A 56,672-nucleotide genomic window follows, 5' to 3' on the forward strand; every position below is an offset into this window, starting at 1 on the left:
ACGTGCCCACAATGGTCCACCCTTCGGCTCGCAGAGCCACCACTACGGCCTCTAAATCCTGAAAGCGGGGGGTGGGAACATGAAACACACTGCCCACCGAAGCGCGAATGACTTTCGGACTGGTTGCGTCGGCACAGTTTTGCCCCATAAACACCGTCGATGCCCCACAAGCGTCAGCCAGTCGAATCAGTGTCCCCGCGTTGCCCGGGTCTTGAGTGGCGGGCAAAATCAAAGCCAGCGTCCCCTCTGGTGAGGCCGACACAGACGGAAAAGCCTCGAAACGAGCCACCGCAATCCACCCTTGTGCAGCATCACTCAAAGCCTTCTCGACCTGGGGGGAAATCACATGAACGTGCAGCCCCCCTGCAGATGCGGTTGACTGCGCGAGATTCAGCAGCTCCGGGCGAGTCTCGGCGCCCGCCTCGGTCACAAATAAATCTGTCACCGCCCCCTGAGGGGCACTATGCAGCAGCTCAGTGACCGCTTGGGGACCTTCCACCCGCGTTAAACCCGAACGCAAACGCGCGGAACGCCGCGAAAGCCCCGCCACCTTCCGGATGCGCTCGCTTCCGGGGTTGTCGAGGATTTCGCGACGTTCCACCATAGAGTTTTCGATTGATAAACGCCGGGCTTTAGGCAGCCGCGGGAGCGTTTACGTCTTTGGGCAGAGCGGCCTGCGCAGCTTTAACCAATTCGTTGAAAGCCGCAATGTCGCTAACTGCCAGTTCGGACAGCATCCGCCGATCGACTTCAATGCCAGCCAAACGCAGACCCTGCATGAAGCGATTGTAGGTCATGCCCTGGGCGCGGCAAGCCGCATTGATACGAGTAATCCACAGCCGACGGAAGTCGCCCTTGCGCGCCTTGCGGTCGCGGTAGTTATACACAAAACTGTGGGTGACCTGTTCCTTAGCTTTGCGGTACAGGCGAGAACGCTGGCCGCGGTAGCCCTCGGCCCGTTCCAGAGTGGTGCGGCGTTTCTTGTGAGCGTTTACTGCGCGCTTGACACGTGCCATGATTTATCTCCTTTTTCCTTTACTTACCCAACAGCTTCTTCATGCGTTTCACGTCAGCGGGAGCCACGACCTGGTCCTGGCTGAGGCGACGAGTCCGCCGAGACGACTTGTGTTCCAGCAAGTGGCGTTTGTTAGTCTGTTCGCGCATCAGCTTTCCGGAGCCTGTAACACGAATCCGCTTTTTAGTCCCAGAATGGGTTTTATTCTTTGGCATATTATTTCTCCTCTTTCTTAAGCGGGGCCTTCTTGGTGGCCGGTTTATCGGTTTTGCCCGCGGTTGTCTTGGGGGCAGCTTTCTTGGTGGTGCCAGTCGTTCTCCGGGCAGGAGCCTTGGCACTGGTGGCAGCAGGTTTATCGGCCGCCGCAGCGGTTTTCGCAGCCGTTTTCCGAGCCGGCGCTTTCCGAGTGTCCGGTTTTGCGTCATCCGGGCTTTGGTCTGTATCAGCCGCAGGGTTCGCCGCTGGTGCCGAGGTTTCCGACGTGGTAGAGCTGGCCGTTTTCTTTCGTGCTGGCGATTTGGCAGCCGGCTTCGCGGCGGGAGGCTCAGGAGCCTGGGAAGCCACGGCGGCCAGGTTGCCCGAACCGAGCTGATCGAAAGTAATCGGCTTCAAAACCGGGGCGTTCGCTTGTTGAGCCACGCGTTGCTGGTTACGCAAAGCCCGTTCCGCCTTGGCGTCACGCTTCGCTTGACGTTCGTCTTCGCGGCGCTTGCGCTGTTGGCTCACGGCATCAGTCTTTTTCTTAACCGGGCCGATTACCATAGTCATGGAACGACCATCCTGCCGGGGGGCGGACTCAACAACACCATCATCTGCGATGTCTTCAGCCAAACGCTCCAAAAGTTTGATGCCCATTTCAGGGCGACTCTGTTCCCGTCCCCGGAACTTAATCATGATTTTAACTTTGTCTCCGCCATCGAGGAAACGCAGAATATGGCCTTTTTTAACCTCGTAGTCGTGGTCGTCAATCTTCAGTCCCAGGCGGATTTCTTTCAGCTGCGTACTGGCCTGATTCCGGCGTTGATCGCGAGCCTTTTGCGCGGCTTCGTACTTGTATTTGCCGTAATCCATCAGTTTGCACACCGGAGGATGCGCTTCGGGGGCGACTTCCACCAGGTCCAGACCGGCGTCATCGGCCAAGGTGATAGCCTTCATGGTGGCCACCACTCCGATTTGTTCGCCGTTAGCACCAATCAGGCGCACTTCTGGCACCCGAATTTGGTCATTAATCCTTACGTCAGTAATGAGGACTCCTTGCTTGTAACTACGCCGCGAGCCAAAGCACACACAAAGTTACCCCACGTCTGTGGTATAAAAAGCACAGCCGAGCGCTTTAGACCGTAACCCAAGACATGCGTCTCCGAAGGAAAACTGCACCGGGTGGAGGTGGGAAAAACTTTCCGCTTGCTTCGGCATACAGCCGAACAGACTAGATTCTAGCGTATCTGCGAGGTTTTCGCACAATTGGCTTTGCACGCCTAGACAGGATTCACTCCACTGCAAGAGAACTCCCGATTCGAATTTTGCCAGATTCAAGCCAGGGGGACGCCGCCGCAGCAACGTCCCCCCGTATAGCAAAAGACCGAAAGGCTGTGCTAAACCTGGAATCCACTCATGTGGCATTCGAGTTCATCTGCGAAGGCTCGCAGTTCCGAAGTCGCCTCTAAAAGGTGCTCCACCGATTCTGAAATTCCTTGTCCTCCCTGAGCCACCGAGGTATGCTGTTGATTTCGTTCGCAATCGAAGCCGCGTCTGCAGTAGAACGGCTCATTTCATTCGTAGTAGCGGTTTGTTCTTCCACCGCGGAGGCAATAGTAGTTTGGAAATCAGAGATTTGAGAGACAATTTCAGATATTTCTTCGATAGCTTCCACTGCGCCGGTAGTATCGGTTTGAATTTGCTCAATACGGCTAGAAATTTCCTCCGTGGCCCTGCCGGTCTCGGCAGCGAGGTCCTTCACTTCACCGGCCACAACCGCGAAACCTTTCCCCGCATCGCCAGCGCGGGCTGCCTCAATCGTGGCGTTCAAAGCCAACAGGTTGGTCTGCTCTGCAATCTTAGTAATGGTTTTTACGACTTCCCCGATTTCCTGTGAAGATTCCCCCAGTTTTGCTACGACCTTGTTCGTATGCTCGGCAACCTGTGTGGCATTGCGAGCAACCGAAGCCGCCTCTGTAGCGTTGGAAGAGATTTCGCGGATAGACGCACCCATCTGTTCCGAACCGGCTGCAATGGTGGACACATTAGAAAAGACATGTTCTGAGCTGCTATCGACTTTCGCAATCAGACTATTGGCCTGGGAGGCGCTGCTCGCGACCTCGTCCAAAGTGTTGGTAACGCGCTGTGAGGGCTCTTTGACCTTGGCAGAAACATTGTAAGTTTCGACAATCAGTCCACGTAGGCTTTCGGTGGCCAGGTTCATATTACGAGCCATGTCGCCAGCCTCATCGTTGCTCTTGATGTCCATGTGGACGGTCAGGTTACCGCCAGCTAAAGCCTCTAGACCGTAAACCCAAAACTCCGTGGCGTAGTTCGGGCCGTCCTGGACAGCATAGGCCATAGGACCCAGATGATTAGCCCGCAGAGTCTTCCACCCTTGATAAGTTTCAACGAATTTCGGGAAGGTGGGAAGGTACTTTGATTCCGGGGATTCACTGATTGCCTGGATGGATTCTTCGATAATGGCATCGTGTTTATCGACTCGTTCCTTATCGCCATCCTTATCTTTAGTCGTCAGTTCCAGCGCTACCCAGTCACTCATCATGCGTACATAAACTTCAGCATGCCAAATTTTTTGAATAGGTTCCTTAAGCGCCGAGGCTTCCATAGTCTCGGCGGTGGCGGCATTGACGGAGCGCAAACCAATCACCCCGACCACAGCAATCAGCGCCATGGCCAGCACCATTACCAGGGTAATCAAAGCCAGCTTCATGGCGATAGCAAAACGTTTCGCCGAGCGAGAGATATTCTTTGCCGTTGTTCCTCCTTGATAAATAGACTTTTTGCCGTCATACGGCGAGAACCTAAACATTCTTTAGCCATATTTCCAAGAAATGTACAGTAGTACGGTTTGTTTTGTATGGAGTTCAGCCATATATTTTTGTTTATTAAACTCTCAAAATTTTGATTATTCTGAATACGTATGCCATCAGCCATTACGCCCCCGACATTAAGTAATAACAATTGGTTGTTAAGGACAATTATGGGACCGCCAGAGCCGGCTTTGTCAGACGTAACCCAAGCTGACCCCTTAGAATCCCCCAAAATACTGAAAATCCCGCCTAAAATTACGGGTGAGGTAGAGACTTATGGAAGCGAGGCTAACCAATGATTCCTAACATAAAGGTCCTGGCTGCAAGCCTGGCGGGGGCACTCCCGCAAACTAGCGCGAGACAAGGCGACGGACCTGGCGGCGGGGAGGCAAACCTGATTCTTCCCGACTTGTCCCTCGCCAACATACACGGCATCCCCGGAACCAGCCTGCTGATTTTCGGCATGGTGGTGTGCATCGCCGGTCTAGTGTTTGGAACAGTGACGTTCTTTAAACTCCGCAGCCTGCCGGTACATAAATCCATGTTGGACGTTGCCGAACTCATTTACTCCACCTGCAAAGCCTACTTGGTGAAACAAGGTAAGTTCCTGCTGTTGCTGTGGGCTTTCATCACGGTCATTATCCTCGTCTATTACAAGGTGTTAGTGGGCTTTAGCTGGGGCAAAGTCGGGATTGTGGTGCTATTCAGCTTGCTGGGGATGGGCGGTTCGTTTGCCGTAGCCTGGTTCGGTATTCGGGTCAACACCTTCGCTAACGCCCGGGCGGCTTTTGCCTCGCTGCGCGGCAAGCCCTACCCCGTTCACCAGATTCCCCTGCAGGCCGGGATGTCCATCGGAACCGTGCTGATTTCCCTCGAACTGTTCATGATGCTGGTTATTCTGGTGTTCCTGCCCGCTGACGTGGCAGGTTCGTGCTTCATCGGTTTTGCTATCGGGGAGTCACTAGGGGCGTCCGCCCTGCGTATCGCGGGGGGTATCTTTACCAAGATTGCCGATATCGGTGCGGACCTCATGAAAATCGTGTTCAAAATTGACGAGGACGACCCGCGTAACCCCGGGGTCATCGCCGACTGCACCGGGGACAATGCTGGAGACTCGGTGGGCCCTTCCGCTGACGGCTTTGAAACCTACGGCGTCACCGGCGTGGCTCTGGTGACTTACGTCATTCTGGCAGTTCCAGACCCCTCCATTCAGGCGCTGCTGCTGGTGTGGATCTTTACGGTACGCGCGGCGATGATTATCGGTGCGGCACTGGCCTACGCCATCAACGCCCTGTGGGTCAAGGGGCGTTACAGGGACGCGAAACGCATGAACTTTGAAACCCCGCTGACAACGTTGGTCTGGTTGACTTCGATTCTGTGCATCGTATTGATTTTCCTGGTGACTTTCTTTGTGGTGGGCGAACAAGGCAACCACCTGTGGCTGAAACTGGCAACCATCGTGACCTGCGGTACTCTCGCGGGAGCCCTGATTCCCGAACTGGTGAAAGTATTTACCTCCACCAAAGCGCGTTTCGTGCGGGAAACCGTGAAATCCTCTCGTGAGGGTGGTGCTTCGCTGAATATTTTGTCCGGGATGGTTTCCGGCAATATGTCCGGATACTGGCTGGGAATCACCATTGTGGGTCTGATGGGAATCGCTTTCCTGATTTCCCTGCTGATACCGGAATCCCTGATGGCAGCTCCGGCAGTATTCGCGTTTGGCCTGGTAGCTTTTGGTTTCCTGGGGATGGGTCCGGTGACCATCGCCGTTGATTCCTACGGTCCGGTCACCGACAACGCTCAATCCGTCTATGAACTGTCGCGTATCGAATCGGTAGAAAACATCGAAGCCGAGTTGATGGCTGACTTCACCATTAAACCCGCTTGGGACACCGCGAAACTCATGCTGGAGGAAAACGACGGGGCCGGTAACACGTTTAAAGCCACGGCAAAGCCTGTGCTGATTGGTACCGCCGTGGTAGGCGCCACCACCATGATTTTCTCTATCATCATGACGCTCACAGATCGTCTGCAAGATGCACAAGCCGTGGGGAATCTTTCACTGCTTCACGCCCCGTTCCTGCTGGGGTTGATTACCGGAGGCGCCGTCATTTACTGGTTCTCTGGGGCCTCTATCCAGGCGGTAACGACCGGGGCAAACCGAGCTGTGGCGTTTATCAAAGAGAATATTCACCTCGATGCCAGCAACGAACGCGCCTCCGAAAAGGACAGCCGCGCGGTCGTCGAGATTTGCACACAATACGCCCAGCAGGGCATGTTGCTTATCTTCCTGGCGGTGTTCTTTGCCACGCTGTCTTTCGCGTTTGTCGAGCCGTTCTTTTTCATCGGCTACCTGATTTCTATCGCTATTTTTGGCCTCTACCAAGCTATATTCATGGCTAACGCCGGCGGGGCTTGGGACAATGCAAAGAAAGTCGTGGAAGTTGATTTGCACATGAAAGGCACCGAACTGCACGATGCGACCATCGTCGGGGATACGGTCGGCGATCCGTTCAAGGACACGTCCTCGGTAGCTTTGAACCCGATTATCAAATTCACCACCCTGTTTGGCCTGCTGGCTGTGGAATTGGCGGTGAGCTTGACGAACCAGGGTCAGGCACGCCTGGTGCATATCCTGGCCGGGGTCTTTTTCGTGGCTTCAGCCTACTTCGTGTGGTGCAGTTTCTATCAGATGCGTATCCGCGGCGCCTCTCGTGACTCCATGCACGATCACGAACCTCCGGTCGACACCGCTTTGAACGGAATCCCCAGCGTGAAAGACCGGGTCACCCGGCCGGCCATGATGATTATGCCCCGTCCCGGCGGTATCGAAGCCCCCATTGACGCGGCCGCGCTGGACGAGATTCTCGACTCTTCACCGACGGAGGCCGGCACCGACCTTTTGAACGAAGTTCCCGACCTGGAACTCACGGAAGAACCATCGCAAAGCAATCCCCCGCAGCCACCCGACCAGGCTGCGGAACGGAAAGGGGAATAACCATGAAACTGGCAATCAAATGGGAAAATGCCCAAGTTGACGAAGCCGGGCGAGTGTCCGGACACTCTGCCGGAGACACCCTGGTGCGACGGATCTTACGGAACTTCCCCGATTCCATCCTCATCGGCGGCTCCGCCCGCCGCGCCGAAAACTTCAGCGTGGCTCCGATTGAGATGCTCGACCCGACTGACACGGCCGTCATCAACATGGACGTCATTGACTCGCCGCGACTGTGGCAAAAAATGCACAACGCGGGGGCGGAAAAACCGCACATCATGAACTTTATGTGGTGGTCTCCACGCGAAATGACTACGATAGAGGGCATTGCCTCGATGGCCCTGTCTTGCGCCCTGTTCCCCACTTTTGCGAACTCGGAACGTACCGCCATGGAAGTCCGGGAGATTGCCGAGAAATGGACCGTGAAACCGCTGCATGAACAGATGCAGCTGGGGTGGGTAAACCTGGGCTTCCGCCTGGCTCACGTCCTACCGCGGGTTGAGACAGAGGTCCCCGTCGTGCTCTACCCCTCGATTTACCTTTCAGCAAAGAAGCGCCCGGATATTTTCTTGGACGTGGTCAACTGGGTACACCGCCAGATTCCGCTGCGGGTCGAGATGCGTTTGCACGAAACCCACCTGGTCAGCGAAGCCGCCATGAAGTTTTCCCATCGCGACTGGATTTGGGTGGGACCTTTGACCGCCACACGTCAGTCCTATTGGGAGGCTCTGGCGCATACGACCGCTTTCCTGGCGACCACCGAGGAAGAATCCTACGGCATCGAGTACGTAGAAGCCTTGGGCGCGGGAGTCATCGGCGTCTTTCCTGACCTCGAATGGGCACACGCCCTGGTGCCGGCAGACTACCCGTTCTTTTATAAGTCAGTGGAAGAAGCCAAGAACATGCTGTGGCAGGTCTTGGTTAAACCCGCGGAGGCTCGAAAGAAAATGGACGCGTCAGCCGGCGGTTCGATTCAACAGTGGATTGGCGAACACCACTCGGACGATGTCTTTGACGAAGCCCTGATTCAACACGTTGTGGACTGGCTGGGGGATATTCCCCACGCCTAGGGTCTTTCACGAGGGTGGTGGCGGCTGGTAGCACTAGCGTCCCGTGTCGGGCTCACAAGCGTTACCGCCGACCTTTCCGATACCGTCACAGTTCCAGGGGCGGGGTGGATAGCAAGGGCGGGCGTCAGCGCACGGGGAGGAGTTGCACGTAAGTGGCGCGTGGGGGGATTTCTGGCGAACGCAACAGGGATCTGTAAAAGCGTTTGACGGCCAGTTTCGCGGCTTCGAGGTCGCCTGAGGTGCGGACTGTGACGACAAGTCCCCCCGCCGGGCCGGCTTCGATGGTCTCGATTTCGGTGCCCGTATGGGCTGAAAGTGAGTTGAGCAGTGCCGCGAGTTCGGCATCATGCCAAGCCGGAAGCCAATCGTCGCCGCTGGCCAGGGCGTTCAAAGCGGGCGGACCCAGCATGATGTTCGGCGCATAGGCGTGAATCCACTCCGGGTCACGCGCCAGCGGCTTGGCCTGAGTAGCGCTACCCAGTACCACCGGGGCATCCAGCCACAAAAATCCTTCGGTAGCCAAGGCCGCCAAGGCGATTCGCGCGGGATTAACCAGCAGCGGCCGGTCTTCCGGATTCCTCAGCTCCGCGAAGCGCGTTGCGCTGGAATACGCCGGCAAGGCCGACCCGTAGGGGGAATATACGCCCGCAAAGGTAGTTGACTCACAGCTTCCCGAGACCGCCACGGGCGCCTCCACGATGAGGCGTTCGCTTTGCAGCGCTGAAAACAGTTCAGTCTGCGCCGCCCCCACGTCCTTGGCCGCAGCCAGTTCCAGGGCGCGCCGGGTCCCGGGCAGTAAATCGCCACGATCAGACGCGTAGGGATTGTTTGCCAAATGTTTCATGAATGTTGCCGCGCTTTCAAACAGAACCCCGCAGTTTCACACCGCCAGACTCGCCAAGGCTTCGGCTACCGTGAAGCGTCGCTCATAGATGGCTTTGCCGACAATAACACCCTCCAGGTTCGGGTGAACCCCCGCCAAGTCCCGCAGGGCGTGCAGATCGCGCAGGGCAGACACACCCCCGCTCGCCACAACTTTTGCCGAACTGGATTGACACACGTGAGCCAGCAACTCCAGGTTCGGCCCAGTCAAGGTGCCATCTTTCGACACATCCGTCACCACGTAGCGGACACACCCCAAGGCATCCAAATCACGCAAAATATCCACCAACAGCGGCCCTTCACTGACCCAGCCGCGCCCATAAACCCGCTCGCCGCGCACGTCCAAACCGATTGCGATACGCTGCCCAAACCGCTCAATGGCCGTGGCGCACCACTGGGGATTTTCGATTGCGGCAGTACCCAGGTTTACCCGCGCCGCCCCGGCATCAAGCATGCGGCACAGCGAGTCATCATCACGCAATCCCCCACTGACCTCAACATTCAAGCCCGGATAGGCTTTCACTAGCGACTCCACTAGGTCGGCATTGGAGCCCCGCCCGAAAGCGGCGTCCAGGTCGACCAGGTGCAGCCAGCGCGCCCCGGCGGCCAGGAACTCCGCGGCAACTTGTACAGGCTCACCATAGACTTTTTCGGTTCCGGCTTTACCTTCGGTCAGCCGAGTTGCCTTTCCGTCAACCAGGTCAATTGCTGGTAACAGCACCATTTGTGTCATTGAGAGTCCTTTCCGGGGTCTTAGCGACCCGCCAACTTTAGAGCATCTCTAACCAGTTTGAGAACACGCGAGCCCCGGCTGGTCCGGACTTTTCCGGATGAAATTGAGTGGCGCACAAGGCTCGGTTTTCCACGGCCGCTACAAAGTCGGCTCCGTAATGTGCCCAAGACACGAGCGGGGGGCGGAGCAGCCGCCGTGATTCCTCATCCATTCCCAAGGCCTCAGCGGGGTCGCTGAGGCAAGCGTAAGAGTGTACGAAATAGAATCTCTGTCCGTCGAGCCCCGCCAACAGCTGCGACTGGGCCGGGACATGCACTTTTGACCAGCCCATATGGGGTAAACGCGCCGCTGGCAGCGCCGTCACCATTCCGGGCCATTGATCCAGCCCGGCGGTGACTTCCCCGTTTTCGTCTCCGGAAGTAAACATGACCTGCAAACCGACGCAAATGCCCAGCACTGGGCGGCCTCCGGCGAGTCGGCGTTCAATCATCTGGGGTGCCCGCGAGGCTTGCAGGGAACGCATTACCGCCGCGAAGGCTCCCACTCCGGGAACGACCAAACCGTCTGCTTGGGCAACTTCCGCCGCGTCAGCCGAGAGCGACACCCGGGCTCCTGCCCGCTCGAGGGCGTGCGCAACGGAAAGCACATTGCCGTACCCGTGATCCAGAACGACAACTTTGGGACCGGTCATGAGGCGTCCCCCCGTCCTTCTGAATCCATGCCCCAGGCCTCGTCGTCACCGGAATCTGCCTGACCCCGTTGGCGCCGGCGTTCCTCGCGGGAATCTTTGATGCCTTTACCCAGCATTCGCAGCGCTTTCCAGCGGGGCATATCGACGGTATCAACCGCCCCGTCCACATCCGCCGGATTAACCCGCCCCAACACTAGGTCCTCAATCACGATAGGCATCTGTGCGATGACCAGTCCGGCCGGCAAATCCACCTCAAAAGCCTGATTGGCCCAGCGTCCCGCCAGGACTTGACCGGTCACTCCGGGTTCCTGTTCGGTGCCGGGAGCCAGCAGGGCAGAAAACACCACCACCGGCATTCGAATAATCTCAGTAAGCGTAGACGCCACCGTATCCAAGTCCGAGTCCAGCTCATTGAGGCTTTCAACCAGCAGTGCCATTCCCCACTGTTCTTCGGTCAGCTCCAGGTTTTGTACCACCAGCGCCCCGGCTTCCGTAGGCACCACCACGGCTGAAATATCACTCAACGCACACAGCGCCCCCAAGGCTTCTGCCGAAGCCACCGGGGTCAGGAAACACGCGGTGGCTCGCCGGTTCATCAGCGGAGGCTCCGACTCTTCGGGCAAATCTAGCGTTTCGTCCGAGCCTGACACCGGGGATTCGGGTTCAAAGTCAACATCTCCCAGTTTGGCGATGAGATTGGCAAACTCGGCATCGTAGGCTTGCTGATCGCCAGGTTTGTCCCCTCTGTCCTCGGGATTTCGGGGTTCTTGCGGTTCACTCATCACTAGCCTTTCCCAATGCTACAGAGTTCCTTTGGTGGAGGGCACGCCCACCACCCGCGGATCGTATTCCACCGCGGCCTTTAACGCCCGCGCCAGAGCCTTGAATTGGGCCTCTACGATGTGGTGCGGGTCCCGGCCCGCCAACAGGCGCAGATGCAGACAAATACCGGCATTCAACGCCAGGGATTCAAACACGTGATAAGTCAGCGAACCGGTGAAGTGTCCGCCGATGAGGTGATACTGCTGGCCTTCCGGTTCTCCTTCGCAAACGACGTAGGGCCGTCCCGCCAAATCCACCACGGCGTGCGCCAAAGCCTCGTCCAATGGCACGCAAGCGTCACCGAAACGGCAGATACCGACCTTGTCCCCCAACGCTTCGCGCAGCGCCTGACCCAACACGATAGCCGTATCCTCCACCGTGTGATGGACATCAATGTCGGTGTCTCCCGAGGCTTCAATGTCCAAATCAATCAGGGAATGACGCGCCAAAGCGGTAAGCATATGGTCATAGAACGGCACCGTGGTGTGAATGTTGGCTTGGCCGGTCCCGTCTAGGTTCACCCGCACCTTTACCCGTGATTCTGACGTTTCCCGCGTGACCTGCGCCACCCGGGGGGTCCGAGTTTCGTTCATTGCAATACCTCCTTCAGGGCGGAAAGAAACACCTCAGTTTCCTCCTCGGTGCCCACGCTGGCTCGCAGCCAGCCATCGGGTCCGACTACGCGAATCAACACGCCGCGGTCAAGCAAATCTTGCCAGACTTTTTGGCGGTCGCTGAACTTTCCAAAGAAAACAAAGTTCGTATCCGATTCTGCCACGCTCAACCCCATTTCTCGCAAGGTTCGCACCATCTGGTCGCGAGTGTGGCGCATTTTGTCCACCTGGGCTTGCAGCAAATCTGACTGGGACAGCGCCGCCAGAGCTGCTGCCTGGGTCAGAGACGACAGGTGATAGGGCAAACGCACCAGCATGAGCTGGGAAATAATCTGGGGGCGAGCTGCCAAGTACCCCAACCGCAAACCGGCCATTGCGAAAGCCTTGGACATGGTTCTGGACACCACCAAGTGCGGGTGCGCCGCCAACAGTTCCAGTGCGGAAGGTACCCCGTCACGGCGAAACTCGCCGTAGGCCTCGTCAATGACCACCACGGTCGCGCTCCCGTGCGGCCCGCTGGAACGGGTAAAACTCAGGATTTCAGCCACGTCCGCGGAGCTCAGGTGGGTTCCCGTGGGATTGTTGGGGGAAGCCAGCACCAGCAGCGCCGGGTGAGCGCGGGCTACAGCTTGCTTCAACGCGGCCACGTCCACGGAAAAATCCTCCCGCCGCGGCACGTCCAACAGCTCGGTCACGGTGTTGCGGGCATATTCGGGATACATCGAGTATGTGGGCGAGGACGATAACGCCGGATGTCCCGGTCCGCCAAAAGCGCTGAACAAATGATGCATGACCTCGTTAGAGCCATTGGCGGCCCACAACCATTCGGGAGCCACCCGCACCCCGGATTCCCGCTCCAGATAATCGCTCAAGGCAAGGCGAAGAGCCGGAAAATCCCGGTCGGGATAACGATTCAAGCTGCCCGCCGCTTCGCGCACCGCCGCGGTAATCGCCTCTACCACGGGAGTCGGGACCGGATAGGGGTTTTCGTTCACATTGATGGATACCGGCACCTGCAGCTGGGGCGCCCCGTAGGGTTCGAGCCCTGCCAAGTCCTCGCGCAAGGGCAGTTGCATGGGACCTTCCGGCGTGACGATGGCGTCGGTTGCGCTCATTTACTTGCCTTCCCGACGTGCCAGCAGGGATGCTCCGTGGCCTTCCAGGTCCTCGGCATGGCTGAATACCACCAGGCGGTCGGTCAGCGCGTCCGCGGCCTGTTGGGTGTATTCAATCTGTTGCACGGACTTCAGGAATGCCATCACGTTCAGGCCCGAAGCGTGGGAGGCGGTGCCTCCGGTGGGCAAGACGTGGTTGGAGCCTGCCAGGTAGTCCCCCAGCGGCACCGGGGTGTAGTCGCCGACAAAAATCGCCCCCGCATTGTGAATTTTTGCTGCCACTTCGCGGGCATCGGCGGTTTGAATTTCGAGGTGTTCAGCTCCGTAAGCGTTAGCCACGGCAATGGATTGTTCGATATCTCGAGTGAGGATAGCGCCCGACTGCGGCCCGGATAGGGCGGTGGCGATGCGTTCGTGATGGTCGCGTTGGGGCACCAGGCGCTCCAGTTCCGCTCTCACCTGGGTCACAAGGTCGGTTGAGTCGGTAATGAGGACCGACGCGGCGGCCGGGTCGTGCTCGGCTTGGCTGATTAAATCCGCGGCGACAAATTTCGGCGTGGCGCTGCTGTCCGCGATGATGGCAATCTCGGTCGTACCGGCTTCCGCGTCGATACCGCAGACACTGGACACCACACGTTTCGCGGCCGCAACATAGATATTGCCCGGACCGGTAACTACGTCCACAGGCTCAACCAAAACCTGGCCGTCGTCTGGCGTTTCGCCCTTTGCCCCGTAAGCAAACGCACCAATCGCTCCGGCCCCGCCCATGGCATAGACTTCGTTCACGCCCAGTAAGGCGCAAGTCGCCAGCACGGTGGGGTGTACCGAGCCATCGAAAGCCTGCTGTGCCGGGGAAGCCAAAGCAATCTGGCTCACCCCCGCCACTTGTGCCGCCACCACGTTCATGATGACCGAGCTGGGATAGACCGCGAGCCCGCCCGGAACGTACAGACCCACACGCCGCACCGGAATCCAGCGTTGCGTAACGGTGCCGCCGGGAATAATTTCGGTAACGACCGATCGAGGCAGCTGCGCCTCGTGACCTTTCCGGTTATTGGCAATAGACGTTTCAATCGCCTCGCGCAGCCCCGGATCCAGTTCCTGTAAAGCTCGCTCAATTTCAGCCGCCGGGACCCGCAACAGGCGCGGTCGCACCCGGTCGAACTGCTCGGCTTGGTCACGCAAGGCCTTAGCACCTTCGCGGCGCACCGCATCTATTAGGGGCGCTACCGCCTCCACAGCCCGCTCGACATTGAGAGCCGCCCGCGGCAGCCGCTCGCGTAGCACCGCGGCATCTACGTTTTCTTTTGAAAAATCCAATACGTTGAACACGGTAACATCTTACAGCTATCCCTTAGTAGCACCTTGGGTTAGGCCAGCTACAATCCACTTACTAGCGAAAGAGAACAATATCATGGTGGGAAAAATCGTCAACACAGCGGCTGCAGACATCGGCCCCCATTCAATGTTAAAACTTGAGATGAAACTGTTCAACGCAGTGGGAATCGTACGTTTAGAATCCGAGTTGATTAGGGTTACAGACAAGAACAGCTCATTCCAAATATTGACAAAGTTGAAGATGAAAGTGGCTGTAATCCCCGGCAACATAACTGGCACGATAATACGCCAAAGAGCGGAGAACCTGTTCAAACCATCAACCATGGCTGCCTCTTCGAGTGAGTCAGGGACGTTGTCGAAGAACCCCCGCAGCATGATCGAGGAGAATGGTATGGTCATGGCGATGTAGATGAGGATGAGACCCGCTCGGGTATCAACCAGCCCCAGGGTAGTGAACATCTGGTAGAGCGGACCAAGAGCGATGAACATCGGTATCATCTGCGTGATGAGAAAGGCGATGAGCACTGCTCCTTTCGATCGAAAAGTAAAACGTGACAGAGTATAACCGCTTAGGAGAGCAATCGACGTTGCTACAATCGAACCCAACAGGGCCACCGTCAATGAGTTGAACATATAGGTGCCGAACTGAGCCTTGGAGAAAAGACTCATGTAGTTTTCTAACGAAAAAACGCGTGGCCAATAGCGGACGGGATATTCCGCGATTTGATTGGCTGGCTTGAAAGACGTGAGGAGAATCCAGTACAGAGGGAACACCGTAATGATAAACCACAGGCTCAAGCCACAGATTTTGATTATCTTAAGATACATCGGGGTTTTATTTAGCATCATTACTCCTCGTCAAGAGCAACAGATACGCTCCGGTAAACACCGTAAGAACGCCGACCACGATGAAGCCCAGTGCGGAGGCCAAGCCATAACTGCCCTGCTGGGTGAACTGAATCATCCAAGTCGTTGCGATGTGTGTCTGGTTTCCGGGTCCTCCCCCGGTCATCGCATAGATAATATCCGGGAAGTTAAAAATCCAGATTATGCGCAGCAAAACCGTGAGTATCAAGGTCGAACGAATCGAAGGAATCATGATACTGAACAGGGTGCGCGTGCGGCTCGCGCCATCAATCGCCGCTGCTTCCAACATATCTTGAGGCACGGATTGCAAGGCTGCCAAAATCATGATTGCGAAGAAAGCCACTCCGTACCAGATATTCGCAATAATCACGGCGACGAAAGCTAACTCCGGTTTCGCTAGCCACGGGACGGGAGAATCCACGATGCCGACCCGCATCAATAAGTCATTGAACACACCGAACTCACTATTGAACATCCACCTGAAGAGGATGCCAATCAAGAACCCTGACACTGCCCAGGGGTAAAAAATAACAGCTTGATACAAACCTCTGAACCTGAAGCGATTGCGCAAGGCCAAAGCTATTAAGAACCCAATTACGAACTGGGGAATGAGAGATGCTACTACCCAGATGAGCGAGTTCACCATGGTGTGTAGAAATAGAGGATTCGAGATGAGTTCATGGAAGTTACCGAGACCAACAAACGGGGTGTCGTTGAGATCCCACAAGTTCCATTTTCGGAAAGCCATCTGGGCGCCACGTAACATTGGATAGTAGGTGAAGATGGCTACAAAGATGAAGGCGGGCGCTAGAAATGCCATTATCGTCAGGGCAGACCTGCTCGAGAATGGGCGACGGCTGTGGGCGCGCCCGCTTTCAGCAGACGCACCCACAGCTTTCTTCCCTGAAAACATCGTAGCTAACCTTGCCACTTTTCTGTCCAGAACTTGTCCCACCCGGAGAGCATCTGGGCGGTGGTCATCTGGTTCAAGAGGACCTTCTGCAAGTCTGCTTCTGAACGCTGCATCCATTCGGTCCACCAGGCAACCCCACGAGGTTCCTCAACGGAAATCCAAGTATCTGGGTTGGACGTCATTTCTACGTAAGCAGCCCAAGGACCAGTCTTGAAGAATTCGTCTTCCCCGGCAGCCTGCAGAATCGGCACCAGAGAGTTTTCCTTCGCGAAAGTGGTGGAAGGATCGCCAGCCAGCCATTTCACTAGCTCTACTGCCTCAGCCTTATGCTTAGAGAACTGCGTCACGCCCCAGCCCGCGGTAGCCATTGGCCATGCGGCCTTCCCCGTCGGTCCAACCGGGTTGGGAGCAACACCCCACTGGTCCTCAGTCAGGGACGACTCTTTCACTGTAGCGATTACCTCAGGATCCTGGAGCAGGAAGGCGGTGGAGCCATTGGTGAAGCCCTGCACCATTTCTGCGTACCCCCAGGAAACAGAGGACTCCGGGGAGCCTGTTTTGTATAGCTCCACATATTTATCTAAGGCAGTTTGAGACTCGGGGGTCGTGAAAATCGTCTTGCCACTCTTAACCTTGTAGGCATTGGCTACGTCAAGGTTGTCTGCGTTGTAGGCTTCGAGAATACTCATCAGCTGCCCTGCAGAGTTGGGGCCTCCACGGAAGGCGTAACCGTAGCGGTTTTGCGCGGGATTCTGAATCTTAGCTGCCTGTTCTACCAAGTCTTCCCACGACTTAGGCGCTCCCTCAAAACCAGCCTGTTTCACCAGGTCAGTCCGGTAGAACAAACTCAGACCGTAGAAACCATAGGGGATAAAGTAGGACTTCCCATCAGCATTGATGGTGAATTTTTGAGCCTGATCGGTGAGCTTAGCGAGGCCATCCCAGTTTTTGAAATCCGGGGCCATATCGTAGAGCCACCCGTTATTGCTGAACGGCCCCACAGTCAGGTCACGAACTTCCAGAACATCAACCCCGGAACCGGACTGAAGCATTTGCTGTATTTTTTGATCCGCTTGCTCTGTTGGCGGAGAAATCAACTCGACCTTGATATTCGGATGTTCTTTCTCGAAATCCTGAAGCAGACCTCGAATCAACTCGGTACGAGCAGGGTTAGTCAAGGACTCCACCATTTGGAGCTTTACAGCTCCTTGTGAGTCAGCTCCACTACTTGAGCTGCAACCAGTTAGCCCAAGTGTCAGGGCAAATGAGGCTGCAATTAACACGGCGATGTGCTTGCGCATTATTCCTCCTAATCTTTGTTGTTCATAATATTGGGTTCAGTTGAAACCTGGCTCGCCCACTGGTGCAGCAGTGGAAGACCTTCGCTGGCGAGATAGTCAAAATCTGATAATGAGTTGTATATGTGGGTTGAAAAGCGAAGAAAACCTTGGCCGTGAAAACTCGTGAAGGATAGCGCTATTCCCGTGGCTTCGATGAGGGGAATACGCAACGCATCACTTTGTTCGCGTGTACGTCCCAAACCGAGAGGCAACCGCACCAAACGTAAGGGGCCAACTTTCTGCCCAACATCTGGGAAAGGATCGTCCATCCACTGACGCAGCGTTACGTCAAGAATCTTCTCTCCCTCGTCAGCCAAACGACTAGACCACTGCCTAACCTTGTCCCAACCAACCATCTTATCGATGAGACTCCAGGCGAAGGGCGCTGTGAGCCACGCCGTGGTGTCCATAGTTCCGGTGTGGTCAAAACGTTTGGGGAACTCAAGTTCCGCACCCCAGGAATCTATTAGAGGGAATAACTCCTGATCAGCTTCACGTGAATACAGCAAAGCTGCACCGCGTGGCGCACAGGCAAACTTGTGCAAGTTACCAACCCAGTAATCTGCGTCGAAGCAGATGGGATTTTCCAAAACGCCAGGGGAATGCGCTCCGTCCACTAAGGTAGTAAACCCTAATTCCCTGGCTTTTTTACAAATCTCGTTCGTCGGGAAACGCCGAGCAGTGGCTGACGTAACCTGATCGATGACAAGCAAGCCGGGTGGGATGCTTTGCATCTTTTCTGTCAGAATATCCACAACTTCCATCGCTGTAGCATTCAAAGGAACAGAAGCCACATTGAAAGTTCCACCAGTACGCTGAGATAAACGCCTGGCTCCCATTGAAACCGCGCCGTAACCGTGATCTGTTACCAGGGTATGGACAGGGCTCCTTGCCATAAACCTTTGGAAAACTACCGATGCGCCTGCCGAAACATTGAAAACAAAAGCCAGGTGTGACGGGTCCACACCCAAAAGCCTCGCCATTTCCTCGCGCGCCCTGCCTACCCGTTCGTGAGCTGCCGAGAACCAACTCACGGGGTTTTGCTCCATTAAAGTACGCAGCCGGTTTTGTTCAGCTTGTACCTCCACCGGTACTGCGCCGAAAGAGCCGTGGTTGAGATGCTTGCATCTTGGATCGAGAGACCAACTAGGTCCTGAGTTATACGAGTAAGCAGCGGAGAACTTCATCGTTCTAACCTCCTTGTCTGGCAATTTTAGCACCTAATGCGGTGAAAGGTAATAATTTGTGCAATTTTTGTTTTATTGTCTGACAATTTATATTCTCGGAGGACTGGAACTATTTCCTTGTAAGGTGGAACTATGCAAGACGCAGTAGAACAAGCCCGCTTGGGGCTATGCAGAATGATTGCCACTGGGGAGCTAAAACCGGGACAGGTGCTCCCCTCTGAAATTGAACTATGCGAACGCTTTAATGTTTCGCGCAGCTCGCTTCGCGAAGCTCAAAAAATGCTGCACGTGGCTGGAGCACTGGATTTACGAAGGAACGCCAGTGCGCGTGTATCCCAACTCACACCGAAAAACGTGGTGGATGCGCTTACCGCTATCGTCCCGCTGCTACCTCTTGATTCTTTTATCGAATTATTCAACTTGAGGGAAATACTGGAAGGCTACTGCGCCGCTCAAGCAGCAGCAAGGCTCTCGGATTCTCAAATCGAGAAGCTAGAGCAAATTGCGATGGATCTGAGGGAATGTGCCCCAGGACACGATGCACAAATCCTAGATACCGAGTTCCACAAGCTCATAACCAGTGCTGCGAATGACCAGGCCATCATTTCCCTACTCAAAGTGCTGCGTCAACGCGGTAGGGATTACCACATTTATGAAGAACCTGAACGACTCGACTTGAAAAAAGTTAGCGATAACACCCACCTAGAGATTGTTCAAGCGATAAAAAACCGTGACCCAGAACGAGCCTCATTCTTGGCACGAGCCCACGTCCACACCACTAAAACCTGGCTAGAGACTTACCGTCCGAACCCAGACCTTTTTTCAAACAACCTTGAGGACGTCTAGACACTACAGATTCGCGAAAAGGCCACTCCCATAGAACATGGTTAGGATTTAAAGACTGGATGCGTCGAATAGAGTCGTATCCGACAGCGTCTGCTCCGTACGAGACTCAACCGGGGAAATCTCAGCCAGTTCGGCGGCTGCGGTGGATTCTAAGGGGTCAGTTCCCGGAGTGATAATCGAGTCATACCCCAGCATGGCGCGCAGCTCGCCTAAGAAATCCGGGCCGGCGTTAACCAGGCGTTCGGGACCCAAGTCCAGAACCTGCAGCTCCCCCTGCTCCAAAATATGCAGACGCACGGGAGCCTGGCCGGGGAAACGTTCCAGCAGGGCACCAAAGGCACGCATGTTCTCCGCTGTGCAGCGCTCAGCAGGCAGCAATAAATCAACTTCGTCCAAGTGATCCAGATGCAACGATAAGTTCGGCACGCTCAGGTCGCTGGCGTAAATCGAAACTGATTCATCCTCGCGGCGCAGCCGTCCACCGACCACCACGATATTGTCTTGAACCAAATCAGCGGCAATGTTTTCGTAGGTTTTCGCAAAGAACAGCACTTCTACTGAGCCGGTCATGTCCTCGATTTTCGCAATCGCCCACTGCTGGCCGGAACGTTTGGAAATTTTTACGTTCACCGCTGTCACCAGACCGGCAATTTTGACCGGAGAATCATTGCCTTTTCCTTCGTCCGAGGTCAAATCCACGATATGGTCCTCAGCCAGGCCTTCCAACATCCGTTTCATCCCCGACAGCGGGTGGTCCGAAACATACATTCCCAGCATCTCACGTTCAAACGCGAGCAGTTCGTTCTTGGGCCACTCCGGAAGATCGGGAATATCGATGCTGGCTGAACCCAGCAAATCATCCTCCGCCTCGACCCCATCCATCTCTAAGGCGGCAAACAGGTCGAACTGTCCGTTAGACTCTTGACGTTTCGTGGACACCACCGCTTCCACTGCCTGTTCATGAATCACGGTGAGCGCGCGGCGCGAAGCCCCGAAAGCGTCAAATGCTCCTGCCTTAATGAGTGAACCGATGGTGCGTTTGTTACAGACTTCTGCCGGAACTTTTTTCAGGAAGTCGGAAAAGGACGTGTAGGCGCCTTTTTCCTGCCGCGCCTTGATGATTTCCGCAACCACGTTTTCTCCGACGTTGCGAATCGAGGCCAGTCCGAAACGAATGTCGTTTCCGTCAGGTGCAAAAGCCCCATAGGACTGGTTCACGTCAGGAGGCAAGACCCGAATCCCCATGCGACGCACCTCGTTCAAATACATCCCCAGCTTGTCTTTATCCGTCTGGGTAGTCAGCACGGCCGCCATATATTCGGTCGGGAAGTTTGCCTTGAGATAGGCAGTCCAGTACGCAATCAGCCCGTAAGCGGCCGAGTGAGACTTGTTGAACGCATAGTCGGCGAAAGGCACCAGGATATCCCACAGGGTTTTACAGCAATCCTCGGAGTAGCCGTTAGTAATCATCCCATCATGGAATTTCACGTACTGTTCAGCCAGGACGTCTTTCTTCTTTTTCCCCATGGCTTTACGCAAAATATCGGCCTGCCCCAGTGTGAACCCGGCGACCTTTTGGGCGATAGCCATGACCTGTTCCTGATAGATAATCAGACCGTAGGTGTAGCCGAGGATATCTTTCAGCGGTTCTTCCAGCTCACGATGAATCGGCTCAATCTTTTGCAGCCCGTTTTTCCGAAATGCATAGTTCGTGTGGGAATTTGCCCCCATCGGTCCGGGTCGATACAGTGCCACCAAAGCGGAAATATCGTCGAACTCGGTAGGCCGCAGCTGCTTCAGCAAGGTGCGCATCCCCCCGCCATCGAGCTGGAACACCCCCAAAGTTTCGCCCGTGGACAGCATTTCATAAGTCGCTTTGTCATCAACTTCCAAACGCTCGAGGTCGGGTGGGGTTTTCCCGTTAATCTTAATGTTGTCCAGGGCATCAGAAATAATGGTGAGGTTCTTTAGCCCCAGGAAGTCCATCTTTAGCAGACCCAGGTGCTCACAAGTCGGGTAGTCGAACTGGGTAATCATGGCTCCGTCTTGCGGGCGTTTCATCATCGGAATGACGTCGGTCAAGGTTTCCCGCGACATAATGACCGCACACGCGTGTACCCCCCACTGGCGCACCATGCCCTCCACCCCAGCTGCCAGGTCAAAAATTTGGCGATTAAACGGGTCCTCGGCCACGACCTTGCGGAATTCTTCTGCCTCTTTGTAGCGGGGATGCTGCGAATCGTACATGCCGGACAGCGGGATGTCTTTACCCATGACCGCCGGCGGCATCGCCTTGGTGAGCTTTTCACCTTTTGAGAAATCCGCGCCCGAAATGCGTGCCGCGTCCTTAAGTGCTTGTTTTGATTTAATCGTGCCGTAGGTCACGACCTGGGACACTTTGTCCTTGCCGTATTTGCGGGTCACGTAGTCAATCACATCTTGACGGCGACGATCGTCGAAATCCACGTCGATATCCGGCATGGACACCCGCTCCGGATTAAGGAACCGTTCAAACAACAGCCCGTGCTTGATGGGGTCCAAATCCGTGATGCGCATGGCGTAGGCGACCATGGAGCCAGCGCCGGAGCCGCGCCCCGGTCCGACCCGAATTCCGTTGTCCTTCGCCCATTGGATGTAGTCCGAAACAATCAGGAAGTAGGAGGGGAACCCCATTTGGATAATAATCTCAACCTCGTAGTCGGCACGTTTGCGGACTTCCTCGGAGATACCGTTCGGGAACCGATACTGTAAACCACGTTCGACTTCCTTAATGAACCAGGATACTTCGTCTTCTCCAGCTGGAACCGGGAAAACCGGCATGAAGGTGCCTTCCTTCACGTCTGGGAATTCAACATTGCACTGCTCGGCAATCAACAGAGTGTTGTCCAGAGCCTCGGGGATTTCCGCAAACAGTTCGTGCATTTCTTCGCTGGGTCGCAGATAATAATCCGTGCCGTCAAAGCGGAATCGATCCGGGTTGGACAGCCGATCCCCGGAGTTGATGCACAGCATCGCGTCTTGAATTTCCCGGTCTTCCTTATAGACGTAGTGAGAGTCATTGGTGGCGATGACAGGTGCGTTGATTTCCCGCGCTAAGCGCAGCAAGTCTTTGCGTACGCGGTTTTCGATGGATAGACCGTGATCCATCAGCTCCACATAAAAATTGTCTTTGCCAAAGATGTCCTGCAGTTCCCCGGCAGCCCGCCGGGCCTCCTGGTACTGCCCCAACCGCAACCGGGTCTGGACCTCCCCGGAGGGACAGCCTGCCGTGCCAATCAGCCCCTCGTGATAGCGTTCCAATAGTTCCCGGTCAGCCCGCGGCCATTTTCCCATCTGTCCGTCCAAGGAGGCATACGAGCCCAGCCGGAACAGGTTGTGCATTCCCTCGGTAGTTTGGGACAACAGCGTCATATGCGTATAGGCACCCCGAGCGGACACGTCGTCACCGGCCTTTTGCTGTTCTAAAGTCCCCCACTGCACTTTCGTGGTGTCGAAACGCGAAGTTCCCGGAGTGACATAGGCTTCCAAGCCAATAATGGGTTTAATCCCGGCATCATGACATTCTTGATAAAACTCAAAAGCCCCGAACAGGTAACCATGATCGGTGATCGCCACGGCCTTTTGCTGGTTTTCTACCGCCTTGTTGACCAACTTCTTGATCTTCGCCGCACCGTCCAAAATCGAGTAATCGGTGTGAACGTGCAGGTGTACGAAGTCGGAATTGGGCATGGGTTTATCTTATATCAATAGCCTCCCCGGTCGCCTTCCCGGACGGCTCCCCTTTGGTCGGTCGCGTGTCGGTTCCCCCACGTGGGTTTTTACCCTTCAATAGCCTCCCTTGGTTACGTTTTCGGGTAGGGTGCATTTTCGGGTTAAACCGCCGGGGCGGCGGGCTCTGTTTTGAGCTTCGGCAACGCGATGCCCACCGGGCATCGCTTAATCGTTGCCTCAGCCCTTTTCACGATGGCTCACTCGCTTCGCGATGCCATCGCGCCCACCGCCCCAGAAAGCTATTCAATTATTCAGTACCACCAGTTACCGTTTTCGTCCCAGTCAGCCCAAAAGGGTTTGTGGTCTCCATAGTTCTGGTAGCAAATCACGGATTGTTCGTCAGCAGCACAGCTCACATCTTCGAAATCAGTGGTTAGCCTTTTACCTACGGGGAACGGTTTTGTGTATTGCTTCATGGGTGAACCGGGGGCACACAGGGAAAGACGTGCAGGCTTGCCATTGGCAGTCCCCTCCCAGTTACTCTCGGAGGGCTGTTCAACTTGCTTACCTTGTTTAGCAAAAAGAACTACATCATACATATTCGGGTCCTCCGCATCTTTAAAGAACTGGTAACCATAGGCCTGAGTGGAATCCAGACCATCCATGCCCTCGGTAACCTTACCAGTACCATCTTGGACTTTCGGGAAAAGCAGTTCCGGAGGGTACACGCTTGCATGTCCAAGCAAAGTCACATTAAGTCCGTAGCCCAAAGGTCATATGCAGTATTCATAGGCAATATTAGGATTATCATTCACCCATTCAATTTCAACTGGGGGCAAGGCCATGACTTCTGCAAAGGACATATCTTTTGCCCGATTACCCTGCAGCTTCGCCTGCGGCGGCCTTCACGTTGGAGTCGGGCAGGACGCCGGTGCCGCCAATGGCTGTAATGTGCGTAACGCCCAGGGCAATGACCTGACCCGGATTCAACTTCGCGATAACATCCTTCAAAGCCGCCGCCGAAGCATCAGACGTAAACGTCAAAATCGGTCCGTCACGCAACACAGAGGCCACGACCGCATCCGGGGAACCTGCCCCGGCGTTCTTCGTCACATACACAACCTTCGGGTTACCGTTAACCTTCACCCACTGCTCCGCAATCGCTGCGGCTGTCGCATTACGATCCGCACCCGCAAGGCGTTGCACGTTACCATCACCAACCAGCGCCTTGGCCTGACCCTCAATACCCTGAGCAACCGCACCAGTGCCACCAAGAAGAACAACCTTACCTGGCTTCTTACCACCCAGGTTCAAGGTGTTACCGTCAGTGAGGACGACCGGTCCATCCCCGATGGTTGCCGCCGGCAGGGCATCCACCGGATTCTTATTGCTGGCCACGTACACTACCGGCCAATCGCCCGAATACGCATGATTCGCCACCGCAATCGATGTCTCCACACCAGTCGGACCCGACAGACGATCCCACGGCAACTCCGCTGCCACAGCCGGAACGGAAGACAAACCAACAAGCCCAATCAGGGAACCTATTGAAACAAGACCCGCAAACAACCTTCGCTTACCCATAAAAACCTCCTAAAAGTAAAGAAAAACCAATGGGTAGTAAAACACTATTAGAGCACCCACCCCCGCAGGTGTTTGGAAAAAATCACCCCAAACTTTACCAAATCTTTACCAAATGGGTTTTTGTTGACATCAGAAAACTCACCCTATCAACCGAAGCAAACCGGGGAAACGCATCCCAGGGACCCCATCGAAAGGAAAGAATTACCAATCTTTGGTAAGATAGAAACATGGCTACGAATACTTCAATCAGTCTTGACGAACACTTCACGACGTTCCTTGCTGACCAGGTAAACAGCGGGCGCTACCACAATGCCAGTGAGGTTATTCGCGCTGGGTTGCGCATTTTGGAAAACCAGGAACTCGAATACGCAGCCTTGCGCAAAGCCCTGCAAGATGGCGAAAACAGCGGCCCTGCCGAACCCTTTGATTTCGACGCGTTCATCGCCAGGAAGAAATCATGAAGCCTTACCGCCTGAAGCCAGCAGCGCAAAAGGACTTATCCGATATTTGGGACTATACGCAAGCGAACTGGGGTGTTGAGCAAGCTGAGAAATACACGCGGGACATTCAGCGAGCCATTGAAACCCTTGCCGACAATCCCCTACGCGGACCTGAGCGGCCGGATATTGCGGCTGATTACCGCAGCATTCCCGCCGGGAAACACGCAATCTTCTTCCGGGTCGAACCCGGCGGAATCGTGATTGTTCGAATACTTCACGAAAGCATGGACCCAGGTCGACACCTGTAAATGAGTTTTTAGGTCGGGACAAAAAACTCACGGGAACCGTGACCTATCCAACCAACGCGACCCTAGTGGACTATTGAAAGCAAATTTATTTGGTGTCGGCGGGGACTTTCTTGGCGGTCCAGGGCAACCAAATCGGGCGGCCGATGTCATGGGTCAGACCGACGATGGTCAGCGAGCGGACAATAAACGTGTCAATCAAAATACCCAGAGCCACAATGACCGCCAGCTGGAACATAAACAACAGCGGGACGACCACCAGCGCGGCGAAGGTCGAGGCCAGGACGATACCGGCCGAGGTGATAACCCCGCCGGTCAGCGCCGCGGCGCGTTTCGTGCCCTCGCGGGTGCCGTGCTTGATGGACTCCTCGCGGGCGCGGCTCAGCAGGAAAATCGTGTAGTCCACGCCGAGCGCGACCAGGAACACGAAGGCGTAAATCGGAATCGAGGCGTCCGCACCAGGGTGACCCAGAATCTTGAAGAAAATAATCGAGGAAATCCCCATGGCCGCGCCGAAGCTGACGACGTTCACGAACAACACCAACAGCGGCGCCACCAGCGCACGCAGCAACAGGATCAACAGCACCACGATAACCGCCATGACGGCCGGGAAAATCTTATGGAAGTCATTGGTCGCGGTCGTTTGCGTGTCCAAAGTCTGCGCCGCAGGACCTCCGACAAGGGATTCCGCGTCGGCTTTGTGCGCAATGTCGCGGATTGACGCGACGACCGCGGCAGCCGCCTTGTCTTCGTTGGGCATGGTCGTGGTGATGTTCAGCATGACCCGCCCGTCAATAGTCTTCGGCTCCGGTTCCTGGGTCGGTTCTGTTGGCATGGTGGCGGGCATTTGACCCTGCGCGGCCAACTGTGCGGCAATTTCCGGCGGGATTTCACCCGAGGTTGTGTCCACGCCCAGGGGCGGACCCACCGGCGCGCCTTGCTGATCCGCGGCTGCGGTATCGCCGCCCACGCCAGCGGACATGCCTTGCGGGCTGGCCGGCTCGTCGGTCACAAATTCCGTGGATTCCACGCCTTCCAGGGCTTCCACGTCGGCCTTGACCGCCTCGGCCACGGATTCCTTCATGATCAAGGTCGTGGGCTGACTTGAGCCGGCGTCAAACTTTTCGTTGATTAGAGCGAAACCGGTGACGGCTTCAGGCGCGTTCGTGAACTGGTCAGTCGTCGAGGTGCCTTCGGCGTTGAACGTAAAGAAGAAAGCGGCACACACACCCAGGACTGCCAGGGTTCCGATCCAAACCGGGCGGTCGTGGCGTGCCACGAAGTCTGCCACTTTGGCCCAGGCGCCGTGGGATTTCTCGATGGCCTCGGCCTCGGTGTCGTAGTGCTTTAACTTGGCCGGCCAGAAAAGGATTTTCGCGTGCGTGCCTGGCAGCATCAGGATACCCGGCAACAGCGACAAAGCCGCGGCCACCGCGAAGAAAATACCCAAGGCGGCAATGGGGCCAAGGGAGGCGGTAGACGACAAATCGGACAGCATCAAGGTCAGCAAACCGGCCATGACCGTGCCGCCGGAAGCCACGATCGGCTCCCAAGAGCCCTTCAAGGCCGCCGCCATGGCGTCGATCGGGTGGGCTTTCACCATCATTTCCTCGCGGTAACGGGCAATCAGCAGCAAACAGTAGTCCGTCGTGGCACCGATGACCAGGATGGCCAGGATGCCTTGGGTTTGACCGTTCAGACTCAAGATCCCGTTCTTGGCCAGGTGATAGACGATAAACACCGCGGCACACAGGGCGCTCATAGCAGTACCCAACACGGCCACCGGCAGCAAGATCGAGCGGTAGACCACCACCAGGATGACAAACACCAAGCCCAGCGCCACCAGCAGCAACGTCAGGTCAATACCGGTGAACGCTCCACCCAGGTCGGCCGCCAAACCGGTCGGACCGGACACCAACACTTCAAGCCCCTGCGCCCCCGGGTCGGCCTCGGTAATCGCGTCACGCAGGGCGTTGACCGCCGAATTCATGCGTTTCTTGCCGTTCGCGTCCAGGTCGTTAAGGGCATCGGCATCCAGGTTCATCGGCATCAACACCGAATCGTTGGCCTCGTTGGGAATCGCCGGCACGAAGGCGCCGTCCCCATCCATCAGCTCCGAAAACTTTTTGTCCCCGGGAATTTGGACGTCGGGCAACGACCCCGCCAAATCGCGCAGCCAGGTCATTTGCGCCTCGGTCAGCTCCGATTCGTCGGTCGTGGTGGCGACAATCAAAGCCGGAATCAACGCCGAATCGTTGAACTCCTTCGCCGCATTCGTCGCCAAGGTCGATTCCGCGGTTTTCGGCAAAAACACGGCCTGGTCGTTTTGGGACACCGTGCCGATCTTTCCCTGCGCCATGCCGCCAAAAGCCAGCGCCGCCAGCCACAAACACAGCAGCAACAGCCGCAGCGGAATCGCTTTGCGCGAGGCCAAGAACCCCATAGCTCGATTGACGAAACTTTCTTTCTTGCTCAAATGCCGGGCTTCCCCAGGCAAGGTATCGGTCTCGACAGTCACAGTGCCTCTTCTCTCAGGCGGTCATCAAAATTTGAACCGCTTCCCTCTACCCTATCGCACTTCACCTCAATAGTTAACAAACTTAATGAGTTTTTTGTCCCGGCTTAAAAACTCATTTCATCCCCGGAGCTGGGCTAACGCGGCGGCCAAATCCTCAGGTAAGGGCGCCTCGACCGCGACCTCAAGGCCGGTGCGCGGGTGCTTAAAAGCCAAACGTGACGCGTGCAACCACTGCCGGCCTAATCCCAGCCGAGCCGCCGTTTTCCAATCCGCTCCATATTCTGTATCACCCACCAAGGGGTGCCCGATAGCCGCGAGATGCACGCGAATCTGGTGGGTACGTCCCGTCTCCAGCTGGACTTTCAACAAAGTTGCTCCCGATAGTTCCTCGGTGACATCGTAGTGCGTCACCGAGGGCTTGCCACCGGACACCACCGCCATCTTAAACTCACGCCCCGGCGCCCGTCCGATGGGGGCATCAATAGTTCCTACTGGGGGTTTTACCCTTCCCGTGGCTAGGGCGGTATAAATTTTTTCGACCCGGTGGTAGCGAAACTCGTTTTTCAGTTTGCCGTAGGCGAGTTCCGATTTCGCGACCACCATCGCTCCCGATGTTCCCGCGTCTAAACGATGCACGATACCTTCGCGTTCCACCGGACCGGAAGTTGACACCGGAATCCCGGCAGCACGTAGCGCCCCAACTACCGTAGGTCCCTCCCAACCGGGGCCGGTGTGGGCGGCGACCCCGGCCGGCTTGTCCACCACCACCAAATCATCATCGGCATATAAAATCCCCAAGTTTTCCACGCGGGTGACTTCGGGAACATAGCAGGTAGGTTCGGGAATTTCGATTTCCAACAGACTTCCCGAGGTCAGTTGATCGGATTTTTTCAGAGTCTCGCCGTTTTGCGTGGCCGCTCCCGATTCCAACAGAGTTCCCGCTTTTGCTCGTGACAGCCCCAAAAGCCGCGACAATCCCACGTCAGCGCGAAGCCCCGCAAGCCCCTCCGGTACCGGCAACAAGCGACTCACTAATCTTTATCCTTTTCGAGACCATCCTGACCTGTACCCGCTTCGGCGCACCTCGGTTTGGGTTCGGATTGAGGAGTGGCGAACAGCGGTACGCCGCGAACCAGCAAAACGAAGACTACCGCTACCCCAACAACTACGAAAATGTCAGCCACATTGCCGACGAACCATCCGAAGTAATCGATAAAGTCCACGACCTCTCCGGTACCCCACGTCGGACCTTGGAACCTATCTACCAGGTTCGCCAGTCCCCCTCCCGACACAACCGCCAAGGTGTAAGCCCACATCCGGCTGTGTGTCGAGAAAGACAACACAGTCAATATAAACACCAATATCAAGCTAAATATGGTCACGACCAGGGTCTGACCCTGACCAATGGACAAAGCGGCACCGGGGTTGTGAGTGAGGTGCAAAGTTACATATGAGCCCAGCAGGGGCTGCGGCTCAGTACCGGAGACCAGGAAACGCTGGGCCAGACGTTTCGTCATCTGGTCGATGCCGCCTACCACCACCATGATTAAAAGCACCATCAGCCAGCGGGAGAAACGGTGGGAATCTCCCGTCGGCTGATGACTAAAGATGGATTTGAACGACAACTTAGTTGGTCGGTGCGGAACTCGCCAAGTCCGAAAGAATGCCTTCCAAGAACGAACTCATCTTGGCGCGATACTCGGATTCGAAAGTCTTGAGCTCTTCGATCTTGCGCTCCAACATGCCGCGTTCTTGCTCCAACTGCGCCAGGACGCGGGAATGCTCTTGCTCTGCCTCGGCAATAATCCGATTGGCTTCGACGCGAGCATCGGCAATGATTTCTTCGCCCTTCTTTTGGCCGTCTTGCACGTATTCGTCGTGCAGACGTTGCGCCATATCCAGCATGGAGACCGCAGAAGTCGACTCGGGAGCCTCTGCAGTAGTCGGAGCAGATTCCACCACCGGGGTAGGTTCCGGAGTGACCGGCTCGGGAGCTGCTTCTGCCACTGGCGCCACACCGCTGCTCAGTTCGGCAATCTTGCGGTTTGCCTCATCCAGCTCGGCCCGGAGCGCATCACGCTCTTTGGTCAGGGTATCGAGGGTATTCACCACCTCGTCCAAGAAATCGTCCACTTCATCCTGGTCATAGCCTTCGCGGAATTTCGTGGGCTGAAACTTCTTGTTGACGATGTCATCTGTGGTGAGCAACGCCATATTCGTCACCTCGTCCGTATCAGGGGGCTTGCGCCCCGATTTCCAAAACCTTTTGGGCATTCGCACGTTTTGTACAAAAGACATTGTTACACATTTTTTGTTACTTGTGTGAATACTGAGGTTTAAAACTTACTCCGAAAGAGGGGAAATTTGCTAATTGCCCAGAGCGATGAAAATGGAAAAACGGCATCTAAACCATAAAAGTGAGCCTGACCACCAACCATTGCAGTCCGAACAGGAGGATGAACAACACTAAAAACCCCATGTCAAGCGCCAATCCGCCGACACGAAGCGGAGGTATCAAACGCCCAAAAAAGCGTACCGGTGGATCTGTCAAGGCATAAATCAAGTTAGCCAACACCAAAATAATTCCCCGGGGGCGCCAATCTCTAGCCAAAATCTGGACCCAGTCCAGAACTACCCTCAGAACCAGGATGAAAACATAGACGTTTATCACGTAGTAAATAACCAAGCCGATGAGTCGTACCATATCCACGCAGACAATCCTACCTGACAGCGCCCGGCTAAACAGACCAAGGCTCCCCCACCACTAGACGCGATGGGGGAACCTCAGAATGGAAGGAAATTAACAGTCACAAAGTCTGCAAAAGGGAGGCCGAGCGATTCGGACTAGCCTCGATAGTCTTAAGGTTCTGCGGGGAAAGCAGGAACACTCGGGTGCCAACTTCCTCAAAAGAACCGCGCAGACCGTAAGTCAAGCCGGAAGCAAAGTCCACCATGCGCTGCGCTTCCTTGGCGGAAAGATAAGCCAGGTTGAGGATGACTGGCACATTGTCGCGCAGGTAGTCCCCTATTTCTTTGGCATCCGAGTACGTGGTGGGCTTGGCCGTCTTAATCCGGTCAATAGTGCCGATTGGCGCCTCAGCAGGAGCGTCCGGGTGGGTGTGCGGAGCAGTTTCCGATTCGGTGGAACCGGGAAATTCATGAAGCTCGCCCAAAGGAGCTTCATCTTCGAGGAATTCCTCATCTTCGTAATCGTCAATGTCGGGTTCTCGCAAGCCGACCTTCTCTAAAACGTTACGCAGCGCCAGACCCATAATATCTCCCCTAGGTTTCGGTGTGATTTGGACAACTGGAATGAGACTATGCGAAGACCGGTAGTTTATTGGGGAATTTTTACGGAGTGTCGCTAATCAGAGCGAAAAATTGCGAAAACCGCCCCGTCGATGACTGGTAATCATCGACGGGAACGGTTTCTTTTGGGAGAGAGGAAAAAGTTTCGAGCTGCGCCGGTATCGCCCCTGGAGCGCAGTGGAATTATTTCAAAAAGTCCGGAATGTCGAGTTCATCGTCTGCCGCGATGTCGTCAAAGACGTGTTCCAGGCGCAGTGCTGGCGCACGCTGTTCCCGGGAGGAATCGACATAGTCCGGTACGCTCGCCGCATCGGGCGACACTGGACGAATCCCTGAGGTAACGGCTAGAGGCTCCTGCTTTGCGTCAGGAATTCCGTTCAGGCCGGTGAGTTTGATTTCCGGTTGATGCGTCTCTGACTTGGGCCGCACGGCGCCCACCGCCTCGGTTCCAGCGGGGAACTTCGGGGCTTTCAACTCGGGAACTATCGCAGCCGGTTCGTGGCGGTGCTGAGCCAGCCGAGCCTCGATTCCGTCAAGGATTTCTTCCTTTTCAGAAGCAGGTTCAGCAGTTGCCGGGGCGGGCTTCGGCGTCGCCGGAGCTTCCGCATTCGGCTGCGGTGCCGTCTGCTGGCTCGGTTCGTTAGTCCGGGGCGAAGCCGGCTGCTTGGCACTCGGAGCGGCCGGGGCGGGATGCGCTGCTGTGGCACGGGCGGCAGATGACTTCTGAGCGGCATGCGCGGAGGTGGCATATCCACCCTTGCCTTCAAAGCCCGCGGCGATAACTGTGACTTTAATCTCATCAGCAAATTCTTCGTTCGGGGCGTAACCGATAATGACGTTAGCGTCTGGATCGGCCAGTTCGCGAACCATCTGGGCAGCATCGTTCATCTCTTGCATCCCCAGGTCCGTCCCGCCTTGGAAGAAGATGAGCACACGGTCAGCCCCGTCCATGGAGCTTTCTAGCAGCGGCGAAGAGATTGCCATCTCTACTGAGCTGAGAGCCCGATCCGGGCCAGTAGCGGTGCCAATGCCCATCAGTGCGGTCTTGGCATCTTTCAACGTGGTGGTCACGTCAGCGAAATCGACATTGATGGTGCCGGGGATGGTGATGATTTCGGTGATGCCCTGTACGGAGGATTGCAGGACCTGGTCAGCGGCACGGAAGGCTTCCAGTACCGAGAGGTTGGCATCCGTAGATTCCAACAGACGTTGGTTGGGAATGACAATGAGGGCATCAACTTGTTCGCGCAGCGCTTCGATACCTCGATCGGCTTGTTGCTCTCGACGACGTCCCTCAAATTGGAAAGGACGAGTAACCACACCGATGGTCAAAGCGCCGAGCTCGCGGGCGATACCGGCCACAATCGGTGCCGCGCCCGTGCCGGTGCCGCCACCCTCACCAGCGGTGACAAAAACCATGTTGGAATCGCGCAGCGCCTCACGGATATCTTCCTCGTGAGCAGACGCTGCCGCTTTGCCAACTTCGGGATCAGCTCCAGCGCCCAACCCGCGGGTGGACTCCCTGCCAATCTCGAGTTTGACATCAGCATCCGACATCAGCAGGTCTTGTGCATCGGTGTTAATCGCGATGAACTCGACCCCGCGCAGATTTGATTCAATCATCCGGTTTACCGCGTTGACACCGCCGCCCCCGACGCCTACGACGCGGATGACTGCCAGTGGTGCTGGTTCCATCATGGTTTTCCCCTTCCAACCTTAACCTTGAACTTAAGGGTTAAAGTAATGCCGTCTTTTTGACGCCAGAAATTTAGTGAGTGTTGCGCAATTAACCGGGATGCGCTTCGGCGTGTTTTGGAATTTCAGATTTTTGACGCAGTTTAATTCCCGGCGGCCACGCTGTTAGACTGCGAAAGGCAAAAGCAATTTTCACTATCTAAAGGAAAGACAATGGTTTTAAAAAAAATTGTCAGCTTGGCGGCGGGCCTCGCCGTAGCTTTTTCTTTGACCGCTTGCGGCGGCGATTCATCTAACAACGCCGGCACCGAGGGGGGCAACACCGCGAAAAGCGCGGGCGACAAGTTCGTGGTCGGCTTTGACGCGAACTTCCCGCCTTACGGTTACAAGGACGAAACGACTGGAGAATACACCGGTTTCGACTTGGATTTAGCTGCCGAGGTAGCGGAACGCAACGACTGGACCCTGGAAAAGAAACCTATTGACTGGGATGCCAAAGATATGCAACTCGATTCGGGATCGGTGGACTGCTTGTGGAACGGTTTCACCATGAACGGCCGCGAGGACAAGTACACTTGGTCAAAACCTTATGTAGATAACTCCATTGTTTTTGTAACCCGCAGTGCTGACAACCTGAAAGACGCCGCGGCTCTGGAGGGCAAGACCGTCATTGTGCAGGCTGATTCTTCCGGTTTGGCAGCTCTGGAGGACGAAGCCAACAAGGATTTGCTCGCTTCGTTCAAAGCCCTGAACAAAGTTCCCGACTACAACAACGCGTTCATGAGTCTGGAAGCCGGGGCGGCCGATGCGGTGGCCGTGGACATCGGTGTCGCCAACTACCAGCTGGAGACGCGAAAGAAGGGACTGTTCACCATCATGGAAAAGCCGGTGCAGACCGAACAGTACGGCGTGGGCTTCAAACTCGGCAACGAAGCCCTGCGCGACCAGGTACAAACCACCCTGGATGAGATGATTGCGGACGGTAAGTTCATGGAACTGGCCCAGAAGTACGGCTTGGAAAACGCCGTCATCACCAAGTAAACGTAGCCAAAGTTGAGTTTTCGGTGTCCCTCTTAGCGCGGGACAGCGGTCACGGGCACCGAAAACTCCTCAGTTTTAGAATACAGCATGAACGAGTGGACTTTCCTTCCTGAACTGACCTTGGGTTTTGGTCGAACCGTGATTCTGTTCGCGTTGACGCTGGTCATTTCCCTCCCCCTGGGATTACTGGTGTACGCCGGGCGGGTGGTCCCTTTTAAACCCCTGAACTGGATAGTTCAGTTCTATATCTCGATTATGCGCGGCACTCCCTTGATGCTGCAGCTCATGGTCGTTTATTTCGGGCCCTATTACCTGTTCAAAGTGCCTATCAGCGCGTCTTACAATTTCTGGGCTGCCATCATTGCCTTTTCAATCAACTACGCTGCCTATTTCGCCGAAATTTATCGTGGCGGTTTCCAGGCTATCCCCCAAGGGCAAACTGAAGCGGCGTTTGTCCTAGGCTATTCCCAGCAGCGCACTTTCTATACCATCAAGTTGCCCCAGATGTTTCGCACGGTGCTGCCCTCCATCACTAACGAGGTCATCACCCTGGTCAAGGACACGTCCCTGGCCCAGGTCATTTCTTTCTTGGAAATGTTTTCTATCGCCAGGGAATACGCCTCCACCACCGCTTCCATGGCACCTTTCGTCGCTGCCGGCATTTTCTATTACGTCTTTAACATGGCGGTGGCCGTGACCATGAACAAGTTGGAAAAACGCGTCAGCAAGTATCAAATCTGAAACAGTCACCAGCAAAGCAGGGAATCATGAGCACCGCACTATCTATTAAAGACATGCACAAGAGCTTCGGCGATTTGGAAGTCCTGAAGGGTGTCTGCGTTCAGGTCGAGCAGGGCGAGGTCCTGGCGATTCTGGGCCCTTCCGGTTCGGGGAAGTCCACCTTGCTGCGCTGCGCCACTTTCCTGGATTACATGGATTCCGGGAGCATCGAATACTTCGGAGAAACCGCTCTCACCATGAAAAACGGGGAAAAAACCTCGAGCGGTGATGAAAAACGGTTCCGGCATGACTACGGATTGGTGTTCCAGAATTTCAACCTGTTCCCACACTGGAACGTCATGCGTAACCTCACCGATGCCCCAATCAAAGTACAGCATCGCAATCCCGCTGAAGTCCGCACCGAAGCCCAACAGCTCCTGGAGCGCATGAACCTGGCAGACAAAGGCAACGCTTACCCCTCCGAGCTGAGCGGGGGTCAAAAGCAGCGCGTGGCCATCGCCCGGGCGCTCGCGTTGAAACCGCGAATGCTGTACTTTGACGAACCGACTTCCGCGCTGGACCCGGAGCTGACTGGTGAAATCCTAGCCATTATCCGCTCTCTGGCTGACGAACGCATGACGATGGTTATCGTCACTCACGAGATGGAGTTTGCCGCCCAGGTCGCTGACCGTGCCGTTTTCATGGACGGCGGGACCGTATTGGAAGAAGGCCCCGCGGAACAGCTCATTCACCACCCCACTCAGGAGCGCACTCGCCAGTTCCTCCACAAACTCCAGGGCGAACAGCCGCACTAACGCCGCTTTTGACCATGCTGCGGCAAAGCTAAGCAGATTGGGATTCCGAGTGGGACCCAGCAGCCGATGATTCCGCGGCGCTGGCCGAGTCATGCGACATCTGCATCCGCGCCAAGGATGTCAGCATCCGAATCTCGGGGCCCAGGCGCCGCACGGAGGGGAAATTCGTCTGTTCCAACCCTCCCAACAGCAGCAAAGCGTCAAATCCTTGGTTGCATTCCAGCAGTGCTCGCGCCCGCAGCAGCCGAGCCATGAACCGTGCGTCCCCTTCTGTTCCTTGCAGCAACAGACCGTCGGGAAGGGGATGCGAATCCAGCAGCCCCAAAGACGAAGACACCTCGACATTGCCGTTACGTTCGTCATAACGGGCCGCCAGAGTGGCGGCTGCCTGGCCCAGCAAATCGCGAGCCTGTGCGACAGTCGGGTGTACCAAGGCGGGAATCTCGTGGAAACGCGAAGTCGGAGCCAGCGACACTTTCAAGGAATACCTCCCGTATCCAGCCCAGTCCAAAGACTCCAAAGCCCCGATGATAGCGCGCATCCCAACCAACAAATCCCACGGATCGTGAGTATGGCGGATTAAACCCAGGTGCCTCTCCAGCAGCAGGAGCAGGCGCGGCCACATTCCCGCCACCCCCAGGAATCGGAAGTGTTCACTAATCTCGGAAAGCCGGGATTCCTCGCGGTCATATTCATAAGCCACCAAGTGCGCTTCCCAGGCGACCTGCCAGGCATCCGTGGCTACCAGTCCGGGCAGCATCACCCGTAGCAGCCGCGCCTTCTGCGGACCGGGAAGCTCATGAGTCAACATCCGCCACGAAACCTGCAGCGCCTGTTCAGGGTGGCGTTCCCAAGCCAGTTCTACTTGAGAAATATCGACCGCACGTCCCAGTGCCGGATGATCCGCCGGGGTAATCCGGTCGATAGCGCGGTCCAAGAAATACCGGTCACTAGCGGGGTTCCCTAACGCCTCCCGCATCCGATGGCGCAAATAGTCTCCAGCCGCTGACGAGGGTCCCAGGCTATCTTGGAAAGCCTGCAAACCTGCCAGTAAATGATTCAACAGTGACAGGGGAACGTCGGGGTGAGTGCAGGCGCTTTCAATAACCTCGGGATAGTACCGGGCGAGCTGCTCCAGCTGGCGTGAATCATACAGTTCCGGGCGGTGCAGCAAACGCGTCAACGTTGAGGAAAATGCTTCCAGCGCCTTACCGGGGTTACGCCCTTCCAAATAGCAGCCAATCAGCTCAATTTCAGCCCCGGCCAGCAAGTCATCGTAGCCGGCGTCACGCGCCGCACTCACCACGTCCAAAGTCGCTTTCGTGCGTGGCAGCCCTGGCGGAATCGAAGCCGCATTCATCAACTGCGTGGCTAACACCGCAGCACTGTAAGAGGCAGAATCATCCGGTGCGGAGTCGAAGGAGTAAGCATCATCTGAAAACGTTATGCTCAACAGACTCCCCCTTAAACTATCCCGGTTAAACTCACCATACCGGCGCGCGTTGCCCCGGCGCGCGTGACACACCGGGAAACCGGACGGGGAAACTCGTGAATATGCAAGAATGGGTGCTGATGAGCATTTTCGAGTCCGATGGTTTCGTTCCGGGAGTGGATCCAGAGATTCTGTCCAAGCAGATTGGCGATGATCTGGAAACAGCTCTGGGTGAACCCTTGAGTTTAGAGCGCCTGCACCGCTTGGAGGAACTGGCGACTTTGGCTCAAAAACACGGCCTGGACGAAACGGAAACTACCGTCCGCTTGGAACTCGTGTGGGACGCTCTCGAATCCGGCGACACCGAATCCGCCTTAGCCACTCTGTCGTGGGTGTTGCAGCAGGTCGCGCACGGTCAGATGGTTCCCAACGATACTCAAAACCAGGTCATTGCCCAACAGATGCTGCAAATCCCCACCCTGGCAGCCCGGCACCCCGGCGTGAGCGCGAAACTACTCGAGCACCTGACTTTTTGGATGGAATATTTCACGACTGAAGCGGGTATTTCCTTGCGTTCCCGCTGGATTACCCGTCACCAGGTGGAACTGGGACGAGGCCACCGAGAAGCCGCTCGCGAAGCTCTCGATATTATTTCCGCTCTGGAGGAGGTGCCTCGCGAGGTCCGTGACGAAGCGGACTGTCCCCTCCACCATTTTCGTTCCCGCATCGCCTGGGCGGTCAACGCTTCGGAGTTTCCCCAAGCCCTATCCCTGTACCGCGACGCATTGGAACGCTGCGCCGAGTCAGATTGGCAGTGCATTAAACCTGATGACGTCAACCCCCTTTTGATGCTGCCGCTGTCTTGGGCGGGCGAGGGCGACGCGGCGTGGCGCGCCCATGAACGCTCTTACCGCCACCAGACCGAAACGTCCCAATACCTCGGTGATATTGCCTCCCACCTGCGTTTTTGTGCGGCTACTTGGAACATTTCCGAGGGTTTGGAGCTGCTGGAAACCCACGCGCAGTGGTTCTCTAACCCTGAGGACCCTTGGGATTTGCTGGTGGCGACCCGTTCGGCGGCGACTTTCCTCTCCCGAGCCGTGGGGGCGTTCATCGGGACGGGCACGAAAGTGCCACCCCTCGGTTTTACTATCAACGGGTCGAATCGCTGGCTTCCTTTCGAGAGTCTCAATCCGACAGATACCCTGGCGCTGGCACAAGCCCGACTGGAGTCGGTCGCCATGAAACTTGCTCTGGCTTTTGACTCCCGCAACGCCAACAACACCATGTCCACGCGGGTCATTCAAAGCCTGCACGAAGCCCCGCTGTGTTCTTTCGCTTCGGTAAAAGACCTTTTGAGCGCCCGTTTTGGTGTGAAAAATCTACTCGCTGAACAGGGCTTGAGCGAAAATAGTCCGGAATGGGTGCTGCCCGACCTAGATGACCCGTCCTGGTTGCGCCAACCCGTTCCAGAGTTTCGATTGCTGGACTTTTCACAGGCCGCTGCGGTTGAGAAACAGTTGCGGGCTTTCGAGGAATTAGTCGATTTTTCGGCGCTGCCGGCCGCAATCTCTGTTGATAAGGAACGCTTGGTACTGGGGGCAAACCGGGTGACGTTCCTAGCCGCGGCCGGGAAGTGGAACGCGGTTATCGATACGGGCGAACTGCTGCTGGAAATTGGTGAAAGAATTGATGATCATCGTCAGTCGCTGCGTTTGGCGTGTTACCTGGTGCAAGCCTATTGGCAGTTGGACGATTTGGGCGCGGCGCGCAACTGGCTGGTGCGAGCTGACGAGTTCGTGGATGCTACTATTTCGGACAAACCTCGCGCGCTTTTGGACGATTTGTCCCTGTTGGCGGGATAAACTTTCTTCATGCAACGTTTCACCCTTCCTCCCGTTCCAGATTCTCTGGATGAGCTGTGTGAAGCGTACACAGATGCCACCGGCTCTTACGCATGGCGTCTGGCTGACCGAATGCTGCGGACTTTTCCCAATGCTCCCCTCAGCGCGGTGGCGCCCCACCACGCTATTTCGTTCCTGCGATTGCGGGCGACCATTTTGGACGCTTTGGGGGATGTCAGCGCGTGTCGGGCTATCTTTAAGTTCGCCGCCACCCAAGCCGCGGGGGCGGGCGATATTGTGTCTCAAGCGGCGGCTCTCGCGCAGCTGCACGTAGACCGGTCTTTCCGTCTCGATGATGACACCGAACACGGTTCGCCTTTCGTAGGGGCAATTCGTCAAGATTTGCGAGACATCGTGGATTTGCTGTTGGATAACCCCGCGGCGATGACGCAAAATCCGGATTTGACCACCGCTACCCTCGCCCATCTGGTTCACGGGTTCGCCCTTATCGGCGCCAACGCCGATGGGCGGGAAACCCTGGACCAAGCTCGGGTCATCTGTCCCGAAAAAGAATCCCTCAAAGCCCGTTTGGACTTGGCTGACGCCGTGTTGTTGGCTTGCAGCGGGCAGATTGATGAGGCCTTAGAACTCGGCGAGCTTATCTTAGGGCGCGATTCTGAGGATCCCCTGGCTCTGCAAGTCGAGGTGCGCGAGTTCCTGGGGACCTGGTATCGGGCTATCGGCCGTCACGTGGACGCGGCTAACCACCTCAGAATTGTGACCGACCTGTGCCGCGACTACGACCTGCCCTATATGGCGGTCGTTGCGGCGATGGAACAGATTTCTTCCCTGGTGGAATTGAACAAACTGGAAATCGTAGTTGATTTGGCTTCGTGGGCTCTGGACGTAGCCCACGATCTCGGCATCAACAATGAGGTGGTGCGAACCTTGGACATCGTCTTGGTTCAGGGCTTAGCCGGTTTGGGGCGTCACATTCAGGCCGTCAACTGTGCTGAAATCGCCGGCACCCGAGCACGGGAGCACGGGGACGTTGATACCGCCATTCTGCTCTATGAAATGGGAGCCAAATCCGCCAGAATCAGCGGGGATCAGGCTCGCGCCGCGAACCTCTACGGTTTTTGCGCCGAACTCGCCGGCGGCGAAATTTCGCTGCAAGCCCGTTTCCTCCGCAAAGAATCTGCAGCCATTTTGGCCACCGTCGGACTGAAACCTCCCCGCGAAAAGCCCCCCGAGGAACCTTGTGCAGTTCCCCACACGGCAGACACCCCCGCCGCGAGAGTGGAAGCTGAAACCCTAAAACACCTCGAGACTGCCCCGAATATTAATTCCATCGAAGCACGTACCGCACTGTCCTTAGCGAAAGACCTCATGGATGAAGCCCTCTCCCTGTTGATGTCCACCCCGAAAGGAGAACGCGGCCTCGCCGCCCCGGAACTCGCCAAGTGGAATGAACTGCGCGCTTGGATGTCCGAGGTCGAGAAGGGTGCTCAGCCATCGGTAGCGTCTGACGAAAGTGCACCGCCGTCGTATCTGCCCCAGGAGGACGATGCGTAATGGTTAATCGGATGGATTCCACACTGCTACTGCCGGATTTAGCCAACCAGTATGCCACGGCGTCCCACTCCGTCAGCTTGCGCCTGCTCGCCTATGCTCTGCAGTCTTTCCCTCTAGCCGAGCCTTTCGCCCCCAGTCCCAATCGCAGCGAGACAGAAAATCTGAATATTTTGCGTCTTTGGGCAGACATGCTGGTGGCTCGCGGTGAAAACGGCGCTGCTGCCTCGACTTGGAAGCAAGTTGCGGTGTGGTGCCACCACCTGGACGACTTGCAGGGCGCTACCTACGCCCTGGTGCAAGCCCATGCCCTGCTCTTGCCCCAGATTCCCCCGGCAGAGGCTTCCGACACCGCGGCGCAGCTGATTAAGTTCCTCACCAGAGTCCCCGATTCGCTGGAAAAGTCTGAATCGATGATTGTTTTGGCAACCAGTCTGCTGGAACTGGGGGATTTGCGAGCCGCCCAAATTCTCCACGATGAAGCGGCCGGCAGCAACGCTCGAATTCGCCTGGATTCCGCACTGTTGCAAGCGAGAATCTTTCTGGCTCAGGGACACCGGGAACAGGCGCAGTTTTTCCTTGACGATTTGGAGAGCAACCCGGGGATATTTTCTGACGTGCAAGGTGCCCGCATGACTATTGGCATGTTTCGCCTGAGCCTAGATCAGGACAGCGGAAACCTCGCCGCGGCGCTGGAGCTAGTGAAAACGTTATCCCAGCAGGCTAAATCAGAGGGTCTGCTGCTCCAACAAGCCCTGCTGAGCACCACGCGTACTGAGCTCAGCGCCGAAATGCACCTGGATCAGGACGTCATCGTCCACGGCATCGAAACCCTCCAACTATTTGACCAGCTGAATCTGGGAGAAACCCGCCGCATCGGCATCAAAGCGATACTGGCTCGTTCGCTGGCGCGAATGGGGCGCGCCAAGAAGGGCATTGAATATGCCGAGGAAGTGTCGGCTTGGGCGCAGCGCCACGAAAACCTGGCACTGGAGCAAGAATTTACGGTCATCGCCGCGGACTTGGCGGCGCGCGACCTGCAAGGTATCCGCGCCGCCGGGCTCTATGGCTGCGCCGCGGATTTGTACAGCGAACAACCGCTCTTGCGGGCTCGCTACCTGCGAAAATGCGCGGTGCAACTGGTTTATTCCGCCGGGTCGGACCGGGAAACCACTATCCGCTGGGCGCTTTCTCTGCTGCGCGAAGCCGGGGATTTGCTCCACGGCATGGAACGCGACGGCGAAGTCGCCGCGGAACTCTCCGCTTGGGAATTCGACCGCCTGTGGATTCGCACCCGGAAATAGCTCGCCTGCCCTGCAAGCCAATGACAGGCGTGGTTTGTTCCCCCGGAAAAACGGCTACCACCTTTGTTTGACACAAACCGTAATATATGATAAACGAAGCTTGCGGTGTGTTGAAGGGTGGTTCAATGACGAAAGCAAATTTGGTTATTCAACGAATTGTTGCCATATTTCTCAGTCTCGCAGTCGTGGCTCACTCCGGGTTCGCGCTGTGGCAGATGTACCTGAGCGGCAAAACATTTTACCCCTCTGAACACACCACTATTTACTATCCGTCGGTGCCCCTTCCCTCTCAGCTGGCCGTGATAGTCCTGGCGCTGGCTTCGTTTGGTTTCGTAGCAGCCTCCATGAAGCACGAGTTTTCTGTAGGGTGGCTCCTCCCTGCGCTGATCCTTTCCACGCTTTGCATTGTGGCGACCGGAACCGTGGGTCTGATTATGGCAACGCTGACCCTCATCACTGCCGCAGCATATTTTTCAGCGCGTTCATTTTTACGTACGCCAGAAATAAATAATTACTAACCGTATCGCTCCGAGTTTCATATATCTTACAGTGATATTTGGGAGGATGATAACATGAAAATCCGTTCCGTAATAAATTTTGCTTTTGTGTCCGGCCTTGTCTGCATTTTCGTTTTATCAGGATGCGCTTCACATCAAGCCCCAGTTCAAGAAGATTCCGATTCCGATAAAGTTCATTCAAGTCACGCAGCTACAAATGATGGCATGATGCCACTCGAAGAAGTTCTCCGCGATGCGAAAGAATCTCCAGATTTAATAACTATTCTTAACAGCAGTTCTTTTAACGGAGATAAACACATTAATTTAAAGGAAATTTCGGATACAAATTCAAAGATACAACTGATTTTTGTCTGTAAACAAGAGTCAACTAGTTCTGCATCAATTTGGTTAAGGCGAAATAATGTAATGAGAAGACTTATAGAATTAGGAGAGTGTAACTCCCCAAAAAGCATTCGCGTAGTAGAACTCGCCGTCTCAGATTTTCCGAAACCTGAGCAAGCAATCATCATTGCTAATGATGATACAAAATTTAATATGGTAATTACCAATTCTCAACAGGAGATACAGCCATGAAATTACTTCGTTATTCTTTAGGCTTTTAGCCGCATTTTTATTATCCATTACACCACTCGCCCAGGCGAACTCATTCAATCAGGATTCAGATAGCTCTATCCCGACAACGACTCATTTAGCTAGAGCTTGTCCTGAAATCGGACATCACGGTAAAGTGAGTAACGTATATGCCGTATTCATGCCAGGGACTGTCCCAAAGTCATGGTTAGATCCTGGGGCCTCTTACAGCTATCAAAGCGGAAGCAGTACAACAGTTACCGGTACCGTGAGCGGTGGTGTAGATGCTACATTCTGGGGAGTAGTTCACGCTTCGATTAACGCGTCACTGGCCAAATCAAATACTGCTACTGTCACGCAAACTTGGTCCTGGAAAAACAACACGAACAGTACACAGTGGGTTCAGCTTGGCGCCAGAGGGTACACCTTTGATTACGAGTCCTATGATGTAGTTGCTCCATGCAACATCGTAAATGTGAAAAAAATGCCGCACAATACCTTGCCCACAAACGAAACCTGGATTAAGCACTCGTAATAATACGGCTTAACAGGACGTAACAACAGCGTGGGGCCGGTTGACAATCAACCAGCCCCACAACTTTGTCAGCTCCCTAGCCGTTATTCTTCAAAGCGTTGAGCCGCGCTGTCACTTCCGCGTCTGCCGCGGACACATCCAGGGCGGCGAACTGTTCCTCCAGGGATTCGCCCTCTCCTGCCAGCTCGGCCTGACCGGCCGCCATAGCCTCGGCCCGGCGGACCTTTTCCTCAAAACGCCCCAGCTCGGAAGTCGGATCCATAATGTTAATCTTGGACACGGCTTGCTGCACCTGGGTTTGCGTGGCCGCAGTCTTAGAGCGAGCCACCAACGAGTCCCGCTTCGACTTCAAGTCCTCCAGCTGCATCTTCATCGTGTTCAGCCCGGACTTGAGCTTATCCACCGTAGCGGTCTGGTTAGCAATAATCGGAGCCGCTTCCTCGACCTCCTTTTCAAAGCTAATCTGTTTCGTGATGGCGACCTTCGCCAGGTTGTCCATCTTGTCAGCTTCGGCCGCGTTCCCGGCAGCTCGCAGTTCATCGGCTTTTTTGGAAGCCGCCGCGGCTTTCGCCCCCCACTCGGTGGCAGCCTGCTGATCCTCATCGCGGTCGCGTTCCGCTAAACGCAGATTCCCAATCGTTTGCGCCACGGCCTGTTCAGCCTCCGCGATTTCATTGGTGTAATCACGTACCAGCTGGTCAAGCAGCTTTTCGGGGTCCTCTGCCTTGTCCAGCAGCGCGTTGATATTAGCCTTGGTAATTTGGGCAATGCGCCCCAAAATAGATTGCTTTTCAGCCATTTTCTGTCCTTTCAGTCGAGCGGCTTGTGCGTTTTAACGCTATCGCACCCGCCGACACGACCACTCACCCTTTGGGGTGATTTTTCGTCCCGAGAATCGTTCGCCAGACGGATTTTTGGGGTTTGAGTCTCACGTCAAAGGTCGGGTGGGCAGGTTTTCGGTTCTGGCAGTTTTCCGACTAAACTCTTGGGGTGATTACTGCCACCGACCTCACCTTGCGGATTGCGGACCGTGTCCTCATGGAACACGCCTCGTTCCAGGTAAACAAGGGTATGCGGGTCGGCTTGGTGGGACGCAATGGCGCCGGCAAAACCACCCTGATGAGACTACTGAGCGGTACTGGAATGCCCGATGCGATTCAGGTTGAGGGAACCGTGTCCCGGTCGACCACACCGGGTTACCTTCCCCAAGACCCTCGGGAAGTCGATCCTGACCAGATAGTGCGCGACCATATCCTGAGCGTGCGCGGACTCGATGTCATCGAAGCCAGAATCCGCAAGGCGGAGGAGGCGATGAGCCGCGAGACGGGCGAAAAACAGCAAAAGGCCATGGAAAAATATGTGCGCCTGGATCAGGAGTTTCATATGTCCGGCGGCTACGCGGCAGCTTCCGAAGCCGCACAAATCGCCGCTAACTTAGGGATTTCCAACGAAACGTTACGTCAGTCGTTGGGGACGCTCTCCGGGGGGCAACGCCGCCGGGTCGAGCTGGCGCGCGTGCTGTTTTCCGGGGCTGACACCCTGCTATTGGACGAGCCCACCAACCACTTGGACCACGATTCCATAGTGTGGCTGCGCAGTTACCTGCGAACGTTTCCCGGCGGGGTCCTGATTATTTCGCACAACGTGAAACTTTTGGATGAAACCCTGAATCAGGTTCTGTACCTAGATGCACTGCGCGGCGCGTTGGACGTGTACCACATGGGCTGGAAAGCCTATCTGCAAGCTCGCGCTGACGACGAGGCGCGGCGGAAACGGGAACGGGCGGTAGCGGAAAAGAAAGCCGCGGCTCTGCAAGCCCAAGGCGAACGTCTGCACGCGAAAGCCACCAAGGCCGTGGCGGCTCAACAGATGCTGCGCCGCGCCGCGCAGCTGCTGGAAAATACCCAGGCGGAAGGCCCGAAAGAAAAAGTGGCCAAACTCGATTTCCCCAAGCCCCAGCCTTGTGGGAAAGTTCCCCTAGCTGCTGAGGGCATTTCCAAAACCTACGGTTCCCTGGAAGTCTTTACCGACCTGACGCTGGCTATCGACCGCGGCTCAAAAGTGGTGGTGTTAGGGTTCAACGGTGCGGGAAAAACGACCATGTTGCGTATCTTGGCTGGTCTGGAGACCAGCGACACTGGACGGGTGGTTGCCGGTCATGGACTGAAGCTCGGCTATTACGCTCAGGAACATGAGACCCTGGACGATTCCCTTTCCGTGGTAGAGAATCTGCGCCAGGCTGCTCCGGAACTTGATGACACCCAGGTGCGTTCCCTGCTGGGACAGTTCCTGTTCTCCGGGGCGGACGCCGACAAACCCACCGCGGTGCTGTCCGGTGGCGAAAAGACACGCCTAGCTTTGGCGACGTTGGTGGTGAGCGGGGCGAACGTGCTGCTGCTGGACGAACCGACCAATAACCTGGATCCCGCCTCACGGGAGGAAATCCTGAACTCCTTGGCCACTTATGAGGGCGCGGTTATCCTGGTCACCCACGATCCGGGAGCGGTGAAAGCGCTGGATCCGCAACGGGTTCTGCTGCTGCCCGATGGTGATGAGGACCTGTGGGACGAAACGTATTTGGAACTCGTTGAGGTAGATTAAACCGTGGTCTCTCAACGCCACACGAAACGGTAAACTGTTTGAGACAGACTAGAGAGGAAAACTGATGCGTTACCAAAAGACAGTCGCCAGTGTCTTGGGGGCAGCACTGCTTGCCGTAGCGTTGAGCGGATGTGCCGGCACGAAACAGACTCTGGACAACCCTGCCAGCGCTTACATCAAGCAAAAGGATTCTCTGCCAACGATGGTGAAACAGTTTTCCGGCCCGAACCTGGCCATTATTTTGGGTGGGCTAAAGATTAAGGGCGACAGCTTGAAAGTCTATGACGAAGAAACCACCGCATCGATGCGCTCCGCGGACCATCAAGCCTTGGATTTGCTGCGGGAAACCACGTTCAAACCCGAAATGTGCCAGCAAAAGCTCATGGACTCCTATACCGACAAACCGGAAATCCCCGCGGCTTTTTCCCAAGCTAACCTCAACAATCACGCTACGGTAGTGCGCTCTCAACTGCGGGCCTACCCGTCCGTGGCGCAGGCCCAGAAAGCGATTCAAGTCCAGCGGGATTTGGCTCAAGCCTGTCCCACCTACGCGGTGACGACTCCCGGAGGCGCCAGCTCCCAGCAAACCACCGCCGCGGCGGATTATCCGCTTGACGGAGCTCAAGACGGCTTGATGATGACTTACGGAACGGACCGCGGTGAAGGCCAGATTGCCCCCACCGAAGTCGGGGTGTTTCAGCGAGTCGGCAACTTGGAAATTCGGGTGTATTTTGATGGCAAAAATCCCGTCATGGATGCCAACGAGGCTCGCGCCGAATTGCAGGAATTCGTAACGTACCTGGGGCAAGCTCTGATTGCGAAAGCAAAGTAACTCCCGAGGAAAGCCTCGTCCCGGTTCCAAATGTTTCTGGTAGCGGCCCGCCTGGAGCCGGCGGCGTTAGCTGCGCGGAGTGCCACTAATGTACGGCTTGGGAATGGGGGCTTCGTCGCCCAAACGCGCCGCCCAGGCTAGGGGCAGCGACGGATCAGTCAGCAAAGGCCGGCCGACCTGGACCACGGAGGCTTGACCGTTGACCAAAATCTGTTCAGCTTGTGCCGGTTCGGTAATCATGCCGACAGCCGAAACGGGCAAGGGCCCCCGGTCTTGAATCTCGGTGGCGTATTTCACCTGGTAACCCGGGGCCTGTGGAATCTCTACCCCGTCAATCAAACCGCCGGTGGACACGTCGATAAAGTCAACCCCGAAAGCGGCCAAATCCTGGACAATCCGACCCCAGTCCTCCAGAGTAACGTCGCGCTGTAGCCCGAATGCTCCACTGGGAACCCAGTTAGTCGCCGAAATCCGCATTAGGAGCGGGAAATTTTCCCCCAACTCTCCGCGAATCGCAATGACCAGTTCACGCCAAAATCGGAAACGCCCCTGTAAATCCCCGCCGTATTCATCGGTACGCTGGTTGGTCAGCGGAGAAATGAACTGACTCAACAGGTAGCCGTGGGCGCCGTGAAGTTCCACAAAATCGAAGCCGGCCGCCAAAGCGCGGCGGATGGCGCAGACGAAGTCCGCTTGAGTTTTGCGTATATCCGCAGGGGTCATTTCGCGAGGAACCTCGTGGCGAGAGGTAAACGGAATCGGGCTGGGCGCAATGGTATGCCAGCCTATGCCTCCCAGGGAGGAGTCCTCGGGAGCCAGGGGCGTGCCGGAAGGAGACGTGGAGGCTTTCCTGCCGGCGTGAGAAATCTGGATACCGGCAGCCGCGCCGCCCTCTTTGATGAGGGTGGCCAGCCGGGCAAAAGCCGGAATTTTTTCGTCCCGGTCCAGCATCAAATCAAAGGGCGTGATGCGCCCCTCCGGGCTGACAGCGGTCGCTTCCACGATGACGGCGCCCACCCCGCCTGACGCCCTGGCTCCATAATGAACTTCGTGCCAATCGTTAGGCCAACCCGCGGAGGGACCCTCGGAAGATGCGGTAAATTGGCACATCGGCGGCATCCACAGACGGTTGCGGGTTTCGAGTTTTTTCAGCCGAAACGGCGTAAAAAGGTGGGACATGGGGTAATTCTAAACGTTACGCTGGCCTGTTGCCTATCTTTCCACCATTCAATAGTCGCCAGGCGGCAGGTTGGCGGGGTCTCAGCGACTCGCTAGCCCCGGCAGAGCAGGTGGTAAACCGCTGTTTCGCCAGGTCTGAGCCGCGAACCAAACCGGCACCGGACTGAAAATAGCGCCGCACGTACCTATTGAACCCGTGTAGCACGCTGCGCTACAATAGAACTATGCAAGCCACCCTAACCCAGCGGGAACTGCGCAACGAATCCGGACGCGTGATGCGAGAAGTCGCGTCCGGTGCGACATTTATTGTCACTTCCAACGGTCGACCGGTCGCCGAGCTCAGCCCCATACAGGACACCTGGTTTTCCAACACTGCCGCGGTTTTGTCACGGTTCAGCGGAGCTCCCGCGGTGGATGGCGGCTCTTTAAAAGCTGACATCGACGGTTTTGTAGACATGGGTGTCTGATGTCCCGACTCGAATACGGATTATTGGACACCTCGATAATCATTGATATAACCGAGCTTCCCGCCGACTCCCTGCCCTTGCACAGCGCCATCAGCGCCATCACTCTGTCCGAACTGGAGGCCGGGGTTTATGCCGCCAAATCTGAGATAGAACGCTCCGCCCGTCTGGATCGATTGCAGCGCACCGAGACAGCGTTCTCACCTATCCCTTTTGACGCTTCCGCCGCCCGTGCTTATGGCCGAATCTATGCGGCAGTTGTTGCTCTGGGCCGAAAACCGCGGCGCCGCTTCGCCGACCTCCAGATTGCCGCCACCGCTCTGGCACACAATTTGCCCTTGTTCACCAGGAATCCGGACGACTTTTTCGGCTTGCACGAACTAATCTCCGTATATCCCCTCTGATAGCAACACCCAAACACCCCGGAAACGCTGCTTCGCCCGGAGATGCGGGTGGGGAACCTAGTGACCTCACACGTTGAAACCGAGGGCCCGCAGCTGCTCGCGGCCGTCCTCGGTGATTTTGTCCGGACCCCACGGCGGCAGCCACACCCAGTTGATGGATACGGTTTTCATCAAATCTTCCAGTACGAAACGGCACTGGCGCTCAATCATATCCGTCAGCGGACAGCCAGCAGAGGTCAGGGTCATGTCAATAACCAGGTCGTCTCCGTCCAGATGCAGTCCGTAAAGCAACCCCAAATCCACGATGTTGATGCCCAGTTCCGGGTCGATAACGTCCTTCAGCAACTCCACGATTTCTTCCACCAAGGCACGTTTCTCTTCGGAAAGTTCCGCGCCCGGTTCCGCCACGGTATCCGCCGCTATCCCGTCAACCAAGGTTGTAGACCCGGCTGGTGCGGTATTGACCTCTGACTCCACCGCCGCGCTGGTCTTCGGTGCACCCAACTCGTCCAATAGCTCTTTACTCAAGGGTTCTTCACTCATGGGTTTGTCCTTTTGTTGTTTTGTGTGGTTTTAGGGTCACAAGTCCGGTTCATCACTCGCGGGTCACAGTGCGGCGCCACCTGGGTACCGCCGCCGGTTCCATCTGTCGCCGCAGCTTGGGCCAGCGCATCTTTCAAAGCCATCCACCCCAGCAGGGCGCATTTTACGCGGTTAACATAGCGGGAAACGCCTTCCAGGCTGGAGGCATCGCCCAGACGATCGAGCAAATCCTCATCCACGCCCCGGCCTCGTGAATGCATCATTTCGTTGAAATCCTGTTCCAGCCCGTGCACAGTTTCCAGGTCTTGGCCCTCCACCAGCTCCCACATCATCGACAGGGAGGCTTGCGAAATCGAGCAACCGTGCCCGTCCCACACTAGGTTGCGCAACTTTCCGTCCGCCACTTCTACCTGCAGGGTGACCTCGTCTCCGCAGGTCGGATTGACCTGGTGGGAACTGGCAGCCCAGCCGGGCAGGGTGCCGGCGCCGTGCCGAGCCTTGGACTGCTCCAAGATGAGCTGCTGATACAGGTTTTCCAGTTCGTTCACTTGTGTTCCTTCTGTCTATTCAGCTATCCCCTGGCGTGACACCAAAGAACTTTGCGGCCTGCGGTAGCGCTTGCAGCCAGCGGTCAATCTCATCAATAGTCGTGGTGGGACCAAACGTGGCCCGCGTGGAGGCGTTCACCCCAAAGAAACGATGCAGGGGAATGGCGCAATGATGGCCGACCCGCACCGCCACGCCTTGAGAATCCAAGTATTGCCCAAGGTCATGAGGGTGAATCCCTTTCATTTCAAAGGACAACACCCCAGCGCGATGCGTCATGTCGGTGGGACCGAGCAGTTTCACGCCAGGAATCTCCACCAACCTCGGCAGGGCGTAAGCGGTGAGGGCCTGTTCGTGTGCAGCGACCCGTTCCATCCCCAGCCCCTGCAGGTATTGGCACGCGGCGGCCCACCCCACAATCTGGGCGACCGGTTGGGTGCCAGCTTCGAAGCGGTAGGGTGCCGGCAGGAAAGTCGTTTCCTCCACTGTCACGTTTTCAATCATGGAACCGCCGCTGAGGAACACTGGCAGCTGTTCGAGCAGCTCACGGCGTCCCCACAGGGCTCCCACCCCGGTGGGGCCGAGCATCTTGTGCGCGGAAAAACACGCGAAATCAACCCCGAGCTGATCGACTTCCAGCGGCAGGTGGGCACTGGATTGGCAGGTGTCCATAACGACGATGGCACCGACCGCCCGGGCGGCAGCAATAATTGGCGCAATGTCCGTCACCGCCCCGGTCACGTTGGACAGGTGTGTGAACGCAACGACCCGCGTGCGCGGCGTAATGACGTCCTCTAGGCCGCTCACGTCCAGGCGCCCGTCGGGGGTCAACTCGATGACTTTTGTCACGGCTCCGGTGCGTTTGGCAACCAGCTGCCACGGCACCAAGTTGGCGTGATGCTCCGCCCTGGTGAACACGATTTCATCGCCCGGTTGCAAGGCAAAAGGTCCGCCCGTGCGTTCCCAAGTGGCGGCGGCGAACCCGTAAGCCACCAGGTTCAGTGCCTCAGTGGCTCCCGAGGTCCACACGATTTCTTCGGGGTCGCTCACTCCCAAGAAGTCCGCCACGTCCTGGCGGGCATCTTCAAACAAGGCCGTCGCTTCGTCGCCGAGCTGGTGAGTGCCCCGGTGTACTGCCCCGTTGTGGCGGCGGTAAAAATCGTCAATGGCCTCCAACACGACCGCCGGCTTTTGTGAGGTTGCCCCCGAGTCTAGGTAGTCGATGGGCTGACCGTCGCGTCCCAAAACATTGAGGATTGGGAAATCCGCGCGAATCCGGGCGAGCTCCGCCGCGCTAAACTCTGTCGCCGGGCCTGTTACCATGACAATTCCGTCCTTTCGCCGCTCGCGCCGCCCTTAGGCAGCCGTCGAGGCTCCCAGGTACTTGTCGTAGCCCTCGGCTTCGAGTTCATCGGCCAGTTCCGGTCCGCCCTCTTTGCTGATGCGCCCGTCCACAAACACATGGACAAAATCGGGGTGAACGTAACGCAAAATCCGGGAATAGTGGGTAATCAGCAGGATTCCGGTATTGGCGGCCTCATGCACTCGGTTGATGCCCTCGGAAACCACCTTAAGAGCGTCAATGTCCAAACCGGAATCTGTTTCGTCCAAAATCGCGAACTGCGGCGCCAACAGCTGCATCTGCAGGATTTCCAGGCGTTTCTTTTCCCCGCCGGAAAAGCCCGCGTTCAAATCCCGGCTGGCAAATTCTTTCTCCATCTTAAAGTCGTCAAAAGCGCCGTTGACTTCTTTCATCCATTTGCGTAACGCCGGAGCCTGCCCCGCCACCGCAGTTTTGGCGGTGCGCAAGAAGTTCGACACGCTCACCCCGGGAACCTCGACCGGGTACTGCATCGCCAGGAACAGTCCCGCCCGAGCGCGCTCGTCCACACTCATCTCCAAAATATTCTTGCCGTCCAGCCGGGCTTCACCGTCGGTGACCTCATACTTCGGATGTCCCGCCAGGACATAGCTCAAAGTCGATTTGCCTGAACCGTTGGGTCCCATAATGGCGTGTACTTCGCCGGAGTTGATGGTCAGGTTTACGCCTTTCAAAATCTTTTTCGGCCCCTCCGGGGTCTCCACCTGGGCTTTGAGGTCCTTTACTTCCAACACTGACACTGTTTTCTCCTGTTTCCTTTTTCCATTCCAAGCCGTTCGGCACGCTCCGCGCTGAGACGGGCTTTGTTATGCTTTCACATCCACGGCGACGAACCCGTCGGTAATTTGGACGGGGTAAATCTGAAGGGGGTCGTGGGCCGGCGACTGCGGCTCGCCGGTTTCCAGATCGAACTGTGCCCCGTGCGCGGCACACTCCACGCAGCCATCCTCAATGATGCCGTCCACCATGGAGAACCCGGCGTGCGGACATTCCTTTGCCATCGCGTGGAAATCTCCCTCATCGCTGCGTAAAACCACGATTTCAACGCCTTCCACCGTGACTTCTTTGCCGGTTCCCGGCTCAATTTCATCGATACTGCCAACTTTGGTAAAACTCATTGCAAACTCCCTACACTCAGGTGACTATCTACGGTTTCCAATACGTAGTCAGTCAGTTCCGGTATTTCTAACATATTCAATAGTTCCGCATAGAACGCGCGCACGACCAGTCGTTTCGCGTTGACCGCGTCGATGCCGCGGCTTTGCAGGTAGAACAGCTGTTCGTCGTCAAATCTGCCGGTCGCTGAAGCGTGTCCGGCACCTTCGATTTCACCGTTGTGAATCTCTAGGTTCGGCACGGAATCCACGCGAGGCCCCTTGCCCAGCACCAGGTTTCGGTTCAGTTCGTAGGAATCCGTCCCGAAAGCCTGCGGCCCGATACCGACGTCACCGACCCACACGGTGCGTGCCTCTTGGCCTTGCAAAGCACCCTTGTAGGTCACTCGGGACTTCGATTTTTGCCCCTTGTGCTCGATAAACAGCCGGTGTTCCTGATGTTTCCCCGCGTTGGTAAAGTACAGACCCAGCAGGTTTAGATTGCTGCGTTCTGCGGGCAGATTCACTCCCATCGCGATGCGTACTGAGTCCCCTCCCAAGGTGACGTTGACGTGTTTCACGCTGGAGTTTTGCCCCAACGTCATCTGTTGGGTCGCCATATGCACCGCGGTATCGTCCCAGGCTTGCAGGCTGACCACGTTCAGTTTCGCGTCCGGCTCCGCTTTTACTTCCAAAGTCTCGTTCAGGGAGCCGCCGCCGCGATGACGCAGCACGATGGTAGCTTGGGACGCTTTTTCCGCGTATATCCGCACGTGACCGACGGTGTCTGGCCCCTCGGCGGTGACGTCAATCCAGACCGGTTGACTCACCGCACCCGTAACCGCTACATCGAGGGTCTGGGAAATATTATTCCAGCCAACCACTCCAGCACGGTCGAAAGGGGCTCCAGCCAGCGGCGACAACCCCGCCACTGCGGACAGTTTCAGGGTCAGATCCGCCTCGGGTTGGACTGGTTCGTCGGTACGCAAGGCCACACCGTCCACGGCAAACTTGGCGCTACCGCCCTGGAGAGATTCTTCCAGCAAACTGGAGAACCGCGATAACGGGGTGAAGCGCCAGTCTTCTTCCCGCCCGGTCGGCATCGGAAAATCCTCAACGGAAGTGGAAGTCAGTCGGGTTGGGGTCGGAGCGGCCAGCGCGCCGCCTGTTGGCACAGTTACTTCAGTCATTTAGCCCACCGACCCTTCCATCTGCAGTTCGATTAGTCGATTCAGCTCCAAGGCGTATTCCATCGGAAGCTCCTTGGCGATAGGCTCGACGAAACCGCGTACGATGGTCGCCATCGCTTCCGTCTCGGTGAGCCCCCGGCTCATCAGGTAGAACAGTTGATCCTCGGACACTTTGGAAACGGTTGCCTCGTGTCCCATTTCAACCTCGTCATTGCGCACATCCACATAAGGGTAGGTGTCAGAGCGGGAAATGGTGTCCACCAGCAGGGCGTCGCACAGCACGTTGGACTTGGAACCGGTGGCGTTCTCGGCAATGTCGACCAAGCCTCGGTATGAGGAACGTCCGCCTTGCCGGGAGATGGATTTGCTGACAATGTGCGAGGACGTGTGCGGTGCTCGGTGCAGCATTTTTGCGCCGGTGTCCTGATGCTGCCCCTTGCCAGCAAAAGCGATGGACAGCGTCTCGCCGTGGGCGTGCTCACCCAGCAGGTATACCGAGGGGTACTTCATGTTGATGCGCGAGCCGATGTTGCCGTCAATCCATTCCATCGTGGCGCCTTCCTCGCAGAAGGCACGTTGGGTCACTAGGTTCAACACGTTATTCGACCAGTTTTGGATGGTCGTGTAACGCACCCGAGCGTTCTTTTTCACAAAGATTTCCACGATGGCGGCGTGCAGGGAATCCGACTGGTAAATCGGGGCGGTGCAGCCTTCTACATAGTGTACGTAGGAGTCTTCGTCAGCAATGATTAAGGTTCGTTCAAACTGGCCCATGCTCTCCGTGTTGATGCGGAAGTAGGCCTGCAGGGGAACCGTGCACTTTACTCCCTTAGGGACATAGATAAAAGAACCGCCGGACCACACGGCAGTATTAAGGGCAGCAAATTTGTTATCCCCCGCCGGTACGGCCTGCCCAAAGTATTCCTGGAACAGTTCGGGGTATTCTTTCAGTCCCGTGTCGGTGTCCAGGAAGATAACACCCTGTTTCTCGAGGTCCTCGCGGATTTGGTGATAGACGACTTCCGATTCGTACTGGGCGGCCACCCCGTCCACCAGGCGTTGACGCTCCGCTTCGGGAATTCCCAGACGGTCATAGGTCTGTTTGATGTCCTCGGGCAGGTCGTCCCAGGATTGAGCGACCTTATCGGCAGCCCGCACGAAGTACTTAAACTCGTCAAAGTCCAGGAACTGCAAATCGGGACCCCAGTTCGGAATGGGTTTGCGCTGAAAAATCTTGAGGGCTTTCAACCTCAGTTTCAGCATCCATTCCGGCTCATCTTTCATCTCGGAGATGTAGCGCACCACGTCCTCATCCAGGCCGCGTTTCGCGGCTTGTCCGGCGGCATCGGAGTCATGCCAACCGAATTCGTACTTATCGGAAATAGACTCGATAATCTCATCATCCGCGCGCTTTTTCTGATCTGACTCAGTCAGAGCATCGCTCATCTCTATCCTTTCATTTGAGGTTTTCTCTAAGTCTAGGTAGCCCGGTCGGGGCTTGATAATTAGAAGTTGCCGGGAGACTGTCTCGCTGATTTATTCCCCCCGACTTCGCTTCCCTCCGTTCAACACATTAATGCTGCTCAGAGCCCCATTTTTGCGCAAGGTTAGCGGCACACAGGTGGTGCAGGCATGGTCTCCCTCAGCAAGGGTGGCAAGGCGCTGCACATGGGTATCGAGCAGTCGGGAGAAGGCTTGTGTTTCTGCCTCACACAGCTTTGGATAGGACTTGGCAACGTCCTGTACCGGGCAGGATCCTTGGCATAGCTGCAGTGCCAGCCCGTGCGCGGTTTGTCGGACGGTTGCCGCGTAACCGTCCTGTGCCAGCGCATCCGCCAAGGCCACGACCCGGGCTTGTGGGTCGTCTCCGGCGGCGTGAACTACCGGAGCGTAGCGGCGTTCGACTTCTCGCGAATGCCGATTGGCAAAGTCTTCGATAGCTTGGTCGCCGGCAACTTGCTGCAGGTAGTCCAGCGCCTTGTTTGCCATCTGCGAGTATCCATCCGGCAGCGTGGCGCGTCCGGCGTCAGTCGCCACATAGTGACGTGCCGGACGCCCGCGGCCGCGAATCTTGCCGGTCGATTCAAGGTTCTCAATCTGCCCGCTCTCCTCCAGATAGATGAGGTGGCGACGAACTGCCGCTGGGGTAAGTTTGAGGATATTAGCCAGGACAGAAGCAGTAATGGGACCCTTTTCAATGATTAGGTCCAGAACGACATGACGGGTGCCCTGATCATCCACGATTGCTGGCATCCCGCTCCCCCTTCGTTAAAATCTTTACATCAACGATGACTTTCCTAAATCTAGCATATTTTCCCAAGCAAGTCATTGCTTAAAACTGCCAAAATGCGCCAAACTGCGGTTTTATTGGGAAAATTTGCGCAACATCAGTGTGCCAAAAATCAGTTTGCAGCCGGGTCGGTTCAGCGGCGGCCGGCTGAAACCCCAGCGACTTCTAAACGGGGCTGCGGGCGGGTCTAGTCCAAAGAGGTTTTCCGAAACCACGGGGCTGACACCGGACGCAAAGAAACCGGGGATAATCCGGGCGAATCCAGCGCCAGCGCAGTAGCCAGTACCCCGACGACCGCGGAAGGATTGTGCATCTGTCCCGCAAAAATCGCCTCCACCGCCTGCCGCAACCCTACCCAACGCCGCGCCATAAATGCTTCTTCGGCTTCACGCTGAAAACTGCGCTCCGAGGCAGGAATCAGGGTTAAATCGCGAGCCAAGTACACTCGCAGAGCTTCGGAAGACCCGCCCGGCGTGGTGAAATAATCCACCAGCACGTCCCAGCGAGTAGCTTTCAAGTCGGCTTCCTCCTCCAGCTCCCGCTGCGCCGCACGCAGCGGATTCTCTCCGGCAATGTCCAACAATCCCGCGGGAATCTCCCACAAGGTCGCGCCCACCGGGTGACGGTATTGGTTGATTAGCAGCACTTCCGGCTCCCCCGAAGCGCTGGCCTCACCTTCCCGCAGCGGAACGATGGCGACCGCCCCCGGATGCTTCACAAAATCTCGTGTTGCCACCCCATCGCCATAGCGAACCCGCTCAGTGAGCATGGAAAA

Annotated in this window: 55 protein-coding genes (2 of these 55 cut by a window edge); 17 read left to right on the forward strand and 38 right to left on the reverse strand. The window is 56.3% G+C overall.

The window, feature by feature from the left end:
• The 5 genes from SPI05_RS04790 to SPI05_RS04810 form a co-directional block, all read right to left on the reverse strand.
• Nucleotides 1-604: the 5' portion of an RNA methyltransferase gene (locus tag SPI05_RS04790; protein WP_321076617.1), read on the reverse strand. The gene continues 224 nt to the left of window position 1, outside the view; 604 of the gene's 828 nt are visible here — the first part of the coding sequence; it begins with the start codon at nucleotides 602-604; its stop codon lies off the left edge, out of view.
• Between the two features lie 28 nt (nucleotides 605-632).
• Nucleotides 633-1,016, reverse strand: coding sequence for a 50S ribosomal protein L20 (gene rplT, locus SPI05_RS04795; RefSeq protein ID WP_321076618.1), 384 nt, complete (start codon nucleotides 1,014-1,016; stop codon nucleotides 633-635).
• A gap of 19 nt (nucleotides 1,017-1,035) precedes the next feature.
• Nucleotides 1,036-1,230 carry a 50S ribosomal protein L35 gene (gene rpmI, locus SPI05_RS04800; protein WP_004006656.1) on the reverse strand — a complete coding sequence of 65 codons (195 nt, stop codon included), beginning with the start codon at nucleotides 1,228-1,230 and terminating at the stop codon, nucleotides 1,036-1,038.
• Between the two features lies 1 nt (nucleotide 1,231).
• On the reverse strand, nucleotides 1,232-2,302 hold the full coding sequence (infC, locus tag SPI05_RS04805) for a translation initiation factor IF-3 (protein ID WP_321076624.1): 1,071 nt from the start codon (nucleotides 2,300-2,302) through the stop codon (nucleotides 1,232-1,234).
• Between the two features lie 376 nt (nucleotides 2,303-2,678).
• Nucleotides 2,679-4,046, reverse strand: coding sequence for a methyl-accepting chemotaxis protein (locus SPI05_RS04810; protein WP_321076626.1), 1,368 nt, complete (start codon nucleotides 4,044-4,046; stop codon nucleotides 2,679-2,681).
• Nucleotides 4,047-4,342: 296 nt separating this feature from the next.
• On the opposite strand from SPI05_RS04810, the gene SPI05_RS04815 reads away from it, so the two are divergent.
• Both SPI05_RS04815 and SPI05_RS04820 read left to right on the forward strand, forming a co-directional pair.
• Nucleotides 4,343-7,045, forward strand: coding sequence for a sodium-translocating pyrophosphatase (locus SPI05_RS04815; RefSeq protein WP_321076628.1), 2,703 nt, complete (start codon nucleotides 4,343-4,345; stop codon nucleotides 7,043-7,045).
• Between the two features lie 2 nt (nucleotides 7,046-7,047).
• The gene (locus tag SPI05_RS04820; protein ID WP_321076630.1) at nucleotides 7,048-8,112 is read left to right on the forward strand and encodes a glycosyltransferase family 1 protein; all 1,065 of its coding nucleotides are present in this window, start codon (nucleotides 7,048-7,050) and stop codon (nucleotides 8,110-8,112) included.
• A 124-nt stretch (nucleotides 8,113-8,236) separates the two neighbouring features.
• Here SPI05_RS04820 and SPI05_RS04825 read toward each other — a convergent pair whose 3' ends face one another.
• From SPI05_RS04825 to SPI05_RS04875, 11 genes are all read right to left on the reverse strand, one after another.
• Nucleotides 8,237-8,956: a glycerophosphodiester phosphodiesterase gene (locus SPI05_RS04825; RefSeq protein WP_321076632.1), complete on the reverse strand. Its 720-nt coding sequence runs from the start codon at nucleotides 8,954-8,956 to the stop codon at nucleotides 8,237-8,239.
• A gap of 36 nt (nucleotides 8,957-8,992) precedes the next feature.
• A complete protein-coding gene (gene priA / locus SPI05_RS04830) occupies nucleotides 8,993-9,727 on the reverse strand; it encodes a bifunctional 1-(5-phosphoribosyl)-5-((5-phosphoribosylamino)methylideneamino)imidazole-4-carboxamide isomerase/phosphoribosylanthranilate isomerase PriA (protein WP_321076634.1) in 735 nt (244 codons plus the stop codon).
• Nucleotides 9,728-9,764: 37 nt separating this feature from the next.
• On the reverse strand, nucleotides 9,765-10,418 hold the full coding sequence (hisH, locus tag SPI05_RS04835; RefSeq protein WP_321076635.1) for an imidazole glycerol phosphate synthase subunit HisH: 654 nt from the start codon (nucleotides 10,416-10,418) through the stop codon (nucleotides 9,765-9,767).
• Nucleotides 10,415-11,200 carry a hypothetical protein gene (locus SPI05_RS04840; protein WP_321076636.1) on the reverse strand — a complete coding sequence of 262 codons (786 nt, stop codon included), beginning with the start codon at nucleotides 11,198-11,200 and terminating at the stop codon, nucleotides 10,415-10,417. Before SPI05_RS04840 ends, hisH begins: the two co-directional genes overlap by 4 nt.
• Nucleotides 11,201-11,218: 18 nt before the next feature.
• Nucleotides 11,219-11,833: an imidazoleglycerol-phosphate dehydratase HisB gene (gene hisB / locus SPI05_RS04845; RefSeq protein ID WP_321076638.1), complete on the reverse strand. Its 615-nt coding sequence runs from the start codon at nucleotides 11,831-11,833 to the stop codon at nucleotides 11,219-11,221.
• Entirely contained in the window at nucleotides 11,830-12,969 is a 1,140-nt protein-coding gene (locus tag SPI05_RS04850) for a histidinol-phosphate transaminase (RefSeq protein ID WP_321076640.1), read from the reverse strand. The genes hisB and SPI05_RS04850 overlap by 4 nt, the downstream gene beginning before the upstream one ends.
• The gene (gene hisD / locus SPI05_RS04855; RefSeq protein WP_321076641.1) at nucleotides 12,970-14,301 is read right to left on the reverse strand and encodes a histidinol dehydrogenase; all 1,332 of its coding nucleotides are present in this window, start codon (nucleotides 14,299-14,301) and stop codon (nucleotides 12,970-12,972) included.
• 15 nt (nucleotides 14,302-14,316) lie between these two features.
• Entirely contained in the window at nucleotides 14,317-15,156 is an 840-nt protein-coding gene (locus SPI05_RS04860; RefSeq protein WP_321076642.1) for a carbohydrate ABC transporter permease, read from the reverse strand.
• Nucleotides 15,143-15,994: a sugar ABC transporter permease gene (locus tag SPI05_RS04865; RefSeq protein WP_321076644.1), complete on the reverse strand. Its 852-nt coding sequence runs from the start codon at nucleotides 15,992-15,994 to the stop codon at nucleotides 15,143-15,145. The genes SPI05_RS04860 and SPI05_RS04865 overlap by 14 nt, the downstream gene beginning before the upstream one ends.
• Nucleotides 15,995-16,092: 98 nt before the next feature.
• Nucleotides 16,093-17,388 carry a sugar ABC transporter substrate-binding protein gene (locus SPI05_RS04870; protein WP_321076646.1) on the reverse strand — a complete coding sequence of 432 codons (1,296 nt, stop codon included), beginning with the start codon at nucleotides 17,386-17,388 and terminating at the stop codon, nucleotides 16,093-16,095.
• Nucleotides 17,389-17,396: 8 nt separating this feature from the next.
• Nucleotides 17,397-18,614, reverse strand: coding sequence for an aminotransferase class V-fold PLP-dependent enzyme (locus SPI05_RS04875; protein WP_321076647.1), 1,218 nt, complete (start codon nucleotides 18,612-18,614; stop codon nucleotides 17,397-17,399).
• 132 nt (nucleotides 18,615-18,746) lie between these two features.
• Between SPI05_RS04875 and SPI05_RS04880 the strand changes: the two genes are divergently transcribed.
• Nucleotides 18,747-19,460, forward strand: a complete 714-nt coding sequence (locus SPI05_RS04880) for a FadR/GntR family transcriptional regulator (RefSeq protein ID WP_321076648.1) — start codon at nucleotides 18,747-18,749, stop codon at nucleotides 19,458-19,460.
• A gap of 48 nt (nucleotides 19,461-19,508) precedes the next feature.
• Here the strand turns inward: SPI05_RS04880 and dnaE are convergent, their stop codons facing one another.
• From dnaE to SPI05_RS04895, 3 genes are all read right to left on the reverse strand, one after another.
• Entirely contained in the window at nucleotides 19,509-23,189 is a 3,681-nt protein-coding gene (dnaE, locus tag SPI05_RS04885; RefSeq protein WP_321076649.1) for a DNA polymerase III subunit alpha, read from the reverse strand.
• 293 nt (nucleotides 23,190-23,482) lie between these two features.
• Nucleotides 23,483-23,923, reverse strand: a complete 441-nt coding sequence (locus tag SPI05_RS04890) for a hypothetical protein (protein WP_321076651.1) — start codon at nucleotides 23,921-23,923, stop codon at nucleotides 23,483-23,485.
• 124 nt (nucleotides 23,924-24,047) lie between these two features.
• The gene (locus SPI05_RS04895) at nucleotides 24,048-24,755 is read right to left on the reverse strand and encodes a cell wall-binding repeat-containing protein (protein WP_321076653.1); all 708 of its coding nucleotides are present in this window, start codon (nucleotides 24,753-24,755) and stop codon (nucleotides 24,048-24,050) included.
• Nucleotides 24,756-24,982: 227 nt separating this feature from the next.
• On the opposite strand from SPI05_RS04895, the gene SPI05_RS04900 reads away from it, so the two are divergent.
• Both SPI05_RS04900 and SPI05_RS04905 read left to right on the forward strand, forming a co-directional pair.
• A complete protein-coding gene (locus SPI05_RS04900; RefSeq protein WP_321076654.1) occupies nucleotides 24,983-25,216 on the forward strand; it encodes a type II toxin-antitoxin system ParD family antitoxin in 234 nt (77 codons plus the stop codon).
• Complete coding sequence (locus tag SPI05_RS04905; RefSeq protein ID WP_321076655.1) at nucleotides 25,213-25,503, forward strand: type II toxin-antitoxin system RelE/ParE family toxin; 291 nt, start codon at nucleotides 25,213-25,215, stop codon at nucleotides 25,501-25,503. Before SPI05_RS04900 ends, SPI05_RS04905 begins: the two co-directional genes overlap by 4 nt.
• An 85-nt stretch (nucleotides 25,504-25,588) precedes the next feature.
• On the opposite strand, the gene SPI05_RS04910 is transcribed toward SPI05_RS04905, so the two are convergent.
• From SPI05_RS04910 to ftsZ, 7 genes are all read right to left on the reverse strand, one after another.
• Complete coding sequence (locus tag SPI05_RS04910; protein ID WP_321076657.1) at nucleotides 25,589-28,018, reverse strand: MMPL family transporter; 2,430 nt, start codon at nucleotides 28,016-28,018, stop codon at nucleotides 25,589-25,591.
• A gap of 117 nt (nucleotides 28,019-28,135) precedes the next feature.
• On the reverse strand, nucleotides 28,136-29,050 hold the full coding sequence (locus SPI05_RS04915; protein WP_321076659.1) for an RluA family pseudouridine synthase: 915 nt from the start codon (nucleotides 29,048-29,050) through the stop codon (nucleotides 28,136-28,138).
• Nucleotides 29,050-29,562, reverse strand: coding sequence for a signal peptidase II (locus SPI05_RS04920; protein ID WP_321076661.1), 513 nt, complete (start codon nucleotides 29,560-29,562; stop codon nucleotides 29,050-29,052). Before SPI05_RS04920 ends, SPI05_RS04915 begins: the two co-directional genes overlap by 1 nt.
• A gap of 82 nt (nucleotides 29,563-29,644) precedes the next feature.
• A complete protein-coding gene (locus SPI05_RS04925; protein WP_321076750.1) occupies nucleotides 29,645-30,292 on the reverse strand; it encodes a DivIVA domain-containing protein in 648 nt (215 codons plus the stop codon).
• Between the two features lie 130 nt (nucleotides 30,293-30,422).
• Entirely contained in the window at nucleotides 30,423-30,722 is a 300-nt protein-coding gene (locus tag SPI05_RS04930) for a YggT family protein (protein WP_321076751.1), read from the reverse strand.
• A gap of 103 nt (nucleotides 30,723-30,825) precedes the next feature.
• Nucleotides 30,826-31,290, reverse strand: a complete 465-nt coding sequence (locus SPI05_RS04935; RefSeq protein WP_282921736.1) for a cell division protein SepF — start codon at nucleotides 31,288-31,290, stop codon at nucleotides 30,826-30,828.
• 220 nt (nucleotides 31,291-31,510) lie between these two features.
• Complete coding sequence (gene ftsZ / locus SPI05_RS04940) at nucleotides 31,511-33,022, reverse strand: cell division protein FtsZ (RefSeq protein ID WP_321076753.1); 1,512 nt, start codon at nucleotides 33,020-33,022, stop codon at nucleotides 31,511-31,513.
• Between the two features lie 213 nt (nucleotides 33,023-33,235).
• Between ftsZ and SPI05_RS04945 the strand changes: the two genes are divergently transcribed.
• From SPI05_RS04945 to SPI05_RS04955, 3 genes are all read left to right on the forward strand, one after another.
• Complete coding sequence (locus SPI05_RS04945) at nucleotides 33,236-34,063, forward strand: transporter substrate-binding domain-containing protein (protein WP_321076663.1); 828 nt, start codon at nucleotides 33,236-33,238, stop codon at nucleotides 34,061-34,063.
• A gap of 87 nt (nucleotides 34,064-34,150) precedes the next feature.
• Nucleotides 34,151-34,804: an amino acid ABC transporter permease gene (locus SPI05_RS04950; protein ID WP_321076665.1), complete on the forward strand. Its 654-nt coding sequence runs from the start codon at nucleotides 34,151-34,153 to the stop codon at nucleotides 34,802-34,804.
• A gap of 26 nt (nucleotides 34,805-34,830) precedes the next feature.
• Nucleotides 34,831-35,598, forward strand: coding sequence for an amino acid ABC transporter ATP-binding protein (locus SPI05_RS04955; protein WP_296182261.1), 768 nt, complete (start codon nucleotides 34,831-34,833; stop codon nucleotides 35,596-35,598).
• A 28-nt stretch (nucleotides 35,599-35,626) separates the two neighbouring features.
• Here SPI05_RS04955 and SPI05_RS04960 read toward each other — a convergent pair whose 3' ends face one another.
• A complete protein-coding gene (locus SPI05_RS04960) occupies nucleotides 35,627-37,051 on the reverse strand; it encodes a hypothetical protein (protein ID WP_321076668.1) in 1,425 nt (474 codons plus the stop codon).
• A 101-nt stretch (nucleotides 37,052-37,152) separates the two neighbouring features.
• Here SPI05_RS04960 and SPI05_RS04965 point away from each other — a divergent pair, with 101 nt between their 5' ends.
• From SPI05_RS04965 to SPI05_RS04985, 5 genes are all read left to right on the forward strand, one after another.
• Entirely contained in the window at nucleotides 37,153-38,895 is a 1,743-nt protein-coding gene (locus SPI05_RS04965) for a hypothetical protein (RefSeq protein WP_321076755.1), read from the forward strand.
• A gap of 9 nt (nucleotides 38,896-38,904) precedes the next feature.
• Nucleotides 38,905-40,449: a hypothetical protein gene (locus SPI05_RS04970; protein WP_321076671.1), complete on the forward strand. Its 1,545-nt coding sequence runs from the start codon at nucleotides 38,905-38,907 to the stop codon at nucleotides 40,447-40,449.
• An 11-nt stretch (nucleotides 40,450-40,460) separates the two neighbouring features.
• The gene (locus SPI05_RS04975) at nucleotides 40,461-41,750 is read left to right on the forward strand and encodes an exopolyphosphatase (RefSeq protein WP_321076673.1); all 1,290 of its coding nucleotides are present in this window, start codon (nucleotides 40,461-40,463) and stop codon (nucleotides 41,748-41,750) included.
• Between the two features lie 125 nt (nucleotides 41,751-41,875).
• Nucleotides 41,876-42,268 carry a hypothetical protein gene (locus SPI05_RS04980; RefSeq protein WP_321076675.1) on the forward strand — a complete coding sequence of 131 codons (393 nt, stop codon included), beginning with the start codon at nucleotides 41,876-41,878 and terminating at the stop codon, nucleotides 42,266-42,268.
• Nucleotides 42,269-42,322: 54 nt separating this feature from the next.
• Entirely contained in the window at nucleotides 42,323-42,841 is a 519-nt protein-coding gene (locus SPI05_RS04985) for a hypothetical protein (protein WP_321076677.1), read from the forward strand.
• A 608-nt stretch (nucleotides 42,842-43,449) separates the two neighbouring features.
• On the opposite strand, the gene SPI05_RS04990 is transcribed toward SPI05_RS04985, so the two are convergent.
• Nucleotides 43,450-44,172: a PspA/IM30 family protein gene (locus tag SPI05_RS04990; RefSeq protein ID WP_321076679.1), complete on the reverse strand. Its 723-nt coding sequence runs from the start codon at nucleotides 44,170-44,172 to the stop codon at nucleotides 43,450-43,452.
• A 191-nt stretch (nucleotides 44,173-44,363) separates the two neighbouring features.
• Here SPI05_RS04990 and SPI05_RS04995 point away from each other — a divergent pair, with 191 nt between their 5' ends.
• Nucleotides 44,364-45,974 (forward strand): ABC-F family ATP-binding cassette domain-containing protein, encoded by a 1,611-nt coding sequence (locus SPI05_RS04995; protein ID WP_321076681.1) that lies wholly within the window; start codon nucleotides 44,364-44,366, stop codon nucleotides 45,972-45,974.
• Between the two features lie 64 nt (nucleotides 45,975-46,038).
• Nucleotides 46,039-46,806, forward strand: a complete 768-nt coding sequence (locus SPI05_RS05000; RefSeq protein ID WP_321076683.1) for a hypothetical protein — start codon at nucleotides 46,039-46,041, stop codon at nucleotides 46,804-46,806.
• A gap of 66 nt (nucleotides 46,807-46,872) precedes the next feature.
• Here the strand turns inward: SPI05_RS05000 and SPI05_RS05005 are convergent, their stop codons facing one another.
• Entirely contained in the window at nucleotides 46,873-47,985 is a 1,113-nt protein-coding gene (locus tag SPI05_RS05005; RefSeq protein ID WP_321076685.1) for an NADH:flavin oxidoreductase/NADH oxidase, read from the reverse strand.
• 224 nt (nucleotides 47,986-48,209) lie between these two features.
• Here SPI05_RS05005 and SPI05_RS05010 point away from each other — a divergent pair, with 224 nt between their 5' ends.
• Both SPI05_RS05010 and SPI05_RS05015 read left to right on the forward strand, forming a co-directional pair.
• Entirely contained in the window at nucleotides 48,210-48,452 is a 243-nt protein-coding gene (locus tag SPI05_RS05010) for a type II toxin-antitoxin system prevent-host-death family antitoxin (RefSeq protein ID WP_321076686.1), read from the forward strand.
• On the forward strand, nucleotides 48,452-48,853 hold the full coding sequence (locus SPI05_RS05015; RefSeq protein ID WP_321076688.1) for a type II toxin-antitoxin system VapC family toxin: 402 nt from the start codon (nucleotides 48,452-48,454) through the stop codon (nucleotides 48,851-48,853). The genes SPI05_RS05010 and SPI05_RS05015 overlap by 1 nt, the downstream gene beginning before the upstream one ends.
• A 66-nt stretch (nucleotides 48,854-48,919) precedes the next feature.
• On the opposite strand, the gene SPI05_RS05020 is transcribed toward SPI05_RS05015, so the two are convergent.
• From SPI05_RS05020 to SPI05_RS05060, 9 genes are all read right to left on the reverse strand, one after another.
• Nucleotides 48,920-49,396 (reverse strand): metal-sulfur cluster assembly factor, encoded by a 477-nt coding sequence (locus SPI05_RS05020; protein WP_321076689.1) that lies wholly within the window; start codon nucleotides 49,394-49,396, stop codon nucleotides 48,920-48,922.
• Complete coding sequence (gene sufU, locus SPI05_RS05025; protein WP_321076691.1) at nucleotides 49,393-49,944, reverse strand: Fe-S cluster assembly sulfur transfer protein SufU; 552 nt, start codon at nucleotides 49,942-49,944, stop codon at nucleotides 49,393-49,395. Before sufU ends, SPI05_RS05020 begins: the two co-directional genes overlap by 4 nt.
• Before the next feature lie 19 nt (nucleotides 49,945-49,963).
• Complete coding sequence (locus SPI05_RS05030; protein WP_321076693.1) at nucleotides 49,964-51,265, reverse strand: SufS family cysteine desulfurase; 1,302 nt, start codon at nucleotides 51,263-51,265, stop codon at nucleotides 49,964-49,966.
• 33 nt (nucleotides 51,266-51,298) lie between these two features.
• Nucleotides 51,299-52,063: a Fe-S cluster assembly ATPase SufC gene (gene sufC / locus SPI05_RS05035; protein ID WP_321076695.1), complete on the reverse strand. Its 765-nt coding sequence runs from the start codon at nucleotides 52,061-52,063 to the stop codon at nucleotides 51,299-51,301.
• A 66-nt stretch (nucleotides 52,064-52,129) separates the two neighbouring features.
• Complete coding sequence (locus SPI05_RS05040) at nucleotides 52,130-52,441, reverse strand: Rieske (2Fe-2S) protein (RefSeq protein ID WP_321076697.1); 312 nt, start codon at nucleotides 52,439-52,441, stop codon at nucleotides 52,130-52,132.
• Nucleotides 52,438-53,607, reverse strand: a complete 1,170-nt coding sequence (locus SPI05_RS05045; protein WP_321076699.1) for a SufD family Fe-S cluster assembly protein — start codon at nucleotides 53,605-53,607, stop codon at nucleotides 52,438-52,440. The genes SPI05_RS05040 and SPI05_RS05045 overlap by 4 nt, the downstream gene beginning before the upstream one ends.
• A complete protein-coding gene (gene sufB / locus SPI05_RS05050) occupies nucleotides 53,608-55,053 on the reverse strand; it encodes a Fe-S cluster assembly protein SufB (protein WP_321076700.1) in 1,446 nt (481 codons plus the stop codon).
• A gap of 90 nt (nucleotides 55,054-55,143) precedes the next feature.
• Entirely contained in the window at nucleotides 55,144-55,860 is a 717-nt protein-coding gene (locus tag SPI05_RS05055) for a transcriptional regulator (protein ID WP_321076702.1), read from the reverse strand.
• A gap of 224 nt (nucleotides 55,861-56,084) precedes the next feature.
• A protein-coding gene (locus tag SPI05_RS05060; RefSeq protein ID WP_321076704.1) for an NUDIX hydrolase crosses the window boundary here: on the reverse strand, nucleotides 56,085-56,672 show its 3' portion. 93 nt of this gene lie beyond the right edge of the window; only the last 588 of its 681 coding nucleotides appear in the window; its start codon lies beyond the right edge, outside the window; it ends in the stop codon at nucleotides 56,085-56,087.

The organism is Mobiluncus sp. (assembly GCF_034180645.1).
In the GTDB taxonomy this organism is placed as follows: domain Bacteria; phylum Actinomycetota; class Actinomycetes; order Actinomycetales; family Actinomycetaceae; genus Mobiluncus.

Excerpts from the sequence above, each read along its gene's own strand:
- rplT (WP_321076618.1), bottom strand. The coding sequence starts at position 1,016 with ATGGCACGTGTCAAGCGCGCAGTAAACGCTCACAAGAAACGCCGCACC.
- rpmI (WP_004006656.1), bottom strand. The coding sequence starts at position 1,230 with ATGCCAAAGAATAAAACCCATTCTGGGACTAAAAAGCGGATTCGTGTT.
- SPI05_RS04810 (WP_321076626.1), bottom strand. The coding sequence starts at position 4,046 with ATGTTTAGGTTCTCGCCGTATGACGGCAAAAAGTCTATTTATCAAGGA.
- SPI05_RS04815 (WP_321076628.1), top strand. The coding sequence starts at position 4,343 with ATGATTCCTAACATAAAGGTCCTGGCTGCAAGCCTGGCGGGGGCACTC.
- SPI05_RS04820 (WP_321076630.1), top strand. The coding sequence starts at position 7,048 with ATGAAACTGGCAATCAAATGGGAAAATGCCCAAGTTGACGAAGCCGGG.
- SPI05_RS04825 (WP_321076632.1), bottom strand. The coding sequence starts at position 8,956 with ATGAAACATTTGGCAAACAATCCCTACGCGTCTGATCGTGGCGATTTA.
- priA (WP_321076634.1), bottom strand. The coding sequence starts at position 9,727 with ATGACACAAATGGTGCTGTTACCAGCAATTGACCTGGTTGACGGAAAG.
- hisH (WP_321076635.1), bottom strand. The coding sequence starts at position 10,418 with ATGACCGGTCCCAAAGTTGTCGTTCTGGATCACGGGTACGGCAATGTG.
- SPI05_RS04840 (WP_321076636.1), bottom strand. The coding sequence starts at position 11,200 with ATGAGTGAACCGCAAGAACCCCGAAATCCCGAGGACAGAGGGGACAAA.
- hisB (WP_321076638.1), bottom strand. The coding sequence starts at position 11,833 with ATGAACGAAACTCGGACCCCCCGGGTGGCGCAGGTCACGCGGGAAACG.
- SPI05_RS04850 (WP_321076640.1), bottom strand. The coding sequence starts at position 12,969 with ATGAGCGCAACCGACGCCATCGTCACGCCGGAAGGTCCCATGCAACTG.
- SPI05_RS04860 (WP_321076642.1), bottom strand. The coding sequence starts at position 15,156 with ATGATGCTAAATAAAACCCCGATGTATCTTAAGATAATCAAAATCTGT.
- SPI05_RS04865 (WP_321076644.1), bottom strand. The coding sequence starts at position 15,994 with ATGGCATTTCTAGCGCCCGCCTTCATCTTTGTAGCCATCTTCACCTAC.
- SPI05_RS04870 (WP_321076646.1), bottom strand. The coding sequence starts at position 17,388 with ATGCGCAAGCACATCGCCGTGTTAATTGCAGCCTCATTTGCCCTGACA.
- SPI05_RS04875 (WP_321076647.1), bottom strand. The coding sequence starts at position 18,614 with ATGAAGTTCTCCGCTGCTTACTCGTATAACTCAGGACCTAGTTGGTCT.
- SPI05_RS04880 (WP_321076648.1), top strand. The coding sequence starts at position 18,747 with ATGCAAGACGCAGTAGAACAAGCCCGCTTGGGGCTATGCAGAATGATT.
- dnaE (WP_321076649.1), bottom strand. The coding sequence starts at position 23,189 with ATGCCCAATTCCGACTTCGTACACCTGCACGTTCACACCGATTACTCG.
- SPI05_RS04895 (WP_321076653.1), bottom strand. The coding sequence starts at position 24,755 with ATGGGTAAGCGAAGGTTGTTTGCGGGTCTTGTTTCAATAGGTTCCCTG.
- SPI05_RS04900 (WP_321076654.1), top strand. The coding sequence starts at position 24,983 with ATGGCTACGAATACTTCAATCAGTCTTGACGAACACTTCACGACGTTC.
- SPI05_RS04905 (WP_321076655.1), top strand. The coding sequence starts at position 25,213 with ATGAAGCCTTACCGCCTGAAGCCAGCAGCGCAAAAGGACTTATCCGAT.
- SPI05_RS04920 (WP_321076661.1), bottom strand. The coding sequence starts at position 29,562 with ATGGTGGTGGTAGGCGGCATCGACCAGATGACGAAACGTCTGGCCCAG.
- SPI05_RS04925 (WP_321076750.1), bottom strand. The coding sequence starts at position 30,292 with ATGCCCAAAAGGTTTTGGAAATCGGGGCGCAAGCCCCCTGATACGGAC.
- SPI05_RS04930 (WP_321076751.1), bottom strand. The coding sequence starts at position 30,722 with ATGGTACGACTCATCGGCTTGGTTATTTACTACGTGATAAACGTCTAT.
- SPI05_RS04935 (WP_282921736.1), bottom strand. The coding sequence starts at position 31,290 with ATGGGTCTGGCGCTGCGTAACGTTTTAGAGAAGGTCGGCTTGCGAGAA.
- ftsZ (WP_321076753.1), bottom strand. The coding sequence starts at position 33,022 with ATGGAACCAGCACCACTGGCAGTCATCCGCGTCGTAGGCGTCGGGGGC.
- SPI05_RS04945 (WP_321076663.1), top strand. The coding sequence starts at position 33,236 with ATGGTTTTAAAAAAAATTGTCAGCTTGGCGGCGGGCCTCGCCGTAGCT.
- SPI05_RS04950 (WP_321076665.1), top strand. The coding sequence starts at position 34,151 with ATGAACGAGTGGACTTTCCTTCCTGAACTGACCTTGGGTTTTGGTCGA.
- SPI05_RS04955 (WP_296182261.1), top strand. The coding sequence starts at position 34,831 with ATGAGCACCGCACTATCTATTAAAGACATGCACAAGAGCTTCGGCGAT.
- SPI05_RS04965 (WP_321076755.1), top strand. The coding sequence starts at position 37,153 with ATGCAAGAATGGGTGCTGATGAGCATTTTCGAGTCCGATGGTTTCGTT.
- SPI05_RS04970 (WP_321076671.1), top strand. The coding sequence starts at position 38,905 with ATGCAACGTTTCACCCTTCCTCCCGTTCCAGATTCTCTGGATGAGCTG.
- SPI05_RS04975 (WP_321076673.1), top strand. The coding sequence starts at position 40,461 with ATGGATTCCACACTGCTACTGCCGGATTTAGCCAACCAGTATGCCACG.
- SPI05_RS04980 (WP_321076675.1), top strand. The coding sequence starts at position 41,876 with ATGACGAAAGCAAATTTGGTTATTCAACGAATTGTTGCCATATTTCTC.
- SPI05_RS04985 (WP_321076677.1), top strand. The coding sequence starts at position 42,323 with ATGAAAATCCGTTCCGTAATAAATTTTGCTTTTGTGTCCGGCCTTGTC.
- SPI05_RS04990 (WP_321076679.1), bottom strand. The coding sequence starts at position 44,172 with ATGGCTGAAAAGCAATCTATTTTGGGGCGCATTGCCCAAATTACCAAG.
- SPI05_RS05000 (WP_321076683.1), top strand. The coding sequence starts at position 46,039 with ATGCGTTACCAAAAGACAGTCGCCAGTGTCTTGGGGGCAGCACTGCTT.
- SPI05_RS05005 (WP_321076685.1), bottom strand. The coding sequence starts at position 47,985 with ATGTCCCACCTTTTTACGCCGTTTCGGCTGAAAAAACTCGAAACCCGC.
- SPI05_RS05010 (WP_321076686.1), top strand. The coding sequence starts at position 48,210 with ATGCAAGCCACCCTAACCCAGCGGGAACTGCGCAACGAATCCGGACGC.
- SPI05_RS05015 (WP_321076688.1), top strand. The coding sequence starts at position 48,452 with ATGTCCCGACTCGAATACGGATTATTGGACACCTCGATAATCATTGAT.
- SPI05_RS05020 (WP_321076689.1), bottom strand. The coding sequence starts at position 49,396 with ATGAGTGAAGAACCCTTGAGTAAAGAGCTATTGGACGAGTTGGGTGCA.
- SPI05_RS05030 (WP_321076693.1), bottom strand. The coding sequence starts at position 51,265 with ATGGTAACAGGCCCGGCGACAGAGTTTAGCGCGGCGGAGCTCGCCCGG.
- SPI05_RS05040 (WP_321076697.1), bottom strand. The coding sequence starts at position 52,441 with ATGAGTTTTACCAAAGTTGGCAGTATCGATGAAATTGAGCCGGGAACC.
- SPI05_RS05045 (WP_321076699.1), bottom strand. The coding sequence starts at position 53,607 with ATGACTGAAGTAACTGTGCCAACAGGCGGCGCGCTGGCCGCTCCGACC.
- sufB (WP_321076700.1), bottom strand. The coding sequence starts at position 55,053 with ATGAGCGATGCTCTGACTGAGTCAGATCAGAAAAAGCGCGCGGATGAT.
- SPI05_RS05055 (WP_321076702.1), bottom strand. The coding sequence starts at position 55,860 with ATGCCAGCAATCGTGGATGATCAGGGCACCCGTCATGTCGTTCTGGAC.